At 62.8% G+C, this 56,627-nt stretch carries 51 protein-coding genes, 1 tRNA gene and 3 pseudogenes (1 of these 55 running past the window's edge); 28 read left to right on the top strand and 27 right to left on the bottom strand.

Annotated elements, in window-relative coordinates; genetic code table 11:
• Positions 1-456: 456 nt before the first annotated feature.
• The 3 genes from GGR03_RS14440 to GGR03_RS14450 all read right to left on the bottom strand — a co-directional run bounded on the left by GGR03_RS14440 (position 457) and on the right by GGR03_RS14450 (position 1,240).
• Positions 457-723 carry a hypothetical protein gene (locus GGR03_RS14440; protein ID WP_183209283.1) on the bottom strand — a complete coding sequence of 89 codons (267 nt, stop codon included), beginning with the start codon at positions 721-723 and terminating at the stop codon, positions 457-459.
• Positions 720-899 carry a hypothetical protein gene (locus GGR03_RS14445; protein WP_183210096.1) on the bottom strand — a complete coding sequence of 60 codons (180 nt, stop codon included), beginning with the start codon at positions 897-899 and terminating at the stop codon, positions 720-722. Before GGR03_RS14445 ends, GGR03_RS14440 begins: the two co-directional genes overlap by 4 nt.
• 86 nt (positions 900-985) lie before the next feature.
• Positions 986-1,240, bottom strand: a complete 255-nt coding sequence (locus tag GGR03_RS14450) for a hypothetical protein (RefSeq protein WP_183209285.1) — start codon at positions 1,238-1,240, stop codon at positions 986-988.
• A 206-nt stretch (positions 1,241-1,446) separates the two neighbouring features.
• Between GGR03_RS14450 and GGR03_RS14455 the strand changes: the two are divergent.
• Together GGR03_RS14455 and GGR03_RS14460 are read left to right on the top strand one after the other, a co-directional pair.
• Positions 1,447-1,806: pseudogene (locus tag GGR03_RS14455) on the top strand (citrate/2-methylcitrate synthase); the annotation flags it as partial.
• A gap of 700 nt (positions 1,807-2,506) precedes the next feature.
• Positions 2,507-2,851, top strand: a complete 345-nt coding sequence (locus tag GGR03_RS14460; RefSeq protein WP_183209289.1) for a hypothetical protein — start codon at positions 2,507-2,509, stop codon at positions 2,849-2,851.
• 650 nt (positions 2,852-3,501) lie between these two features.
• Here the strand turns inward: GGR03_RS14460 and GGR03_RS14465 are convergent.
• The 5 genes from GGR03_RS14465 to GGR03_RS14485 all read right to left on the bottom strand — a co-directional run bounded on the left by GGR03_RS14465 (position 3,502) and on the right by GGR03_RS14485 (position 7,009).
• Positions 3,502-3,825: a YnfA family protein gene (locus tag GGR03_RS14465; protein ID WP_183209291.1), complete on the bottom strand. Its 324-nt coding sequence runs from the start codon at positions 3,823-3,825 to the stop codon at positions 3,502-3,504.
• A 49-nt stretch (positions 3,826-3,874) separates the two neighbouring features.
• Positions 3,875-5,437, bottom strand: coding sequence for an OpgD/OpgG family glucan biosynthesis protein (locus tag GGR03_RS14470; protein WP_343058796.1), 1,563 nt, complete (start codon positions 5,435-5,437; stop codon positions 3,875-3,877).
• A 674-nt stretch (positions 5,438-6,111) separates the two neighbouring features.
• Complete coding sequence (locus GGR03_RS14475) at positions 6,112-6,366, bottom strand: DUF5985 family protein (RefSeq protein WP_183209295.1); 255 nt, start codon at positions 6,364-6,366, stop codon at positions 6,112-6,114.
• An 8-nt stretch (positions 6,367-6,374) separates the two neighbouring features.
• Positions 6,375-6,644: a DUF5985 family protein gene (locus GGR03_RS14480; protein ID WP_183209298.1), complete on the bottom strand. Its 270-nt coding sequence runs from the start codon at positions 6,642-6,644 to the stop codon at positions 6,375-6,377.
• A gap of 2 nt (positions 6,645-6,646) precedes the next feature.
• Entirely contained in the window at positions 6,647-7,009 is a 363-nt protein-coding gene (locus GGR03_RS14485; protein WP_183209300.1) for a hypothetical protein, read from the bottom strand.
• 432 nt (positions 7,010-7,441) lie between these two features.
• Here GGR03_RS14485 and GGR03_RS14490 point away from each other — a divergent pair, with 432 nt between their 5' ends.
• Together GGR03_RS14490 and GGR03_RS14495 are read left to right on the top strand one after the other, a co-directional pair.
• Positions 7,442-12,784, top strand: a complete 5,343-nt coding sequence (locus GGR03_RS14490; RefSeq protein WP_183210038.1) for a HAMP domain-containing protein — start codon at positions 7,442-7,444, stop codon at positions 12,782-12,784.
• A gap of 2 nt (positions 12,785-12,786) precedes the next feature.
• Positions 12,787-14,880, top strand: a complete 2,094-nt coding sequence (locus GGR03_RS14495; RefSeq protein ID WP_183209302.1) for a response regulator — start codon at positions 12,787-12,789, stop codon at positions 14,878-14,880.
• A 371-nt stretch (positions 14,881-15,251) separates the two neighbouring features.
• On the opposite strand, the gene GGR03_RS24325 is transcribed toward GGR03_RS14495, so the two are convergent.
• Positions 15,252-15,560, bottom strand: coding sequence for a DUF1236 domain-containing protein (locus tag GGR03_RS24325; RefSeq protein ID WP_252920275.1), 309 nt, complete (start codon positions 15,558-15,560; stop codon positions 15,252-15,254).
• A 174-nt stretch (positions 15,561-15,734) separates the two neighbouring features.
• On the opposite strand from GGR03_RS24325, the gene GGR03_RS14505 reads away from it, so the two are divergent.
• Both GGR03_RS14505 and GGR03_RS14510 read left to right on the top strand, forming a co-directional pair.
• Positions 15,735-16,622: a recombinase family protein gene (locus GGR03_RS14505; RefSeq protein WP_252920277.1), complete on the top strand. Its 888-nt coding sequence runs from the start codon at positions 15,735-15,737 to the stop codon at positions 16,620-16,622.
• Positions 16,619-17,011, top strand: coding sequence for a hypothetical protein (locus GGR03_RS14510; RefSeq protein ID WP_183209304.1), 393 nt, complete (start codon positions 16,619-16,621; stop codon positions 17,009-17,011). Before GGR03_RS14505 ends, GGR03_RS14510 begins: the two co-directional genes overlap by 4 nt.
• Positions 17,012-17,107: 96 nt before the next feature.
• Here the strand turns inward: GGR03_RS14510 and GGR03_RS14515 are convergent, their stop codons facing one another.
• The 7 genes from GGR03_RS14515 to GGR03_RS14545 all read right to left on the bottom strand — a co-directional run bounded on the left by GGR03_RS14515 (position 17,108) and on the right by GGR03_RS14545 (position 25,322).
• The gene (locus GGR03_RS14515; protein WP_246368127.1) at positions 17,108-18,277 is read right to left on the bottom strand and encodes an MFS transporter; all 1,170 of its coding nucleotides are present in this window, start codon (positions 18,275-18,277) and stop codon (positions 17,108-17,110) included.
• Positions 18,278-18,372: 95 nt separating this feature from the next.
• A complete protein-coding gene (locus tag GGR03_RS14520) occupies positions 18,373-19,482 on the bottom strand; it encodes a mandelate racemase/muconate lactonizing enzyme family protein (protein WP_183209307.1) in 1,110 nt (369 codons plus the stop codon).
• 31 nt (positions 19,483-19,513) lie between these two features.
• Positions 19,514-20,416: an ABC transporter permease subunit gene (locus tag GGR03_RS14525; RefSeq protein ID WP_183209309.1), complete on the bottom strand. Its 903-nt coding sequence runs from the start codon at positions 20,414-20,416 to the stop codon at positions 19,514-19,516.
• Positions 20,413-21,309, bottom strand: a complete 897-nt coding sequence (locus GGR03_RS14530; protein WP_183209310.1) for a carbohydrate ABC transporter permease — start codon at positions 21,307-21,309, stop codon at positions 20,413-20,415. The genes GGR03_RS14525 and GGR03_RS14530 overlap by 4 nt, the downstream gene beginning before the upstream one ends.
• A complete protein-coding gene (locus GGR03_RS14535) occupies positions 21,302-22,369 on the bottom strand; it encodes an ABC transporter ATP-binding protein (RefSeq protein WP_183209312.1) in 1,068 nt (355 codons plus the stop codon). Before GGR03_RS14535 ends, GGR03_RS14530 begins: the two co-directional genes overlap by 8 nt.
• Positions 22,370-22,379: 10 nt before the next feature.
• Positions 22,380-23,915, bottom strand: coding sequence for an argininosuccinate lyase (gene argH / locus GGR03_RS14540; RefSeq protein ID WP_183209314.1), 1,536 nt, complete (start codon positions 23,913-23,915; stop codon positions 22,380-22,382).
• Positions 23,916-23,981: 66 nt separating this feature from the next.
• Entirely contained in the window at positions 23,982-25,322 is a 1,341-nt protein-coding gene (locus tag GGR03_RS14545; protein ID WP_183209316.1) for an ABC transporter substrate-binding protein, read from the bottom strand.
• Positions 25,323-25,448: 126 nt separating this feature from the next.
• Here GGR03_RS14545 and GGR03_RS14550 point away from each other — a divergent pair, with 126 nt between their 5' ends.
• Both GGR03_RS14550 and GGR03_RS14555 read left to right on the top strand, forming a co-directional pair.
• Positions 25,449-26,348: a LysR family transcriptional regulator gene (locus tag GGR03_RS14550; RefSeq protein WP_183209318.1), complete on the top strand. Its 900-nt coding sequence runs from the start codon at positions 25,449-25,451 to the stop codon at positions 26,346-26,348.
• Positions 26,349-26,469: 121 nt separating this feature from the next.
• Positions 26,470-27,189, top strand: coding sequence for a DUF72 domain-containing protein (locus GGR03_RS14555; protein WP_183209320.1), 720 nt, complete (start codon positions 26,470-26,472; stop codon positions 27,187-27,189).
• A gap of 109 nt (positions 27,190-27,298) precedes the next feature.
• Here GGR03_RS14555 and GGR03_RS14560 read toward each other — a convergent pair whose 3' ends face one another.
• Positions 27,299-28,144: a helix-turn-helix domain-containing protein gene (locus GGR03_RS14560; RefSeq protein ID WP_183209322.1), complete on the bottom strand. Its 846-nt coding sequence runs from the start codon at positions 28,142-28,144 to the stop codon at positions 27,299-27,301.
• Between the two features lie 295 nt (positions 28,145-28,439).
• Between GGR03_RS14560 and GGR03_RS14565 the strand changes: the two genes are divergently transcribed.
• Positions 28,440-29,534, top strand: a complete 1,095-nt coding sequence (locus GGR03_RS14565) for a DUF3047 domain-containing protein (RefSeq protein WP_183209324.1) — start codon at positions 28,440-28,442, stop codon at positions 29,532-29,534.
• 84 nt (positions 29,535-29,618) lie between these two features.
• Positions 29,619-30,182: a DUF2380 domain-containing protein gene (locus tag GGR03_RS14570; protein WP_183209326.1), complete on the top strand. Its 564-nt coding sequence runs from the start codon at positions 29,619-29,621 to the stop codon at positions 30,180-30,182.
• Positions 30,183-30,528: 346 nt separating this feature from the next.
• Here the strand turns inward: GGR03_RS14570 and GGR03_RS14575 are convergent, their stop codons facing one another.
• Positions 30,529-31,230: a FadR/GntR family transcriptional regulator gene (locus GGR03_RS14575; protein WP_246368043.1), complete on the bottom strand. Its 702-nt coding sequence runs from the start codon at positions 31,228-31,230 to the stop codon at positions 30,529-30,531.
• A gap of 186 nt (positions 31,231-31,416) precedes the next feature.
• On the opposite strand from GGR03_RS14575, the gene GGR03_RS14580 reads away from it, so the two are divergent.
• The 9 genes and pseudogenes from GGR03_RS14580 to GGR03_RS14620 all read left to right on the top strand — a co-directional run.
• Positions 31,417-32,349 (top strand): fumarylacetoacetate hydrolase family protein, encoded by a 933-nt coding sequence (locus GGR03_RS14580; protein WP_183209328.1) that lies wholly within the window; start codon positions 31,417-31,419, stop codon positions 32,347-32,349.
• 63 nt (positions 32,350-32,412) lie between these two features.
• Positions 32,413-33,441, top strand: a complete 1,029-nt coding sequence (locus GGR03_RS14585; RefSeq protein ID WP_183209330.1) for an ABC transporter substrate-binding protein — start codon at positions 32,413-32,415, stop codon at positions 33,439-33,441.
• Positions 33,441-34,250: an ABC transporter ATP-binding protein gene (locus tag GGR03_RS14590; protein WP_183209332.1), complete on the top strand. Its 810-nt coding sequence runs from the start codon at positions 33,441-33,443 to the stop codon at positions 34,248-34,250. The genes GGR03_RS14585 and GGR03_RS14590 overlap by 1 nt, the downstream gene beginning before the upstream one ends.
• Positions 34,247-35,116 (top strand): ABC transporter permease, encoded by an 870-nt coding sequence (locus tag GGR03_RS14595; RefSeq protein ID WP_183209334.1) that lies wholly within the window; start codon positions 34,247-34,249, stop codon positions 35,114-35,116. Before GGR03_RS14590 ends, GGR03_RS14595 begins: the two co-directional genes overlap by 4 nt.
• Before the next feature lie 3 nt (positions 35,117-35,119).
• Positions 35,120-36,163 carry an Ldh family oxidoreductase gene (locus GGR03_RS14600; RefSeq protein ID WP_183209336.1) on the top strand — a complete coding sequence of 348 codons (1,044 nt, stop codon included), beginning with the start codon at positions 35,120-35,122 and terminating at the stop codon, positions 36,161-36,163.
• A gap of 563 nt (positions 36,164-36,726) precedes the next feature.
• On the top strand, positions 36,727-38,412 hold the full coding sequence (locus GGR03_RS14605; protein ID WP_183209338.1) for an SIR2 family protein: 1,686 nt from the start codon (positions 36,727-36,729) through the stop codon (positions 38,410-38,412).
• Complete coding sequence (locus GGR03_RS14610; RefSeq protein ID WP_183209340.1) at positions 38,409-38,996, top strand: hypothetical protein; 588 nt, start codon at positions 38,409-38,411, stop codon at positions 38,994-38,996. The genes GGR03_RS14605 and GGR03_RS14610 overlap by 4 nt, the downstream gene beginning before the upstream one ends.
• A complete protein-coding gene (locus GGR03_RS14615; RefSeq protein WP_183209342.1) occupies positions 38,993-41,431 on the top strand; it encodes an AAA family ATPase in 2,439 nt (812 codons plus the stop codon). Before GGR03_RS14610 ends, GGR03_RS14615 begins: the two co-directional genes overlap by 4 nt.
• 828 nt (positions 41,432-42,259) lie before the next feature.
• Positions 42,260-42,343: pseudogene (locus tag GGR03_RS14620) on the top strand (cold-shock protein); the annotation flags it as partial.
• A 28-nt stretch (positions 42,344-42,371) separates the two neighbouring features.
• On the opposite strand, the gene GGR03_RS14625 reads toward GGR03_RS14620, so the two are convergent.
• The 4 genes and pseudogenes from GGR03_RS14625 to GGR03_RS14640 form a co-directional block, all read right to left on the bottom strand.
• Positions 42,372-42,719: a hypothetical protein gene (locus tag GGR03_RS14625; protein ID WP_183209347.1), complete on the bottom strand. Its 348-nt coding sequence runs from the start codon at positions 42,717-42,719 to the stop codon at positions 42,372-42,374.
• Positions 42,720-42,898: 179 nt separating this feature from the next.
• Positions 42,899-43,243 carry a hypothetical protein gene (locus tag GGR03_RS14630; RefSeq protein WP_183209349.1) on the bottom strand — a complete coding sequence of 115 codons (345 nt, stop codon included), beginning with the start codon at positions 43,241-43,243 and terminating at the stop codon, positions 42,899-42,901.
• A 295-nt stretch (positions 43,244-43,538) separates the two neighbouring features.
• Positions 43,539-43,862, bottom strand: a pseudogene (locus GGR03_RS14635) (integrase core domain-containing protein); the annotation flags it as partial.
• A 398-nt stretch (positions 43,863-44,260) separates the two neighbouring features.
• Positions 44,261-44,336 (bottom strand) — tRNA-Thr (locus GGR03_RS14640).
• A gap of 265 nt (positions 44,337-44,601) precedes the next feature.
• On the opposite strand from GGR03_RS14640, the gene GGR03_RS14645 reads away from it, so the two are divergent.
• From GGR03_RS14645 to GGR03_RS14655, 3 genes are all read left to right on the top strand, one after another.
• Complete coding sequence (locus tag GGR03_RS14645; RefSeq protein ID WP_183209351.1) at positions 44,602-45,408, top strand: exonuclease domain-containing protein; 807 nt, start codon at positions 44,602-44,604, stop codon at positions 45,406-45,408.
• 67 nt (positions 45,409-45,475) lie between these two features.
• Positions 45,476-47,140, top strand: coding sequence for a cisplatin damage response ATP-dependent DNA ligase (locus GGR03_RS14650; protein ID WP_183209353.1), 1,665 nt, complete (start codon positions 45,476-45,478; stop codon positions 47,138-47,140).
• A gap of 72 nt (positions 47,141-47,212) precedes the next feature.
• Complete coding sequence (locus tag GGR03_RS14655; RefSeq protein WP_183209355.1) at positions 47,213-47,482, top strand: DUF6460 domain-containing protein; 270 nt, start codon at positions 47,213-47,215, stop codon at positions 47,480-47,482.
• 85 nt (positions 47,483-47,567) lie between these two features.
• Here GGR03_RS14655 and GGR03_RS14660 read toward each other — a convergent pair whose 3' ends face one another.
• Together GGR03_RS14660 and GGR03_RS14665 are read right to left on the bottom strand one after the other, a co-directional pair.
• On the bottom strand, positions 47,568-48,560 hold the full coding sequence (locus GGR03_RS14660) for a hypothetical protein (RefSeq protein ID WP_183209357.1): 993 nt from the start codon (positions 48,558-48,560) through the stop codon (positions 47,568-47,570).
• Positions 48,561-48,671: 111 nt separating this feature from the next.
• Complete coding sequence (locus GGR03_RS14665; protein WP_183209359.1) at positions 48,672-49,574, bottom strand: histone deacetylase family protein; 903 nt, start codon at positions 49,572-49,574, stop codon at positions 48,672-48,674.
• Between the two features lie 109 nt (positions 49,575-49,683).
• On the opposite strand from GGR03_RS14665, the gene GGR03_RS14670 reads away from it, so the two are divergent.
• The 3 genes from GGR03_RS14670 to GGR03_RS14680 all read left to right on the top strand — a co-directional run bounded on the left by GGR03_RS14670 (position 49,684) and on the right by GGR03_RS14680 (position 52,801).
• On the top strand, positions 49,684-51,057 hold the full coding sequence (locus tag GGR03_RS14670) for an MATE family efflux transporter (protein ID WP_183210041.1): 1,374 nt from the start codon (positions 49,684-49,686) through the stop codon (positions 51,055-51,057).
• 198 nt (positions 51,058-51,255) lie between these two features.
• Positions 51,256-52,332 (top strand): histidine kinase dimerization/phosphoacceptor domain -containing protein, encoded by a 1,077-nt coding sequence (locus tag GGR03_RS14675; RefSeq protein ID WP_246368045.1) that lies wholly within the window; start codon positions 51,256-51,258, stop codon positions 52,330-52,332.
• Between the two features lie 22 nt (positions 52,333-52,354).
• A complete protein-coding gene (locus GGR03_RS14680; RefSeq protein WP_183209363.1) occupies positions 52,355-52,801 on the top strand; it encodes a response regulator in 447 nt (148 codons plus the stop codon).
• Positions 52,802-52,825: 24 nt separating this feature from the next.
• Here the strand turns inward: GGR03_RS14680 and GGR03_RS14685 are convergent, their stop codons facing one another.
• Both GGR03_RS14685 and GGR03_RS14690 read right to left on the bottom strand, forming a co-directional pair.
• Positions 52,826-53,929 carry a quinone-dependent dihydroorotate dehydrogenase gene (locus GGR03_RS14685; protein WP_183209366.1) on the bottom strand — a complete coding sequence of 368 codons (1,104 nt, stop codon included), beginning with the start codon at positions 53,927-53,929 and terminating at the stop codon, positions 52,826-52,828.
• Entirely contained in the window at positions 53,926-54,273 is a 348-nt protein-coding gene (locus GGR03_RS14690; RefSeq protein WP_183209368.1) for a DUF952 domain-containing protein, read from the bottom strand. Before GGR03_RS14690 ends, GGR03_RS14685 begins: the two co-directional genes overlap by 4 nt.
• A gap of 124 nt (positions 54,274-54,397) precedes the next feature.
• On the opposite strand from GGR03_RS14690, the gene GGR03_RS14695 reads away from it, so the two are divergent.
• A complete protein-coding gene (locus GGR03_RS14695) occupies positions 54,398-54,820 on the top strand; it encodes a hypothetical protein (RefSeq protein WP_183209370.1) in 423 nt (140 codons plus the stop codon).
• 7 nt (positions 54,821-54,827) lie between these two features.
• Here the strand turns inward: GGR03_RS14695 and GGR03_RS14700 are convergent, their stop codons facing one another.
• Complete coding sequence (locus GGR03_RS14700) at positions 54,828-55,808, bottom strand: alpha/beta hydrolase (RefSeq protein WP_183209371.1); 981 nt, start codon at positions 55,806-55,808, stop codon at positions 54,828-54,830.
• Positions 55,809-55,911: 103 nt separating this feature from the next.
• On the opposite strand from GGR03_RS14700, the gene GGR03_RS14705 reads away from it, so the two are divergent.
• Positions 55,912-56,355: a secondary thiamine-phosphate synthase enzyme YjbQ gene (locus GGR03_RS14705; protein ID WP_183209372.1), complete on the top strand. Its 444-nt coding sequence runs from the start codon at positions 55,912-55,914 to the stop codon at positions 56,353-56,355.
• A gap of 54 nt (positions 56,356-56,409) precedes the next feature.
• On the top strand, positions 56,410-56,627 hold the beginning of the coding sequence (locus tag GGR03_RS14710) for a response regulator transcription factor (protein ID WP_246368046.1). 481 nt of this gene lie beyond the right edge of the window; the window shows 218 of its 699 coding nt (coding positions 1-218); its start codon is at positions 56,410-56,412; its stop codon lies beyond the right edge, outside the window.

The raw sequence follows: 56,627 nt of genomic DNA on the forward strand, positions 1-56,627 counted from the left end.
GACCAGGTACGCTCACGGAAAAGGTGGAGAAGCTCGCCATTCAGGCGAATGTCACGCGTGCGCTTTTCAAGAAGCCGCTCAACCTCCGCCATTAACACGGGATTTTCCGCGTGGATCTGCATCCGGGCGGACATCTTTGACGGGCGGGCCGAAACTGCATTCTCCTGAAAGATCATCGGAGCAGTGTACCGGAGCGCATTCGACCGAGGCAACTTGCCGTGCCACCGGCGGCCGAACGTCGGTTAACGCGCCGTCTACTTCTTCTCATCGGCTTCACCGGCTGCCGAGCCACGCGATGCGGCACTCGGCAGAAGACAGCATGCCAAGACTGGCTTCCCGCGGACGGCGCTTAGCTGCCGATGAATATCTCACCGCACGGGCAGCCGGCGAGTCGCGCCCCGGATACCTCTCTGCGCCCACCGCGGGTCCCTGCGGCAGGGGTGATCCCAGTGACCACTACCGCTCATCCGCTCGCTTTGTGGTGTCCGTGTCATGGCGGAAGCCTGTTTGCCGCTCGATCTCGCGCATCACGCCCTTCCAGTGCCGGCCGCGGCGACGCAGCAACTGGCTACCCCTCCATCGCGCATCCCCACGCGCCACCCGCCAACGACTGCGCGCCTCGAGCCATGCGCCTTCAGGTCCGTACAGAGTGATCAGCACAGTCACCTCGCGCCGGATATCGGACGGGCGTCGGGAGAGGCGGGAGAGCAAGCGGCGGATCATGATCTGGCGTCCTGAGCTGCATCGGGATCATCTAATTTCAGCCCCATCCGGCAAAGGCAGCGGATCGCATCTGAACGAGTTGCAATTCCGTTGGCTACGCGCCATGCGTCGACGGCGGCTAGTTCCTCATCCGACATCATGATCGGGATGCGGTTCTTTGGAGGCAGCTTGGCCATGGCGCCCTCGCTGTAAGGGAAACATACGGAGCGAGCATAACTGGTGCAGTGAGTGTGGGAAGAATCGCGTTATGGCTTTCGCCGTTTCAGCGCTCGAACGGCGTCCCGGTGGCTTGCTTGATCGTGTTCGCCCGGACGCGCATGCTGATGTCCCGGCTGCCGCAGCGAGCGCACTTCACCGGTGGGTGCCATCTGACATAGCGCTGGTCGCGGCCCCATATCTCGATCGCGCGGCCGAGCGTCATGTCGAGATCGCGGCTGCAGCCTTCGCATATCCAAGCCAAGCCCATGCCTTCATCAAGCAGGTCGTCGAGGGTAGAGATGATGATAGGGGTGAGCATCAGCCAGCTTCTCCACAGACGAAAATTGCAGTGGATGAAGAACGCACCAGCACACCGTCCCCGATTTTCCCCCGCAACGAGGAGGATTTTCTCGGGATGTTCCGGATCGAGCCGTGATCAGTCGTACATGTCGGGGGAGGCAAAAGCCCGTATTCTGGCGGAGGAAGAGGCCCTCCTGTCGAACCCTCTCCAATTCGCTGGAGCGGCATCGCCTAACAGATCCGGTCGACCCAAGGGCGCCGCGTCTGATGCAACTGATGGAGGAAGCCGCCGCCAACGGCATCGTCGGCGGCCGCTTCGCGACGATCGCGCAGCTCATCGAGGCGACCCTTGCCGAACGCAAGGGCAAGGTGATCCCGATGAACATCGACGGGGCCACCGCCGTCGTCTACGCCGAACTCGGCTTTGCGCCACCGTTGTGCCGCGGCTTGTTCGTGCTGTCGCGCTCGGTGGGCATCCTCGCCCACACCTGGGAGCAGATGCAGCAGGGCGGCCGCAACAAGGGGCCGTTTCCCAGGGACGCGACCTGGACCTATTCCGGCGATCGATCGTCACCTGCGTCTTGATTTCGATCTGCGTCGATCCGAGGCACCACTTCCGGCAACCGACGCGCTCTTGCCGGCTGCGGTCAGGCCGATCAAATGACGCGCTACTCCGCCGTACGCACTTGCCTTCAAGGCCGGAAAGCGCCTGCTTCGTTGCGTCCATGGCCGCCGCGACATGCGCCTTCGCTGCCGACGTGTCTCTTAAGTACGTTTCCACGCCCCGGCTGCCCTGTCTGTCACAGGGCGCGGCTGTGGAAAGCCGAAGCTTACGAGACCGAAATGGCCAATCAACAGAATGTCGCCGCGTCCTTCCGCTTTGAAGTCGGCCAGGCCGTCCAACCCTCATGCGGACGAGTTCGCAAGGTGCGGTATTGTCAACGCAGTAGCTTGGGCACTGATTTTTACGTGTTACGCTACAAGGTCCGCGATCGTTCCTTGAGGGGCGAAGCTTTGATCGCCGCTTAACCAGACCGGCTGCTCCGGCAAGGGGCAGTCGTAGCGCCGCCCGCCACCACCCGGCGGGTGCAGGGCGCATAGCCTCACCAGCGCGCGCTCGACGCCCTGCCGCACCACCACGCGGCGGGGCGTTCGGTATGTGGAATGGGTGCGTGCCGCGCGGTGGGGCGGCTGTGTGAGAAATGCCGTTATGATGTCAGCACTTAACGCGGTAATCTTGCTTCACCGATGCCACCGTTCGTTCCGGTGCAACTAGGACTCAAAGATGACCAGTCACCCCAGCGACCATATCTATCTCGCCGATAAGGAAGTGGTTTCCGAAGTTGAAACCTTGCGTACGGCCCTCCCAACTTGGGTCATCAGCACTGTCGAACTCGTCGAGCTTGCAGAAAACGCGGAACGTGCCGCTGCGCACATCAATCCTGCGACAGCGGAACGCTCCCGCAACCTCATTATCGAAGTTGCCGAGTGGCAGCAAAAATTGAATGACTGGCAGCAGCTAGACCTTAGTCCTCGGCTGCTGGCGGAGCTGCGCATCCTCAAGGCGACTTTAGACGCGTCGATGGATGAGGCGAACGCCGCAGCAAACGAGCTCAAGCTCTTTGATTGAGCAACGGGGGGAGCGATGCGCTTCTCCGGCCTAGTGCCGGTCGCCTGTCTCCCGCTCGATCTTGCGCAAAGCGCGCCCTTGTAGCCCGCCGTGCGCCGAGGTCGGGCTGTGTGCCCAGACGCGGGATTATAATGCGCTGGTGCGACGCGTTACGTGGTACGAATGGGAAGCGCCGCCGACAATTGGCCTTGCGCCGGGACAGTGGGTCCTCGTCTACTGTCCTGCTAGCGCCTCGCCATTGGGACGTGGCGGGGCGCTTCCTTCCCTAGCGATGATCTCGTCTTGGACCCGGAGGTGCGCTTCTGCGACCTCGTCTTGCTCGTGACGCATAAGCACGTCCCACTCCGTCCGGCCTGCGGGCGTAGAAAGTCCTGCCCGGACCTCCACCATCCAGAGGCGCCAAGCATCGCAGTCGGCGGAAAGCTTGCTTAGGCGGTTAGCATCAAAGTCGCATAGTGAGCCGCGGTCTTTGAAGTCGACCGCAGCCGGAAGGGTGTCCTTGGTGGACATGAGTTGGCCAAACATACTGAGAGCAAGGGGCCGTGCGGCCGATACGAAACAACCGTGCCGACACGGATTAGGTTCCGTGGCATCGCCTAAGAGTGCCAAGCACCATCCTGAAGCTGCCGCCTGACAGGGCGCCTCCCGACCTAGTAGTTGCGAGGCGCCCAGATGATTATAGCAGCTCCGACGATGCAGATTGCTGCCCCGGACAAGTCCCACCGATCTGGCCGGGTGTTCTCAACGACCCAAAGCCACAGAATCGACGCAACGATGTAAACGCCCCCGTAGGCGGCATACGCGCGACCGGCATGAGCGGCATCCACAAGTGTCAGGAGGTAGGCAAAGAGGCAGAGGGAAGCCGTCGCGGGTATGAGCCACAGTGCCGATTTACCGAGCCTAAGCCACGCCCAAAAGCCGAAGCATCCAGCGATTTCGGCAAGGGCAGCACCGATATATGCAAATATGGCCATGCGACTGCTCTGCCATTCTGTCCCACTTACAACCTGGTAGCTCCGGCTATTATAGCGGTAATGTCGAATCGGGTTCTGTGGGGTCCCACCGGATTGTCCAGAACTCCGAGATGGCCTGGTCATTGAGTTTCAACACGCAGCGAACCTCTGGGGAGGATCCGTACTCCGCGCGGACATCGAGGAACACGCGCCACCCCTCGAGCGGCACATTGCGCAGAACGGTGGACGCGACGATTTCGGCGTTCGTCGCGCTGGCGTCCACCCTCAGTTCCACATCAGGTGCGAGATCCTTGAGAGGCCCCCCCGAAAAGTCGATGACGAATTTGCGGAGTGCAGGATCCGGACTCGATGCGATGCCGCCGACCCCCGTGTAAGTGCCGACGACGCGTGCGAGAACGGGGTTGACGGGCGGGTGCGGCCCCCAATGCAGGCGGTATTGGAAGAAGAACTCCTCTCCCGGAACCAGGGGGGCGTTCGGCGTCCAGAAAGCGACGATGTTGTCCTGGGTCTCATCCGGGGATGGCAGCTCGACCAGGCGAACCTCCCCTGCTCCCCAGCCGCCCACCGGCTCGACCCAGAGGCCCGGTCGCAGATCGTAGCGCGCTTCGAGATCGAGATAGTGGTTGAAGTCGCGGTCACGCTGAATGAGGCCAAACCCCTGGATGTTGTCGTCGGCATAGGCACTGATCTCGATCGCCTTCGGATTGCGAAGCGGCCGCAACAGCCAGTCGTTGGCCCCGGTACGGATCGAAAGCGCCTCCGAATCATGAATCTGCGGCCGGAAGTCGGAGACGCTGCCACGATCGGCTTCTCCCCGCATGAACATGCTGGTGATCGGGGCCAGTCCGATATTTTCGATCTTCCGACGGGCGAACAGCGAGACCGAGATGTCCATGACGGTGGACTCGCCTGGCGCCATCACGAAGCGGTAGGCACCTGCCACGCTTTCGCTGTCGAGCAAGGCGTGCAGGGTGACCGCGCTATCTCCGGGAGCGGGCTGCTCCAGCCAGAACGACTCGAAGTACGGGAATTCTTCCCCTGGCAGGCCGGAGCGGATCGCAAGGCCTCGCGCGGACAGGCCGTAACGTTCGCCCAGGCCGATCGCTCGAAAGTAGCTTGCACCGAGGAAGACAGCGAACTCGGAAACGTTCAGGCCATTCATGGGGTGATGCAGACGCAGTCCGGCAAACGCCGGATCTGCTACCGCCCGGATCGCCTCCGCCTCAGCGCCGAAGTCGAACATGTCCGGAACGTAGCGGATCGGCCGGGCGGCGCCCTCCGCAACCTCGAAAAGGGCCACCTCATGTTTGAAAAGGCCGCCAACATGGAAGAAGTCTGCCTGGAATGCCAGGTCGTCGCGGTTTGCCCAAAGCGCGCGGGACGGATTGAAGCGTATTGATCGATACTGGTCATAGGTGAGGTCTCCAGCAACGACCGGCTTTGGCACGTAGGGCTCCAAGGAGAGAAGCCTCGCTCGCTCTCGTATCTGCTGGGCAATCCCGCCGTATCCGACCTTGCGCGCTCCCTCCTGGGCTGCGGCGCCCTCACACCCCGCAGATGCGGCGCAGAGGCCCCCAAGAAAGACACGCCTCGAGAGAACTGTTCCAGTCACGAGCCTGTCCGCCGTGAAGTCGGTTTAATTAACGAAGACACGCAAGCGGAGGTCTCTTCAACACAAAATTTTGTGGAAACCAAGTCCCATAGGCGGGAAGTCGAGGTGATGATACAGCATAAAGCCGAACCAATCACCGTCAGGCAAGTATTCATAATTTTACCAGAGCTCAAATCGCTGCAAACCTATGAAGTAGGACAAATTATACTGGACAGAACTTAGTTGTAATTGTCAAATTATATACTAAAAGCAACCATATTCCTTAATCGACTCTTCTTAGATTGCCGCCTTAATAGTTTCCTAGAAAAATGCCGAAGTACTGGGCAATCATCATCAATGATCACGTAGGTGTCTAATCCCTCAAAGGCGAACTACTGAGGCGAGCGATGGCAGCATACGTCTCACGGCTTCCTGAGCTTATCCTCGGAAGTCATCGATCTCACCCGTGGAATGCGGCGCAGTGCCGCACGCAGAGCCTTGCACGGGCAAGGAGAATCATCTTGAGCGATCCGGCCTAGTCTTCAGTAATTGCAATGAAAGTGAGGAGAAGCTGCAAGCACAGCGACCAAGATGCATTTATCTCGATTAACGGGACGCGAATGGCCCGTTCATTTCCCGTTCAGGCGCCTACGCGGGCGCAACTGTAGCGAAAAAGATTGCAGGTGCCGCGGCGGTCACGCCCGCCGGTTCTTCCGGATGATTGCGACGATGATTAGCGTGAAGGCTGCGAGTCGCAGCAGGTAAATCCAGCTTCGCTCTTCATAGGGAAGGTCGGACATCACGAGAAGCGTCTGATTTAGTGCGAGTAGCCAGAAGGCCAGCGCGAAGGCCATGAACAGGAAATCCCCCGTTCGCCTCCAGAAGCGCAGGAAGAAAAGTCCCGAAATCAGGAAGCCGGCGGCAATCAGGCCTGACATGAATTCAAACATGATTGGTCCTACTCAATGTCCCAGACGAAGCCGAATAGTATGACTCCGACCGCGCCGACCGATGCTAGGTGGCGCACCAGCTGGAAGTCCATACCCGGGAATACGACTATGTCGAGGACTACGGCAAAGCTGTTGAGGGCAAGGAAACCGAAAGAGAGCCCGCTCCAGAAAAGCAGCTTTGCGCCGCTGTCGAAGAACGCTCGCATCAGAAGATAGGTGCATGTCAAGCTTGTTGCCAAGCAGAGAATGTATATCGCGACGGTAAGGGTGCCCGCCATGCTCATAACTTTCGAAAGCTGAAGGCGTCGGAAAAAGTCCTCAACTGGTCAGCGGGATTCTGCACGATCACCTTTCGCACTGCGCCCGGTCGCTTCCGGTAGAGGTCGTTCAACTGCTGGACCAGGAGATCATTGTCGGGATCGACGAGACTGTAGCAGACGCGGCCGTCGGTCTCGATTAGGACAAGCCCGCCCGCGACCAGCGCCTCGATGCTCTGCGTCACAACGACCTCGCTGCTGCGGAGTTCACTGACAAGCTCTTCCGGGGTCCAGCTACGCTGTTGACGATAAAGCAGGAGCAGCAGCTCGACGGACCAGATGGAACGGAAGGAGCTCTCTACGAAATCGTTGAGTTCACGGTTCATCAGGCCTCATCCGTCCGGCTTGGCGTGGGAACCGGCGCCTGCGTGCTCCGGAGCCCGGCGAAGTCTCAGCATTGGCGCTGCCAACCCTTTGGCCTTGAGTAAGGCAAGTGCCTGACGCTCTGACGCGGACACCCTTCGACGCTTTGGCTGTTAACCGTAAAAGAACGGTTTCACAAGGTTGCGGCGACCCGTGACAAGGGACCCGATGGCGCTTCGACCAGGTGTTCATCGTGGGGAAAACCGTCATTAATGGGAGTGGCAGCCAATCTGCGGCTTTCATTTGGTCGCATTCGTGCTTGCATGAGCTGAAATGGGGAAGCAGCGGTGGCTGCTGCCTTACTGACCTTCGAGACTGTTTCGGTCCAGTCCGCTCAGGATGGTGCCATCACGTTGGAGAATACTCCTGTGGACAAAGAGGTGACGACCGGCGAGATGGACCGGCGCAGATTGCTCGCGGCGCTGCGAACCTTCCGCCGCGGCGACTTCTCGGTTCGCTTATATGAGGATCACGAGGGGATTGACGGAGAGATCGCCCGGACCTTCAACGAGATCGTCGAGATCAACCAGGAAATAACAGGCGAGTTCGAGCGGCTCAGCCGGCTCGTCGGAAAGGACGGACGCATTGCCGAGCGTGGCAGCGTGCGTAACGCGGCCGGCGGATGGGAATCCAGTGTCCGGTCCGTAAACGAGCTGATCGAGGACATGGTGCAGCCTACGGCGGAAGTCGCCCGCGTCATCGGAGCGGTCGCCAAAGGCGATCTTTCGCAGTCAATGATGGTGGAGATCGACGGCCGTCCCCTGCGAGGAGAGTTCCTACGCATCGGCAAGATCGTCAACACGATGGTCGAGCAGCTCGCCTCCTTCACCTCGGAAGTGACGCGCGTTGCCCGCGAGGTTGGCACCGAAGGCAAGCTTGGCGGCCAGGCGCAGGTGGAGGGTGTCGCCGGCACCTGGAAGGACCTTACCGAAAACGTCAATGCGATGGCGACCAACCTGACGGGACAGGTCCGCAACATCGCCGAAGTGACCACCGCGGTGGCGCTCGGCGATCTTTCCAAGAAGATCACCGTCGACGTGAAGGGTGAGATCCTGGAGCTGAAGAACACCATCAACACGATGGTGGACCAGCTGAACTCCTTCGCCTCCGAGGTGACCCGCGTTGCGCGCGAGGTCGGCACCGACGGCAAGCTCGGCGGCCAGGCGCAGGTGCAGGGCGTCGCCGGCACATGGAAGGACCTTACTGAAAACGTCAATGCGATGGCGACCAACCTGACGGGGCAGGTCCGCAACATCGCCGAAGTGACCACTGCGGTGGCGCTCGGCGATCTTTCCAAGAAGATCACCGTCGACGTGAAGGGCGAAATCCTGGAGCTGAAGAACACCATCAACACGATGGTGGACCAGCTGAACTCCTTCGCCTCCGAGGTGACCCGCGTTGCCCGCGAGGTCGGCACGGAAGGCAAGCTCGGCGGGCAGGCGCAGGTACAGGGCGTCGCCGGCACTTGGAAGGACCTCACCGAAAACGTCAATGCGATGGCGACCAACCTGACGGGGCAGGTCCGCAACATCGCCGAAGTGACCACTGCGGTGGCGCTCGGCGATCTTTCCAAGAAGATCACCGTCGACGTGAAGGGCGAAATCCTGGAGCTGAAGAACACCATCAACACGATGGTGGACCAGCTGAACTCCTTCGCCTCCGAGGTGACCCGCGTTGCCCGCGAGGTTGGCACCGAAGGCAAGCTTGGCGGCCAGGCGCAGGTGCAGGGTGTCGCCGGCACATGGAAGGACCTTACCGAAAACGTCAACGCGATGGCGACCAACCTGACGGGGCAGGTCCGCAACATTGCCGAGGTGACCACCGCCGTGGCGCTCGGCGATCTCTCCAAGAAGATCACCGTCGACGTGAAGGGCGAAATTCTCGAACTCAAGAACACCATCAACACGATGGTGGACCAGCTGAACTCCTTCGCCTCCGAGGTGACCCGCGTTGCGCGCGAGGTCGGCACCGAGGGCAAGCTCGGCGGCCAGGCGCAGGTGCAGGGCGTCGCCGGCACGTGGAAGGACCTCACTGACAACGTCAATTCCATGGCGGAGAACCTCACCGGCCAGGTCCGCAACATTGCCGAAGTGACCACGGCGGTGGCCCGTGGCGACCTGTCGAAGAAGATCACCGTCGACGTGAAGGGTGAGATCCTGGAGCTAAAGGACACCATCAACACGATGGTGGACCAGCTGAACTCCTTCGCCTCCGAGGTGACGCGCGTCGCTCGCGAGGTTGGCACCGAGGGCAAGCTCGGGGGCCAGGCGCAGGTGCAGGGCGTCGCCGGCACCTGGAAGGACCTTACCGACAACGTCAACGCCATGGCCGCGAACCTGACAGGCCAGGTCCGCAACATTGCCGAAGTTACCACCGCGGTGGCGCTCGGCGATCTCTCCAAGAAGATCACCGTCGACGTGAAGGGTGAGATCCTGGAGCTGAAGGACACCATCAACACGATGGTGGACCAGCTGAACTCCTTCGCCTCCGAGGTGACCCGCGTTGCGCGCGAGGTCGGCACCGACGGCAAGCTCGGCGGCCAGGCGCAGGTCCGGGGCGTTGCCGGCACATGGAAAGGCCTCACCGACAACGTCAATTCCATGGCGGAAAACCTCACTGGCCAGGTCCGTAACATTGCCGAAGTGACCACGGCGGTGGCCCGTGGCGACCTGTCGAAGAAGATCACCGTTGACGTTAAGGGCGAGATCCTGGAGCTGAAGGACACCATCAACACGATGGTGGACCAGCTGAACTCCTTCGCCTCCGAGGTGACCCGCGTTGCGCGCGAGGTCGGCACCGAGGGCAAGCTCGGCGGCCAGGCGCAGGTGCAGGGCGTCGCCGGCACGTGGAAGGACCTCACTGACAACGTCAATCTGATGGCGACCAACCTGACCAATCAGGTGCGTGGCATTGCCGACGTCGTAACGGCCGTCGCAGAGGGCAACCTAAAGCGCAAACTTTCGGTGGACGCCAAGGGTGAGATCGCGACGCTCGCCGAGACGATCAACGGCATGATCGAGACCCTGGCAACTTTCGCCGACCAGGTGACCAACATGGCGCGAGAGGTCGGCATCGAGGGCAAGCTCGGCGGTCAGGCTCGCGTCCCAGGCGCCGCGGGCCTTTGGCGCGACCTCACCGACAACGTCAATCAGCTCGCAGCCAACCTGACGAACCAGGTGAGATCCATCGCGGATGTCGCGACGGCCGTGACCAAGGGCGATCTCTCGCGTTCCATCGCGGTGGAAGCCTCGGGCGAAATGGCCGTTCTGAAGGACAACATCAACGAGATGATCCGGAACCTCAAGGATCAGACCCTCAAGAACGCCGAGCAGGACTGGCTGAAGACCAACTTGGCCCGTTTCTCGCGCATGCTGCAGGGAGAGCGCGACCTGAAGACGGTCTCGACCCTGATCATGTCGGAGCTGGCGCCGCTAGTGAATGCGCAGTACGGCGTCTTCTACGTGACCACCCGCGAGGAGGACGCGCTGCATCTGGAGCTTGCCGCAAGCTACGGCGCGGAGAATGTGGCAAACCTCAAGCACCACGTCGCGTTGCGCGAGGGCCTGATCGGGCAGAGCGCTGCCGACAAGCGGGCGATCCTCCTGGAGGACGTTCCGCCCAACTTCTTACAGATATCGTCGGGTCTCGGCCGAGCCGACCCCGCCAACGTCATCATCCTGCCCGCCCTGTTCGAGGACGAGGTGCGGGCTGTCATCGAGCTCGCCTCTTTCGGCGAATTCCGGGAATCCCACCAGTCTTTCCTCAATCAGCTGATGGAATCGGTCGGCATCGTCCTCAACACGATCGCCGCCACCATGCGCACCGAGGACCTGCTGAAACAGTCGCAGCTTCTGACCGCCGAGCTGCAGGCGCGCCAGACCGAATTGACGACCAAGCAGGAAGAACTGCACGCCACGAACGAGGAGATGCAGGAGAAGGCCCAGCTTCTGGAGAACGAGAAGAAGCAGGTGGAGGCCAAGAACATCGAGATCGAGATGGCCCGCCGCGCCCTCGAGGAGAAGGCCGAACAGCTTGCCTTGACCTCGCGCTACAAGTCCGAGTTCCTGGCGAACATGAGCCACGAGTTGAGGACGCCGCTGAACTCGCTGATGATCCTTTCCAAACTGCTCGCCAGCAACCAGCAGGGCAACCTCGATGCCAAGCAGATCGAGTTTGCCAAGACGATCCACTCCGCGGGTACCGATCTTCTCAGCCTGATCAACGACATCCTCGACCTCTCGAAGATCGAGTCCGGCACCGTCTCGATCGAAGTCGGCGACATCTCACTCGCCGAACTGGCGCAGCATATGGAAAGAACCTTCCGGCAGATCGCCGCCGACAAGAACATCGGCTTCACGATCTCGTTCGCCGACAATGTCCCGGAAACGATCAAGAGCGATGAGAAGCGGCTGCAGCAGATCGTCCTTAACCTCCTGTCGAACGCCTTCAAGTTCACGGCCGCCGGTGAAGTGACGATTGATATCAAAGTTCCGGAAAACGGCTGGAACAGCGATCATGCTTCCCTCAACACAGCTGAGGGCGTTCTGTCGATCGCGGTAACCGACACCGGCATCGGCATCTCGAGCGACAAGCAGAAGCTGATCTTCGAGGCTTTCCAGCAGGCCGACGGCACGACCAGCCGCAAGTACGGGGGAACCGGCCTTGGCCTTTCGATCAGCCGCGAGATTGCCCGCCTTCTCGGCGGGGAACTCCACGTAAGGAGCAGGCCAGGCGAAGGGTCCACCTTCACGCTTTATATTCCCCTCCAGACTGTCGATACCGAGGCGGATGACGCCTCTCCGGAGCCCGGCCGGGACCTTGCTCCGCCCGCCGGAATCAGCTCTCCGCTCGCAGGCGCGCTGGAAGTCGCTGACGACCGCGGGACCATCTCGCAGGAGGATCGCGTTATCCTCATCGTCGAGGAGGACGTGGCACGCGCCAAGATGCTGTTGGATCTGGCGCGGAAAGCGGGTTTGAAAGGTGTCGTTTCCATCAGCGGGGCAGAGACTCTGGCGCTGGCACGAAAGCTGCAGCCCGACGGGCTGGCGGTGGACATAGAGCTTTCCGACATGAACGGCTCGGTGCTCCTCGATCTCCTGCGGCACGATACGCGAATTCGCCATTTGCCCATCCACGTTTTCTCCGGGACGTCGGAGGGGCTATGGGAGGCCGACGAGGTAGGCCGGGCCCCGATGGATATGGATCGCCTACATCAGAAGTTTCTGGAGATTGGCCTAGGGACCCGCAACGACGGGGAAGTCGAGCAGCACGAAAAACTCAACACGGACGCAGTCGATACGGCGATGCTGTCGGATGCCAAAGTGCTTATTGTCGACGACGACATACGCAACATCTACTCGCTGACCAGTGCACTGGAGACCTACGGAATTCATGTGCTCCATGCCGAGCGCGCCCGCGAAGGGCTGTCGATTCTCGAGGAGACCCCTGACATTGACGTCGCACTGATCGATATCATGATGCCGGAAATGGACGGTTACGAGCTCATCCGCGCGATCCGGAAGTACCCGCAGCACAAGCATTTGCCGCTGATCTCAGTGACCGCCAAAGCCATGCGCGGCGACCGCTCGAAGTGTCTGGAGGCGGGGGCTTCGGACTACGTTTCCAAGCCTGTCGACATCGAGCTTCTCCTGGCGCTGATGCGGGTCTGGGTCGCAAGGTCGCAATCCCGTCTGCGGCCGTATTCAAGCAGCGGCCAGCCGGCTGCGGTGGCGGAGTGACAATGCCAGTGAACTTCATGCCGGACGACGTTCCCGATTGGAAGGCGAAGCCCGCCGGCGGTCTGGCGGCCGAGCAGCTTGTCCCATTCGGAGATTACCGTCCGAAGGTGCTGGCCGTCGACGACGATCCGCGAAATCTGCTGGCTATCGAAGTCGTGCTGGAATCCGTCGCCGATGTCGTAACGGCGCGGTCGGGAGAGGAGGCGCTGCGGCTGCTCCTGAAGGAAGAGTTTGCCGTCATCCTGCTCGACGTGTTCATGCCCGGCCTCGACGGCTACGAGACGGCCCGTCTTCTGCGCCAGCGCAAGCAGTCCAAGCGCATCCCGATCATCTTTTTGACCGCGATTAACAAGGAAGACGCGCATATGCTTCGCGGCTACGACATGGGCGCGGTCGACTACGTCTTCAAACCCTTCGAGCCAACGATCCTGAAGTCAAAGGTCGCGGTCTTCGTCGACCTGTTCAACAAGACCCGCGAGATACGCGAGAAGGCAGACCTCGAGCAGCGCCTTCTAGAGCAAAACCTCAAGGCGAATGCCGAAAAGCTGCAGGTCGAGCAGGCGCTACGCCAGTCCGAGGAGCGTCAGGCGCTCATCCTGCGTTCCCTGCCGCTGGCCGTGTACGTTTCAGAGCGGCTGGTGGCAGGCGCTTCTCCGCATTTCATCGGTGGTGATCTCAAGAACCTGACCGGTTTTGACAGCACCGCGTTCGATGCCGATCCGAACTTGTGGACGAGCCGAGTCCATCCGGACGACAAGCCTTCTCTCGGAAATCTGGCGGGCACTCTCGACGCGAGCGGCGCGGCGGTGGCCCAGTACCGGTGGCAGTGCGCCGACGGCTCCTACAAGCATTTCCTGAACCACATCATCCTCCTGAAGGATGCCGAGGGCGTTGCGACCACGGTCGCGGGAACGGTCCTTGATGTGACGGACCGGCGCGAGCTCGAGGACCAGCTGATTCAGGCGCAGAAGATGGACGCGATTGGCAAGCTTACCGGCGGTATCGCGCACGACTTCAACAACCTGCTTGCATCCATCCTGGGCGGGCTGAAGCTGATAGAGCGGCGCATGCAGCCGACTGAGGAGGTTCAGAACATCATCAATCTAACTCGGCACGCCGCCGAACAGGGCGCTGGGCTGATCAGCCGCATGCTGACATTCTCTCGGCGCCAGCAGCTCGACCCGGACGTCTTGCATCTTTCGGACTTGGCGGCGAACATTAATGGGCTTTTAGGGCCGGCCTTGGGCGGCTTGATCCGGATGAATTGGCGGGTCGAAGACGACATTTGGCCTGCCTTCGTCGACTCGCGTCAACTCGAACTGGCGCTGATGAACTTAATCATCAATGCCCGCGATGCGATGCCCGACGGAGGCACGATAACCGTCCGTGGGGAGAACCAGACACTTTCCATCGACAACTCTGCCAACCTTCCGGCGGGCGACTACGTGGTCATGGTTGTCGAGGACACAGGCTGTGGCATTCCGGCGGACATTATCGAGCGGGTGATCGAGCCATTTTTCACGACGAAGGACGTGGGCAAGGGAACTGGCCTGGGGCTCTCCACCGTCTACGGTTTCGCCAGACAATCGGGCGGGACGCTGAAGATAGCGAGCTGCCTCGATCGCGGCACGCAGATCGGGCTCTGGCTGCCGCGGTCTGATCTCAAGGGGAGGCAGGAGCGCGGTCCGCGTCTTCCGGCCGTGCCGAAGGCGCCGACCATCCATGGTACTGCCGTGATTCTTCTCGTCGACGATTCGAGCAGCCTGCTGGCGACCACAGCAGCGCTGCTTCGCGACAGCGAGTTCCAAGTTGTTTGCGCTGGTGGGGGTGCCGAGGCGCTGGCGATCCTTGAAAAGGATCCCGACCGCTTCGACCTGATCATCACCGACTTTGCCATGCCGATCGTCTCGGGCGTCGAAGTCGTCCGCTTCGCTCGCAACCTGCGGTCCGATTGGCCTGCGATCATCATCACAGGATACGGGGACCTGACCGCGTTGGGAGCCCGGCCGACAGGCGTGCCGGTCCTCAGTAAGCCGTTTACCGAGGAAGAGCTCTTGGGCGCCATCCGGTCAGTCACTTCCAGCCGAATACCCTGAAGCGGGAAATGGCTGAGCTCGACGCGCTCGGATCAAATGCGGCACGTGGCGGGAGCCGTCTCGATTCGTCAAGGCGGCGGTAGGCTCCAGACGCAAGCATTTTCAACGCGCTCCGCCAATAGCCGGAGATAGCCTGTCAAATGTTATTGAACGATCGCCGCAATGAATAAGCCGTGGCAGGTTTTCCTGTGCGCTGCCGAGATTCCCGGGGATGCCGAGGCCTGCCGATGAGGCGCGCATCGTGATGCAGCAGAACTGGTTCGGGACTGCATCGCCCGATCGCGGGCAGTTGTGACAGCCGGCGGATACGACGACGCTCACGCCGCCCATCAAGGGCGACGCGAGCTTCGTCTGAAGAGGGTCCAGAAGACCTAACGGACGACGTAGACGACCTGACGGTTGCTCGGATCGACGAGGACCGGCTGCCCATTGACGTAGACGTAGCTGTATTCGTAATCCGGAATGGCCTGAAGCTCGACCGCCTCCGGAAGCTGCGCGCCGACAACGGCCTCGCCGTCGAGATAGACCGTCTCGACCGGGTTGGAGCGGACATACTCGACGCGCTCGTCCGGCGGGTTCAGAGCCGCACCGGCCACCAGGCCCGCCGCGCCGCCGACGGCAGCGCCGATCGGCCCGCCAACGACGGCGCCGATAACTGCACCCGTCGCTGCGCCACCCACTTCACCGGCGCCGCCGCTATCCTCGTAGGTAACGACCGGATACTCGGTGCGGCGTTCGGTAACAACGACGGTCTCCCGCCAATGTCGGCGGTCAGATACTGGCTGTAGGCCCAGCCCGCCGTGCCGTCGACGGTGACGCCGTGCTTTTGTCGTTCGCCCAGTTTCGAGCGCGAGGTGATCGGCGAGCGCATCCGCGACAAGGTGGCGGCGTCGCGCAAGCGCGGGATGTGGATGGGAGGCCACCCGCCGCTCGGCTACGACGTAAAGGACCGCAAGCTCGTCATTAACGCCTCGGAAGCGGCGCTGGTGCGGAGGATCTTCGACCGATTTATCGCGATCGGATCGGCGACGACGCTGGCGAACCAGTTGCGCCAGCAGGGGGTGCGTACCAAGCGCGGCCGACTGATCGATAAGGGCGACATCTACAAGCTGATCAACAACCGCGTCTATGTCGGTGAAGCGGTGCACAAGGGTACGGCCTATCCGGGCGAGCACGAGGCAATCGTCGGCCGAGCCCAGTTCGATAAGGTGCAGGCGATCCTTGCCGGCAACGCCCGCAGCCGTGCCACACGCACCCGAGCGCAGACACCGGCGCTCCTCAAGGGCCTGATCTTCGGTCCCACCGGGGCGGCGATGTCGCCGACGCACACGAGACGGCGGGGCCGGCTCTACCGCTACTATGTCAGCCAGTCGGTCCTGAAGGAGAGCAGGGCGGCCACCTGTCCGCTCCGCCGCATTCCGGCGGGGGAGATCGAGGCGGCGGTCATCGCACAGGTGCGGGGGCTGCTGGTGACGCCGGAGGTGGTGATCGGGGCGTGGCGCGCCGCGCGCAGCGAGATCGAAGACCTCTCGGAGGAGGATGTCCGCCAGCCGCTGGCACGTCTTGAGCCGCTCTGGGATGAGCTCTTCCCGGCCGAGCAGGCGCGGATCATCCAGCTCTTGGTCGAGAGGGTGGATGTCGGCCTTGAAGGCGCCGATATCCGCCTGCGGGTGGAGGGACTAGCGAGTATCGCGAAGGACCCAGCAGCGATCGGCGATCCAGACAGGAGAGCTGCGGCATGAGCAGCGTCGAGCATAAGACCATCACCATTCGCCCTTTGGCGATCCGCAAGCGAGGCGGTCGCAAGCTGGTCATCGCGCCGACCGGGGAGGTCGAGCTTCCTACCAGCCGCACCAGGATCGACAACAGCATGATCAAGGCGATTGCCCGAGGTCACCGCTGGAAAGGCCTGCTGGAAGCCGGCACGTTCGCCTCGATGGCCGAGCTTGCTGCGGCCGAGAAGATCAACCCGTCCTACCTCAGCCGCATCCTGCGGCTGACGTTGCTGTCGCCGAAACTGACACAGGCCATTCTCGACGGACGTCAGCCGGCTGCCGTGACCCTCGACCGACTGATGCGCCCGTTTCCTCTGGAGTGGGACAGGCAGGAGAGGGTGTTTGGGTGCACGTGAGCGAGTGTTGGCTTCGCTCGTCACCACAGTGCCAGCGACCTAACCAGCAACAGTGCCGCCACTGCATCGCAGATCTGAGCAATGCCTAGCCTACGTTCACGGGGCTGGCTCTTCGGATCTCAGGGAATTTTCTCTCTTCCCTTCTGCGGTCGCCAATGTGAAGCCAGCGACATATCCGAGACCAAGGCCGCCGAGCACGAACGCGACTGCTGGTGAACTCGCGGTCACGTCATAGATGATTCCACCGGCCACTGGCCCCGCTGCCATGCCTAGCCCCGACGCGAGCCTTCCGTAGGCAAGGTTTTTCGCGAAGCGGGCAGGTGCCGCAAACTGGCGCAACGCCACGGCCAAAAGGACTTGCTGTCCGCCAAAGCCGATTGCCAGCCCAGCCGGATAAAGCGCCGTACCGGTTACGCTCCAACCGGAGAGCAGGAGTGACAGGCCAATGAAGGTAACAAGGACCGCCGCCGCAGCAACGGCAAGCACCCGGCTCACCCCGATTACATCACAGAGCCAGCCGCTTATCAGACGCCAGGCGAACACCGCGCCCCCCGACAACGCGACGATCCAGACGGCGCGCGCCGGTTCGATACCTTGGGAATCGAAAAGCGCGACTTGCTGCGTCAGCAGACCGTGATACGCCGCCGAACCGCAGAAGTAACTTGCGCACATCCAGAGAATAGCCCGTGACGGCGTACCGAAGTCGGTCCCTCGCTCCATCGCGGGCAGAGGACGCGGCGATCTTCGGATCGCATCAAAGATCACCAAGTGTAGTGCGACGACGACCACGAGCGTGAGGACTGCAAGAAGGGCATAGGCGGCCCGCCAGCCTTGGACATCAATGATGAACTGTAAGAGCGGGAGGCCCAGCAGCGTGGCGAGCCCCGATCCGGCGTCGGCGATCGACATGGCGGTGGCAAGTCGGTGTCGCACTCGTCGCGCCAGCAGGGCGAAGACGACAAATGAGCTGACGCATTGGGCGCCGATGCCGCCTGCAAGTCCGAATATCAACCAGTAGGCGGCAAGCCCTCCAACCCAGGCTGCGGTCAGCACCAGCGCGCCGCCTAGCAGGATAGCCAACAGCGCGAGCAGGTGCCGGCTGTTCGTGCGCGCCATGGCCGCCGCAATGGCAGGGGCCGAGAGCGCGTTCGCCAGTGCAAAGGTGGCGAAGACACCCGAGATCTCTCCGCGCGACCAGCCAAACTCACGCTGCAAGGCGACGAGGAAGAGCCCAAAGGATCCCCAGATCAGTCCGGAGACCCCCATCAGCACGAAACCCGCGCCGATCTGGATCCGGACCGCGCGCCGAATCCTTCGCCGGCGCGCGCCTCGCGTGTCCACTGCCTCAGGTCGGAAGAGCGTCAATCAACCCGGTACCGCTCGATCATCGCTGCGTCGAGTTCGAGGCCGAAGCCCGGCCCCTGCGGAACGGCGATCATGCCGTCCTTCGGCTGCGGCTTGTTGGCTACCAGCCCCGGCCACAGAGGGTCGCGCTCGATGTTGGCGAAGCACTCGACCGCGATGCCATTGGGATAAGCGGCGAGCATCTGCAGCGCAATCTGCGGTTCCTCATGATGAGCAAGACCGATATCGTGGAGCTGGCAGAGCGCCGCCGCCCTTCGCCATTCGGTGATGCCGCCGGCCTCCGAAGCGTCGAAGTTCACGATGTCGACCGCACCCGCCTCGACCAATCGGCGGACCCCGGCCGCCGTCGACTCACTTTGCCCTGCATTGATCGGGATTGAGGTGACTCGCCGCACCCCTGCCATCAGACGCGCGTCATCGTACCAGTGGCAGGGCTCCTCGAACCAAGCGATATCGTATTTCTCGATTAGCCTGGCAAAGCGCTGGGCCTCGGCCAACGGCCAGCCGCGGTTCGCATCGACGGCGAGCATGAAGTCCGGCCCGCCGCCTTCGCGAGCGGCCGCCACACGCTCGGCATCCTTCTCGGCGCTGAGCCCGCCGACCTTGACCTTGCAGCCGGCCATGCCCCACTCCCGGAGCTGCTCCATCTCGCGCCCGAGGTCGGCGAGTGTCTTGTCCTGCTCGTAATAGCCACCGATCGAGATGATCGGCATCTCCTGCCGGAACCCGCCGAGCAGCCGACAAACGTTTACTCCGGCTGCCTTGCCCATCAAGTCCCAGAGCGCTGTGTCAACGCAGGCGATTGCCTCCATTACCAGTTTGCGGTCGCGGTTCCATTCGGCTAGCCGAAACATCTTCGCCCAGATTCGTTCGACCGCATGGACCTCTTCGCCGATCACGATCGGTGCGAGCTCGTCCTCGATGATCTTCACGATGTCACGGATGTGGGTCCGGTTGTCGCCATTGTAGACTTCGCTGACGAGGCCTTCGTCGGTCTGCATTCGGGTGATGACGGTACAGCGGCTGGTGACGTTGTAGCGGCTACCGCCGAAATCTCGGCTGAGCGGAATCTCGATGGGGATGAGCTCGATGCCCGTGATCTTCATATCGTTCTCGTTTCTTCGTGCTGTTGAAATGTCATTCGCCCTTGGCACCGCCTTCGGAGAGCCCGACGACGAGCTTGCGCTGGACGAGGAGGTAGAAGACGATCACGGGGATGGTGATCAGCACAGCGCCGGACAGGAGCATGCCCCAAGAGTAGATGTTGTCCTGTCCGATCCAAGTCGCGAGGCCGAGCGGCAGCACCTTCTTGTTTTCGGAGGATATGAAGACCAGCGCGAAGAGGAACTCGTTCCAGGCATGGTTGAAGCTGAAGACCCCGACCGACACGAGGCCCGGGATCGCCAGCGGCAAGGTCACGCGCCACATCGCCCCGAACCGCGTGCAGCCATCGACCATTGCACTTTCCTCAAGCGACATCGGGATCGCGTTGAAATACGAGCGCATGAACCAGAGTGCGAGCGGCAGAGTGAAGGCCGTATTGGCAACCACGAGAGAAAAGAGGGTGTCGGTGAGGCCCAGCTGGATCACGTAAATGTATAGAGGGAGTACGATCAGGACTTCCGGCAGCATGTAGCAGACAAGGGCTACGCGCGCGAAACCACCGATACCGAAGAAATTGAAGCGACTAAGGCTATACGCCCCCAGCCCACCGATCAGCAGCGACAGAGCGGTCGCCGCACCTGCAACGATTACGCTATTGAGAAAATACGTGGCGAAGTTGGTCTGTATAAAGAGATCCCGATAGTTTTGAAGCGTCCAGTTCTCCGGAAGGAAGGTGGGCGGCGAGACATAGAGTTCCGAGCCCGGCTTGAAGGACGAGATTACCATCCAGAATAGCGGGAATCCGATGACCGTTACCGCAGTCAGCGCAAGCAGATAGAGCATGATGCGGTTGGCGAGGTAGTGCACATCCTCCATCTCGCGGTGGCGACGTGGCTCGACGCGGGCGGCCGCGTCCTGAGAAGCGGTTATAGTCACTGCTTTTTCTCCGCGCGGCGCATCAGCAGGAAGTAGGCGGTGATCAGCACCGCAAGGATCAGGAAGGTCAGGATCGCGATCGCTGCCGCTCGTCCGAGCTCGAAATCGACGAAGGCCTTCTGGTAGACAAGGATCGGCAGGGTTGTGGTCGCGTCGAGCGGCCCGCCTCCGGTCAGGAGGTAGATGATCTCGAATTTGTGGAAGGTCCAGATCGTGCGCAGCAGTGCGGTCAGGATGAAGACCGGCATCACGTAAGGCAGGGTGATCCGCCAGAACTGCTGGAAGGCACTAGCCCCGTCGATGCGCGCCGCCTCGTACTGTTCTTGCGGGATCGACTGCAGGATCCCGAGAACCGCCAGCACGACGAACGGGAAGAACTTCCACACCCCGACGATGATCACGGAAGCCATCGCCCACCGCGTGCTGCTCAGCCATTGCAGTGGCCCGCTGATGATCCCGAGGTCCGTGAGAAGGGAATTCAGGATGCCGACGATATCGTGGAACATGTATCGCCAGACGAGGACCGCCACGATGGTCGGCACCAGATAGGGTGCCAGCAAGACAGCCCTGGCAATCCCCCGTCCTACGAAGTTCTGGTGCAGGAGCAGCGCCAGCAGGAGACCCAGCACCATCTCGATCGCGACGCTGCCGAAGACCCAGACGAAAGTGTTCGAAAGCGCCCGCCAAAACTGCCGACTTTCCAGTGCCCAAATGAAATTATCGAATCCGATCCAGGGACCCGACAGTTCGCCAAGTCCGACGCGCTGCATCGATGTGGCAAAGACCGTGATCGTGGGAACGACCGAGAGCAGCAGCAGGAGCGCCACGCTCGGCGCGAGCGTCAGGTATGCCAGTGTCCGGTCGCCCGGCTGGACGGTTCGGAGTTCAGCCATTGAGGGACCTCCGCACACCGACACGCGTATCCTCGATCGCCAGCCCGCTCGCGGTGTCGAAGCACCGCACTTCGGTCTGCGGCACTGCGAACGGGACGGTTTCGCCCTCATTCGCCGTGAACGGGACGTTCGACGGAATGCGTGCGATTACCTCGGTCTGCGGCAGATCACCCGAGACGCTGCCATAAATCAGCTTGTCGCCCCCAAGGTACTCCACTCGGCGAATTGCGAATGGCGCCGACAAGAACTCGGTAGCATTCGAGGTGTCTCCCGCGAAGGAATTGCTCGGCAGAAAGATCTCGGGTCGGAAGCCGACGGTGACTGCCCCTGTCTCGACCAGGTTCATCGGCGGCGAGCCGATAAACGTTGCAACAAAGGTGTCGGCAGGATGGGAGTAGATCTGTTCTGGCGTTCCAACCTGTCGGATCTTGCCGGCGCGCATAACCACGATGCGGTCGCCGAGGCCCATCGCCTCCACCTGGTCATGCGTGACGTATATCGAGGTCACGCCGACCCGGTCCTGGAAACGCCGCAGCTCCTCGCGCGAGCTGTGGCGGAGCTTCGCGTCGAGGTTCGACAGCGGCTCGTCCAGCAGGAAAAGTTGCGGGTCGCGGACCAGCGACCGTGCAAGCGCCGTGCGCTGCCGCTCGCCGCCGGACGTCTGCCGCGGCTTTCGTTGCAGAAGCGCCTCGATGCCAACGAGGTCCGCCGCCCAGCGCACCTTCTCGTCGATTTTGGCCTTCTCGAAGCGGTTGACCCGCAACGGAAAGGCGATGTTCTCGTAGATCGTGAGATGCGGATAGAGCGCGTAATTCTGGAAGACCATCGCGACGTTGCGGTCCTTGGGCTTCAAGCGCGTCGCCACTTTTCCGCCGATCACGATGTCGCCGTAGGTCGGAAGTTCCAGCCCGGCGAGCATGCGCAGTAGCGTACTTTTGCCACATCCCGAGGGGCCAAGGAGCACGAGGAATTCGCCGTCATGGACCGTCAGACTTACCTCCGAGACGGCCGTATGGCCCTCGAAGATTTTGCTGACCTGCCTGATTTCGACTTGCGCCATGCGTCTCTCCTCACCCGCTCTGGACGTCGGCAGGGCTAAACGCCCGCACACGTGCCTCGAGCTCGGCATATGCCGCTTCGATCCGGCCTGAAACGACCGCCAGCTCTTGCTGGTCGTGGGCGATCAGTTCGCGCCGACGCTTGATCATTTCTTCCATTCGCTCCGGTGCGGGCCCACCGGTCGCCTGCCTGCTGCGCACGTTCTCCATCGGATCGAGCGCTACCGTCACCTCTGCGGCGGTCAGGCCGAGCCGGCGTCCGAAGAGCGCCTCAGCTGCCTCCTCTACATCCTCGACCTTGATCTCGTCGGCAGTCCTTCCGCGCTCGAGCGCCTCTCGTACAACTCGACCGACCACGTTGTGCGCCATGCGGAATGAAAGCCCAGACGAGCGCACAATGACGTCCGCCAGCTCGGTTGCCGTCCCGTACCCGATCTCGGCAGAGCGGCGCATCGCCTCGGCGCGCACCTTTAGCGTCGCCAACGCCCCGTCGAATGCCGTTAGAGCCAAAGCGGCGCGCTCGATCGTGTCGAGCGCTGCCGGATTGGCCGCGCTGACGCCGTCGTTCACGTCGGCAAAGGCGGTGTTCTTTGCGCAGGAAAGGACAGTGCCAAGCATGCCGGTCGCCATCCCTGCAATCGCCTTCACATGCTCCATGGTCGCCGGATTTTTTTTCTGAGGCATGATGCTCGAGACGCTCGAATAGGCGTCATCGAACTCGATGAAGCCGAATTCCATGGTGTTCCAGCTCTGTAGATCGGTCGCGAGCCGGGATACGCCGGTCATCAGGATCGCAAGTGCAGCGGCGCTCTCCTGAAGGTCGTCACGAGACGCAACTGCCTCGTACGCGACCTCCACCAGATCGGCGAAGCCCAGCATTTCACGTGTCGCCTCGCGGCTGATTGGAAAGCCTGTCGTCGCCAAAGCTCCGGCGCCAAGAGGTGAGCGATCGCAGCAGTCCAGGGCGGCGCGCAGCCGCCGGAAATCGCGTTCCAGCCCGTCCGAAGCCGCGACGAGATAGTAGCCGAAGGTAATGGGTTGGGCATGTTGTGTGTGGGTGTAGCCCGGCATCACGGTTTCGACGTGATCAGCCGCGAGCTCTATGAGGGTCGTGCGAAGGTGCCCGACTGTCTGCAGCAGGTCGATGAGGCGCGCGCGCAACGCCATGCGCCAGGCAGTCGTATGAAGATCGTTGCGGCTTCGCCCGGTGTGAAGTCGGCCGCCCACGTCGGGTCCCAATGCGCCGATGATGTAGCGCTCGACGTAAGAGTAGACGTCCTCCGCCTTGTAATCGATCTCGAGTGCCTCAGGCCCCTCGTCCTGAAGCGCCAGCAGCGTATCGAGAATGCTGCGGATAGCATCCGGCGCTACGATCTCCTGATCAGCCAGCATCAGCGCATGGGCCAGGTGAATGTTCATCTCGTGGCCGAAGGTGTGCTTGAGTCCGGCTGCGACGCCATAAGCGTAATATGAAGCGACAAGGCTCGGTGCTGGAGGCGAAGACACGCGTTCGCGCAGCGACACGTCGCCGGCTGGAGAATTCTTCATAGTGGCTTTCCGTTGAGGAGTGAGATGGCGGCCCGAAGGAACTGCTCGGGCCGCCTTGATGCAGTGCTAGTTGGCGGCCTTCAGGTCGTCCACGATGGCCTGCATTTCAGCCTGGCCCCAAGCTGCGGCCTCGGCCGGGTCTTCGCCCATCAGCACGACCCGTTGAACAACGTCCGCCGGAATGTGCCGCGCGACAATGGAGCCGATATAGGGATTGACGACACCTGAGCGGACGACTTTGCCGTCGACGAACGTCGCGCCTGCCTCGGTCTCGAAATCGAGTCCGTTAGAGGTGTCGTAGGCCATCTCTGCGAATTCAGCACGTCCGCCCATGAGAGGCGTTCCGCGCTCGATTACCTGCGCCTGCACGTCAAGCAGGGGTGGCACGAGATGCGGGAAGGCAGTCAAGGAGAAGTCCGCCAGCCGATCTCCGGTCGTGATGAACTTTAAGAACTCGCGGGCTGCCTCATAATTCTCCGCTCCCACGGCCTCGGACGCCAAGGCAAAACCGTTCGCGTTAACAAATTTGACCCCAGAGCCGCTTGGGCCGACCGGGAGCGGGGCGACGGTGGTGTTGGCGAAGAGGTCTGGGGTATTTGCCTGCGCATTTGCCGCAAGACGCGGCGCATAGATGTCCTGACCGATACGTCCGGTGAGGTAGACGTTGATCATGTCACCGTAGGAATAGGAGTTGATCCCTGTCGGCGAGAACGCGGCCATATCCCGGAGGAACTCTAATGCCGCGATGGTGCCCGGATTGTCGAAGGTCACGTTCAGGTCGGCGTCGAAGTAGGTTCCGCCGGCTGACCAGATCATGTGCGACAGAAAGATACTGGTCATCCGGTTCTTGCCCGCCGGAAAGATGAACCCAAAATTGTCGCCTTCGGTCAGCGCCTCGGCATTTGCCTTTAACTCTTCCCAGTTGGCGGCTGGCTTCAGGCCAAGTTCCTCGAAGCGATCAGTGCGGTTGAAGTAAAGGCTGAAATTGCCCAGCGTGTAGGGAATATCGTAGATTTCGTCGTCGACCTGCACGAGTGCACCGGGAACGTAGCCATCACGGCCGATCTCATCGACGAGATCGTTCAAGGGCCGGATGTAACCGCGCCGGGCAAATTCGAAGCGCTCTTCCGGGAGAAGCTTGAAGACCTCCGGCATGGTCTTGGTGTTGATAGATGCCATGACTTTCTGCAGGCGGCCGTCGGTGCTGATGACCTCCATCTCGATCTTGACGTCCGGATTCTGCGCCTCGAACTCGGCGATCGCCTTGTTAAAGAACTCGATGCTCGGCGGGTCTGTCTCGTTATGGAGGAAGCGCACGATCTGAGTCTGTGCTGCGGCAATCGACGTGAGGCTGACCGACATAAGACAAGCCGTCAGCAGACCGCGTAGCGGTACGCCGTATTTCATTGTTCCCTCCCAGGTTTTTTGAAGAGTGCTAGGCGACTAGCAACCCTTGGTCGGAAGGCTACCACTGGCTAGGGATGTGTCAATCGGATAGGAAGAATATGAGATATACGAAATGCGGATATCACGATGTTCGACTTTGCTTCACTTCGCGTATTCGTCGCTGCCGCAGAGTGCCGCAGCTTTTCCCTCGCAGCCATCAACCTGGGTGTGGCTCAACCGACAGTTAGTCGAGTGATAAAGGAATTAGAGGCGGCATGGGGCGAGCCACTCTTCTACCGCACCGGCCGGGGTGTCGAGTTATCTGAATTCGGCGAGATGGCTTTTGGTCGTGCGCGTGACCTCCTGGTGCATGGCGAGCAGGTCATGGTGGATCTACGTGAAACCAATCGACGCCCTGTTGGACAGGTGACGATCGGCGTGCCACCGTCTTTGGTCGGATCGGTCATCCCCGAACTTGCGCAAGGCCTCGGTAATGAGGAGCCAGGGATCAAGCTGCGAGTTCGCGAAGGCTTTAGCGATCAGATCGATCGCTGGGTGAAGGATGGTTCAGTCGAGATCGGCCTTGTCAGTAAGTATCGCGAGGCTGAACAAGCGGTCGAAGGGGAGTTCTTCTGTTCGCCTCTCATTTTGGCACGGATCCGCAATGAGCAACCAATGCCGCCCACGATCGACTTTTCGGAACTCGAGGGAAAGCTTTTGGTGCTGCCTATCCCCCCAAATGGCCTCCGTCTCGCCGTGGGAGGCGTAGCTCGGCGGTTGCGTATCGCCCTAAACGTCTTTGTCGATGCGGAGTCGATCGTGGCGCAGAAGTTGGTTGCCGAAAAATGCGGTTGCTACATGATAAAGGCCGCTTACTCGTTGGACCCTGAGCAGGACTCGCAGTTCGACCGAAGCCTGATCGTGAACCCTCAGATCTGGCGAGCAGTGACAATGCGCACGACGCAGACCCGGCCGCTCAACAAGGCCACTCGTGAAGTCGCCGAGCGGATCAAAGGCGTCCTGCGGGCTTTTCCAGCTAGCATGTAGATGCAGCGGACGAGCCTTATTCGACGCGGCCATTGAGGCGCCACAAAAGCCGCGCAGTCCCGCTTTTGGTGCACAGGGGAGGACGCTACGACAATCCCTCAAGGGACAGGAGCAGCTGCTTATGCCCATTCGCGTCGGCGTTGCCGGCTGGTCGATCCCATCGGCGCTGTCAGAGCAGTTCCCTTTGGTGGGCACGCACCTTAAACGTTATGGCTCACGCTTTTCATGTGTCGAAATCAACAGCAGCTTTTATCGGCCGCACCGCCGCGCAACCTACGAGCGATGGGCGGCGAGCGTACCGTCCGGATTCCAGTTCAGCGTCAAGCTTCCTAAAGCGATCACGCACGAGCGCCGGCTCGAGGATTGCGGAATGCTGATCGAGCGCTTCGCTGAGGAGACGAGCGGCTTGGGCGACAAACGCGGTCCGGTGCTGGTCCAGCTTCCCCCGAGCCTTCTCTACCCCGGCGATATCGCCGTACGATTTTTCGACGAGCTGAAGGCGATGATCGACGCCACTGTCGTCCTAGAGCCGCGGCATGCCAGCTGGTTCGAGCCAGAGGTGGACCGGATGCTGGAAATGCAGCGAGTATCACGGGTCGCGGCAGATCCGGCCAAATTGTCGGCTGCAGCGATCCCAGGAGGCGCGAGCGACATTGCCTATTTTCGGCTGCACGGTTCTCCCAGCGTCTACCGGTCACCATACGACGAGAGGGCCATCGAAGCGCAGGCGGAAGTCGTCGTTCCGCTCAGCGCACATGCAGATGTCTGGACGATCTATGACAACACCACACTCGGGGCTGCGACAGCTAACGCGCTGCAGCTTGTCGAAGCCGTTCGTTGATACGAAGTCAGACGATGAAAATCATCCAGCTGCCGAATGTCTATGTTGATCTCAAGCAATGGTCGCTCAGGGCCGATTCGAGAACGTCCGCTTCCGGCGATCTACGCGGTTAGCTGCCGTTCTTAAGCTCATGAGCAGCGGCCCGCCACGTGCGAGGCGACATGCCTTTCCAGCTGACGAATGCTCGGCTGAAATGGGCGGCATCCGCATATCCCAGCTCGTATGCCGTGTGTGAGATCGAGCATCCCGGATCAGCCAGGAGGCACTCGGCTTCGCGCTCGAGCACCGTCCTCAGTACCATCTCGAAGGTCAGGCCGCGTTCGGACAGGCGACGCTGGAACGAACGCCGCGACATGCCCACGCGCGCTGCAACCCAGTCTATCAACGGGCGGCCCGCAAGCAAACTCAAGCCAATCAGATGCTCGACGCAATCGACGAGATCGTCGACGATCGGCTCCTGCGGACATTCTCCTGCAGAACAGGTCGATCGGTTCGGGTTGGCCGCGGCAAGTTCCTCTGCCGGAAAGACGAGTCCGGCGACGGCTCCAAGTGACAGATCCGTCGAGAGTGCGGCTTCGACCTGCGTCCTCGATTGCAGCACGGAGCCTGACAGGATGGCCTGCTGCGGGACCCATGTCCGGCCGAGGAACCGGCGCGTGAGGTCCATCATGTAGCCTAGCGCCAAGATCTCGTTCTTCTGACGCCCAACATCACAGCGCTCGGTCACGACGTAGCACCAGTGAGCCATGCCGTTCCGCACGAAGAACTGCATGCTGGTGGATGACTGCAACAGCGAACCCATGGTGAGGCTGGCACGCCCGAGGGCGGCTTCGAGATGGGTGGCGGCCAGGATGTAATCGCCATAGGCACCAAGTCCGGAGACGCCGGCCTGAAGCGACAGACGTGCCGGCAGCGCGGGATCGCCGATTTCGCGCGCTGCATACTCCAGCAACACGAGCTGATCCCCGCAGCGGGATCAGGCGTTCCGGCTGGTCGATGAGCTTGAGCGGCAGATCGGTATTGGAAAAGACGCGTGCGACGTTTCCGCCGGCCTGCTCCACGGCATCCGCCACCGGCCCCATGGAACGAGCCTTCGTGAGGCCCGGCAGCGTCATCTTGCGACTGCGCGGCGAAAACGCCGCATCTGGCACGAAATGGCAAGAAGCAAGGCCGCTCCGAACGCAATCTCCGCCAAGACCAGCAGAAGGTGGAGCCAAGTCCGCCACCTCGACAGGGTGGGAGGAGATTGCATGGACTCGGTGATCCAGGCGGAAGACCATGAGGATGTCGAGGCGCGGCTGACCCTCATGCTGGAGGCCGCTTCCGACGTGATCAGGTCGTCGGCTGTCATGCGACTTCCGGCTTCCGACGGCGAGTGGCGGGAGACCGGCGTTGACTTGCTCGAGGGGCAGGAGGTTTCTCTGCTGTCACATGGCGTCCTCTGGATCGCGCGAGAGGCTAACATCGGCGTCAAGCCGAACCTAGCCCTGTGGTACAGGATCGGCGACGGGCCGATTGCCAAGGTCGCCGCTGCCACTTTCAGCTTCATGGCGGAGCGCGGCGGACCGCTCTTCCTCATCAACCATCTGTCCGGCCAGTGGCTGGATGAATATGGCGCCTTCGATCCCGCATCCGTTCTTCGCGAAGGTGCTCTTTCGGTTGCCGTGATCGTCTGGAATGACAGCGGTGCCGAAGGACTTGCTGCGCTCTCGGAGCACGACACGACTGCGCTCATCGCTACTGAGGTGGATCGCCTGGCAGCGGAAAGGCCAATGCCGATAGGATGGTCTCCTTTATGGCGGGTTGGCCGAACGTCGATGTTCTGCGAGGAGATTACCAACGGGCCGTCCCGGATCACCTGCCGGTGTCGGGCCGATGCCGGCATCATCAAATATCCGGTGGACGTAGCTTTCACCGCGGACACCGAACTCGTGTGGTCCTGGCACGTCGAGGAACTCCCCTCCGCCGTGGCCGAGGATCAGGTGATCACGCACGACTACCTTTCCATCGCCGTTGAGTTCGATAACGGGCAGGATCTCACCTACCTCTGGAGCTCATGCCTTCCGGTGGAAACCTCGTTCCCGTGCCCGCTGCCCTGGTGGGACAAGCACGAGACGCACATCGTCGTCCGTTCGGGAACGAAGGATCTTATGCGGTGGATCAAGGAAAGGCGTCCCGTTCTCTCCGACTACCGCAGGACTGTCGGCGGAGAGGTCCCATCCCGCATCGTCGGCGTCTGGCTGATCGCCCTCAGCCCGTTCCAACGAGGAACAGGCATCTGCGACTACACCGACATCCGGATCCAGGGTCCTGCAGGGGATGTCCTGATCGGCCCGCACGCGTGAGGCTGCGTCCGCCTCGACGAGGCCGATCCGGAGCCGATCACCGGCCAACAGCAAAATGAACGTCATCCACGCCGGGAGGAAACAGTGCAATCATCCAATCAACTCAGAGCCGCGCTCGCATCCGCAGTCGTTTTGGTTTTGATCGTCTTGCCCGGCGCCACCGCCGCAACGAGCGAACCAGAAAGAGTAGCGGTCATTGATTTCGACTACTCCGACTCCTCCGGTGAGCCGGAAGACCAGACGGCGGAACATGCTGCGCGTCTCGCGCTTTTTCGTCAGACTCTGGAAGCCGAGCTCGGAAAAGAAACCTCACTTACCACGGCTACGATCCCCTGCATGGCGAGCGGCTGCACCGTCTCGACAATGCGTCCCGACGATCTGCTCGAAGAGAGCCGAGCGGCTGGCGTCGATTTCCTGGTGTTTGGGGGCGTCCACAAGATGAGTACGCTCGTGGGAGGGGGCCGCGTCGTGGTGCTGGATGTGGCAGACGACAGGTTCGTCTTCGACCGTGTGATATCTTTCCGAGGCGACGACGATGAAGCCTTCGTTCGCGCCGCCCGGTTCAGCGCACGAGACATCGCTCGCACCATTCCACGAGGGGGTCAGGCTCCTGAAGAGCATCAGGAACCGCGCCGTGGGATCCGTTAACGGCGCTCGTAGCGGTTTCGCCAGTTGCTGGGTGCCAGAAGGGGCGACGTAGAACTCCGCTCGCGGCTCGTCTCAGAGATGATCTCAGATCATCGATGGGCCGAAAGCTGACAGTGGGGCTTTGGAACACGCCGACGGCAAAAGCTGCTATTCGGCTTCTTAACCCCTTCTGGGCAGCAGGCTTACAGCTGCTCCATCTATGAACGAACGTTGTTACACGTTGAACTTCCGCGACGACCATCCAGCTTCAAGCGTCGGCGCGGTAGTTAATGGGTTAATTGCGATGTCATGGAAGGCCACGTGGAGGATGTCGGCGACGTAACCAACACCGTTGTCCGATCCAACCTCAGCCCGAAAGGGCTGGCAGCACCCTCTCCCTCACAGAATTAAGATGCTCACGCATTCGCTTCGATGCGCCTGCCGCGTCGCGAGACGCGATTGCTTGGCAAATAGCGTCATGTTCGGCGAAACTCGCGTGGTCACGGGCCGGCAGCTTCGTCGTGCGGACCTGGCCCCAGACCGTCGATCGTCGCACAACGTTGAGGGTTTCGAACAAGTAGAGCAGCAACTTGTTGTGCGTGGCCTTGGCGATGGCGTGATGAAGTTTATTGTCCCAAGCCTCATAGCTGCGCCATTCCGGCGCGGCGCGACAGCGGGCGTTGCAGGCTTCGATCTCGTCGAGATCCGATCGAGTGCCGTAGATCGAAGCCAGCCGTGCCAGTTCGGGCTCCATTGCCACTCGTGCGGCCATCACCTGAGCGGGGCTGGCCATTTCGCCAAGATAGGTGACATCGGCGAGGTTCAGGACCGATCGCGAACCAATAAAGGTGCCGCGCCCGACATGCCGCCAAATTAAGCCGTCGCTTTCCAGCGTTGCCAGAGCCTTTCGAAGTGCGCCTCGGGTTACGCCGAATTCCCGGCTCAGCTCCCGTTCGGTGGGGAGCCGATCGTTGTGACTGAAGCGACGTGTCGCGATGTACTGCCTGATCTCTTCGGTCAGCGACTGCGTGATCATCGGCAGATCCAGACCAATCGCCGTATTGGTCAAGTTGAGAGTTATATCCAGACCGGCAAAACCTCTCTAGCATCGGGGTGGATGAGGATAAATCCCCGCTAGCCGGATGTGACGATCTTCAGCGGAAGCGTTGGTGGTCACCGAATTGGTTGACCAAGTAGATCTGCAACACCGCGACCGGCGGAGCCTTAGCCGCGACTCTCGAAGGATTTCTGATCAATGCGCCTTGCCACTATTGACCTCTTCGCCAGACCGACATGCGCTGTGCAGTTGTCTGGTGGCGGATTCCTGCCTGTGGCGGCGGCGGCGCGCGCTATGGGGTTGAATGAGGCAGCGCTTCTAGAGGGCGGGCTCCAGGCGTTGATCGAAGGTGGGCCGAAGTCGCTGGAGATCTTGGGATATCTGGTCGCTTCCGCCGAGGCGGGCGAGTCATCGCTGGCTGCACTGGTCATCAAGCCTAATGATGCGATCCTCCTTGCGCCGCTGCCGCGGCCAGAAAAGAACATCTTCTGTGTCGGGCGCAATTACGCCGAGCATATTGCCGAGGGCGCACGCGCCCAGAACACCAACATCGCTGTGACCGAAGTGCCCGTGTACTTCACCAAGCCCCGTACGGCGGTCATCGGGCCGGGGGCCGAAATCCCGATCTTCCCGCACGTTTCCACCCAGATCGATTACGAGGTGGAACTGGCGGTCGTCATCGGCAAACCGGGCCGCGACATCGCCAAGGTCGACGCCTACGATCACGTCTTCGGCTACACCATTCTCAACGACATCACGGCACGCGACGTCCAGCGCCGCCATGGCGGCCAGTACTTCAAGGGCAAGGGGCTGGATGGCTCGTGCCCGCTGGGTCCTGTGGTGGTGACGAAGGATGAACTCGCCGATCCGCAGAACGCCGGGCTGCGCCTGTTCGTCAACGGCGAGCAACGCCAGGAAAGCACCACGGCGCAGATGATCTTCGACATACCGACCTTGATCGCATCGCTGTCTGAGGGGCTCACGCTCGAGCCGGGTGACATACTAGCCACCGGGACGCCGTCTGGTGTCGGCTACGCGATGGTGCCGCCATCATTCCTCAAGGACGGCGACGAAGTGGTTTGCGAGATCGATGGGATCGGGCGGCTCGGCAACAGGGTCCGCTCTGCCTGAAACGTACCGGCCGTCAGAGCTGGGCGTTTGAACTGTAACCTGAAGAATTCTGGGAGGAATGACATGCTGAACCGACGAATCTTCACGACCCTTATGGCGGGCGTCGTAACCTTAGTCCCACTGGGCCTGGCAGGCGCGGCGACCGCGCAGGAGCTGACGAGGGTGACCTTCGTTCAGCCAAGCCCATCCGCCATCAACTCGTTCAACGTTTTCGTGGCCATCGGGGAAGGCTATTTCGAGGAGGAAGGTCTCGAAGTCAGGGTCGAGTCCATCAACGGTTCCGGGCCTGTCCTTCAGGCGCTGTCGTCGGGTCAGGCGCAGTTCGGCCGCCCGGGTCCCGGGCCCGTGCTAGCTGCCCGCGGTCGCGACGTTGACGTGGTGTTTATCTACAACTTCGCCGCCCGATCCAATTTCGGCATCGTCGTTCCGGAAGATAGCGCCATCCAATCTCCCGCCGAATTGAAGGGTGAGGTCGTCGGTACCGGAACCGCGGATGGCGCCGAAGTCGGGTTCGCTCGCAACGTTCTCTCGGGTTCGGGCCTGAAAGAGGGCACGGACTACAGGTTCCTGACAGTCGGTGACGGCGGGCCCGCGGTCGCCGCCTTCGAGCAAGATGCTATCGCAGCCTACTCGTCTTCCACGGCTGATGCCGCGATCCTCAATCAGCGAGGCCAAGCGGTTCGCGACATCACGCCGCCGGAATACGCCCGCTTCTTTGGCAACGGCTTTATCACTACTGGCGAGTTGATCCGGAGCAATCCGGAGCTGGTGGAAAAGTTCGTACGCGCCATTCACAAGGGTCATGAATTCGCGCTCGACGACGCCAACCGCGAGAAGGTGCTGGAACACATGGCGTCGGGAAATCCGCAGGAGAGCGAAGACCCTGCCTTCGCCTCGGCGCTGTTCGACGCGGTGCGCAGTAAGACCATCCCGGTGGACGACTCCAAGGGTCTTGGCTACCAGCCGCCCGAGGTTTGGGAGGAATGGCAGCAGGTTCTTATCGATGGCGGCGACCTTACGGGCCCGCTGCCCGATCTGACGGCCGCCTACACCAATGACTTTGCGCTGAAGGTCAACGGGAGCGCCAACTGATGCAGGCCGCCGCAGCTCTGGCCGAGCAAACGGGCAGCTTGCGAGAACCCGTTTACCAGCTTAGCAATGTTGGCAAGACGTACGCCAGCAATGCGATCATTGCACTGGAAGGGGTTAACCTCACCCTGACCAAGGGCAGTTTCTCGGCTGTCATCGGATCCAGCGGCTGCGGCAAGTCTACCCTGCTGAAGATCATGTCCGGATTGATCCCGCCTTCTACGGGGCGGGTGGTTCTGCAGGACCGCCCCGTAACCGGCCCTCGCCGCGACATCGGCATGATGTTCCAGCAGGCGACGCTGTTTCCCTGGCGCACGACCTTGGAAAACATCGTGCTGCCGATTGAGATTCGCGACGGCAAGGCGGCTGCGAAGGCCGCCCGGAAGCCGGCACGTGCCCTGCTGGACCTGGTCGGCCTGAGCGGCTTTGAGGACGCCTACCCTGGAGCTCTTTCCGGCGGTATGGCGCAGCGTGCCTCGATCTGCCGGATGCTGATTACAGAGCCAGCCGTCCTGCTGCTGGACGAGCCGTTCAGCGCGCTGGACGAACTCACGCGCGACTTCATGAACATGGAACTGCAGCGCATCTGCGCTTCTCGTGACGCGACGGCCTTCCTCGTCACCCATTCGATCCAGGAAGCGGTGGTTTTGGCGGACGTCGTCTACGTGATGAAACCCCGCCCGGGGCGGATTGCCGAGGTGGTCGAGATCGACCTGCCCCGTCCCCGAACGCTCGACATGATGACGACGCCGAAGTTCGGCGATCTGGTTGGACACATCCGCAGCCGTCTCGATCAGGAGGCTTTCGTATGACCAGTCTCGAACGGATTGCCGACAGCGCACCGTCGTCGGAGAAGGATACCGTCTGGACCGAACAAGTCGGCTGGCTGGACCGCGTGCCGCGCGGCATCCAGATGCTGTTCGTCTTGGCTGTCTTCGTGCTGCTGTGGGATGTCGCCACCCGCTTTGGCTTCGTCAGCTCGATCATCCTGCCATCGCCGGCAGAGACGCTGGCCGACATGATCTTCGTCGGGACGAATCTGCTGACCGGCGGGTACATGCTGCCGGCGCTGTGGATCACGCTGAAGGAGGTCTTCTACGGTTTCCTCCTCGCAATCACCATCGGCTTCACCCTCGGCGTGATCGTGGGCGAGACAGCTTTCGGCGAGCGGGCGATCATGCCGTATCTCGTGGCCATCGACACGATGCCGAAGGTGGCCTTTGCACCGCTGTTCGTTGCCTGGCTGGGATTCGACATCGACAGCAAGGTGGCGCTGGCCGCCTTCATCGCCACCTTCCCGATCGTGGTCGGTACGGCGGCTGGGCTGCATGCCGCCGATACCAATAGCCGAAATCTGTTCAAGACGATGGGCGCGAGCCGCTGGCAGACATTGACTAAGATGAAGCTGCCGATGGCACTTCCGCAGATCTTCACCGGTCTGAAGATCGGCTCGGTCGGCGTCATGGCAGGGGCGATCACGGGCGAGTTCCTTGGCGGAGGCAGGGGCTTCGGCGAGCTGATCCGGACGGCTGCCAGCCAGTTGAACACGCCGCGCGTTTTCTCATTGATCTTCTTCCTGTCATTCGTCGGGCTGGGGCTGTTCGCCTTCGTCTCCTGGGTGCAGCGCCGCTTTGTGTTCTGGCACAGGGAGCGGGTCGTGGCCGGAGCGGAGGGATAGGGCATGGACGCCCCGATTTCGGCAGAAACCCTCACGGCATTTACTATCCGTGCTTTCACCAGCTTGGGTGTGCCTGATCGGGACGCCGAGTTAGTAGCCGGGCTGATGGTTGAAGCCGACTTGTTGGGTTATGAGACCCATGGCTTATTCCGCCTCCGTCAGTATGTGAACCGGCTCAGCGGCGGTGGCTGCAATCCCAAGGCCAAGCCCTCAGTCGTGCGCGAAACAATAGCGACGGCATTGTTAGACGGGGACAACGGCCTCGGGCATCTGGTGCTGGCACAGGCCACGGACCTGGCGATCCAGAAGGCGCGTAGCGCCGGCATCGGCTGGGTTGGCGTCCGTGGAGGGAACCACGCCGGCCCCGCGGCGCTTTACGTGCGCCCGCAGGCAGCGGCAGGAATGATTGGTATCTGCGCTGCTGTGGGCAGCGCCAACCACGTCGCCCCCTACGGGGGGACCGACTTGCTACTCGGCACAAACCCCATAGCCATCTCAACGCCTGGGGGCGCAGACCCGTTCGTGCTCGACATGGCCACGACCGTCGCCGCCGTGGGCAAGATAAAGATACTTGCGCAACGGGGCGAGCCGATGCCCGAGGGCTGGATGGTCGGACGCGACGGCAAGCCCCTGACCGATCCCAATCGCCGAGACGAGGGGTTCCTTTTGCCGATCGGCGGCGCCAAGGGTTACGGTCTTGCCATGGCCATCGGCCTGCTGGCGGGCGTCTTGAACGGCGCGGCCTTTGGATCAGACGTTGTCGATTTTACGGGTGACACAACCAGCCCCACCAATACGGGGCAGTTCGTCGCCGCCATCGACATTGCGGCCTTTGGCGATCCGGCCACTTTCGACGCGACGGCGACCCGCGTTTTCGCCGAGATGCGCGCCTCCGCCCCGCTGCCGGGTCATGAAGCCGTGAGAGTGCCGGGGGACGGGCGCGAGGCAACGCGGGCCCGCCGCGTAGCCGACGGCATTGTCCTCCATCCCGCCCTCCGAGCCGAACTGGATCGCGTCGCGACAGACCTTTCGATTGCGCAGCTTTAACATAGCCGCGATGGCACGGCGTGGAGTTTTACTCGCTGTTCCATATGCGCCTACAGGAGATCATCAGAGAGCGGCGTCACGGGGGAAGTCGGTGATTGCCGGGGACCGACGCTTTCGTGGCCGCAGCACCGTCTTCAGCATTCCGTGCCAGTGCGCCGATCAAGATCGCAAAAGCGGGATCCGTCCAGACTCGCCGCCCCTGAAGCAGCCAAACGTCGGTAGCCGACGGCGGCTGAACCGCTTCTAATCGACGTATCGGGCCGCAAGCGGATTATCCGTATGTGGGACTTCCAACGAAAAGCGGACATATCGCCGATGAGAGCCCGAGCCCGGAACTGCTTAAGTCGGGCTTTCTAGAAGGCATTCAATGCCATTAACCCGAGACACAGACATACAACGACCTCCAATCGTCTATTTCCACTGTGAAGCGTACCAAGCACAATAGCTGGCGCTATACTCGTTGCATTGACGAACCGCGAAGCGTGGTTCGCGACCCGAATATTCTCAAAATAGTGGTGGAAACAGTCACTCGGTCACGCTAGGCGTGGTGTGGAGGAGCCACCTTGCCAACAGCGTCAACTATTAAGATCGCGGAAACGCTCGACTTGCTCGACGGTCCGCAGAAGAATTTTTCTGTGGGCTTCCAGGCCGGGCAGTACGCCTTCTGGTTGGGATCTGGCATTTCGCGGGACCGCGTGGCCGGGCTGGACGGTGTGCTGTCCAAGCTGCTCGAGAACCTGCGTCTCCGCATCACCGGCGCCGACTGTGAGCACCATCGCGCGTTCGAAAGTATCCTCGGTCTTGCCGACCTGTCTGCTGCCGAGAGAGCGCAGCTCGACCTCGCGCAGCCGGTTGCGTCATGGCCGATCCACGATGCACTCATCGACCGGCTCTGGAACAAGTACTCGAAAGTGCTGGGCACCGAGGTTCAGGGCCGGCCCTTCGACTACCTACTGTGGGACGTTCTCGAGTTCGCTACAACATTTGCCGCGCAGAAGGCCGACGCCGAGCACCTGGCGATCGCCATGCTGGTTCTTGAAGGCGTGGTATCAGATCTTGCAACGGCCAACTGGGACGGCCTGCTGGAAGCGGCAATGGTTGAACTCGGTCGGCCGAACGAGACATTCCGCGTCGCCGTCACCGGGGGCGACCTGCACGGACCGCTGGGGATCGGGACGTTGTACAAGTTCCATGGCTGCGCGAACCGCGCAATAGCGAACGAAGCCGAGTACCGGCCGCTGCTCGTAGCGAGGGAAGCAGCCATCACGCATTGGGCGCAGAACCAGCGCTTCACACAGATGCGGGAGCAGCTCAGGGCACTGATTGCTCGTTCAAGAACGCTGATGATCGGCCTCTCCGGGCAGGACACCAACATCCAGCAGCTGTTCGGCGCGAATGGTTGGGTCTGGAATTCCGTCCCGGCACCGATCGTGTTTGCGGCCCAGGAGCTCTCCGAGGGACAGAAATCTATCCTCGAGGGTGCGTACCAGGGCGACTATGAGGCCAACCGAGACCAGATCCGGACAGATGCCACCTTGCCCGCCTTCGGAAAACCACTGTTGCTGGCGCTGCTGCTAAGAACGATGTTTGGCAAGCTTGCCGCACTCGCTAGCCTGCTGACGTCGCCAGCCATTGGTGCTGCGGGCAAGCAGAGCCTCGTCAAGGGTCTGGAAGCGCTCGAACGTGCCGCGGCGCAGGCCGGGAACGCCAACCGATACGAGTGCGCCCGGACCATTGCCGCGTTGATGGGCCGGGTCACCGAGCAGTTTCTCGGGGGGCCGGGTAGCGCCGGCCGCCGCCCCTACATGCCGCTGAGTGTGCAACCGGCGCATCTGATGCAGCAAGACCCAGCAGTAGGGTTCTCCGGCAGGCCGGAAGCCGCTGCCGCACTGGGGCTGATCGGCCAGGGCCTTGTCGCCAACCAGTGGTCGATTGCGGTCGACGATCCGGAGCAGCCAACGAGCGGGGCGCTGCGACTTGTCGCTCCGAAAGCCCAGGCCCGCGTGTTTCTCGCCGCCAATGACGAGAACATCAACCAGCTCGTCGCGTCTGGAGCGTTCGACGAGGTGGACGACGACGTCATCGTCATCTGCTCGCGCAAGGTCACGCCCCGGCAGCAGCGCAGCCCTTCCAAGTCCTGGCGGACACGCAAGGTGCCGCCGCGCTATGTTAGCGTCAGCGACCTGCTTGAGGGCTCGGCATCGTTTGACGAGGTTCAGGGCAGGTTCAACTCTGAGGTCGGGCTATGACGACAGCGGAAACGGTTTTTGAAATCCTGACGAAGGAGGGCGGCTACCTGCCGCTCGGTAAACCGATCAGGATCGGTTCGCAGGCTTTCGATTTCACCCATATGCTGGTGGCCGGCGAAAAGGCCAACGACCTGGTCATCGTGATCGAACTCACCGGCGCGTCCGAAGACACACAGGTTACGCGGTCGGTCCTCGCCTTCACCCGTGCGCTCGATGTGCTGGGCTCGAAGCGATCGGTGACCGCCGTGCTGACCTCGGGTCAGGCGGACAACGACCTTGTAAACTCGATCAGTCGCGTCTGCCGCGTGTTGCCGGTCGGCGCACCGACCGGGCCGATGGCGGGAGAAATAGTGCGGGACTGGCTGGCCGTGCTGCTGCCGCTGAAAAGCCCGCCGCCGGTCGAGCACCTGGCCGACTGGAAGGCCAACCTCGAAAAGCAGCTTGAACACACCGATGACGAACCGGCTGTCGCCCGGTTCGTGCATCTGGCGGAAGAGGGCAAGGAGGCGGTGGAGGCGGAGCTCGCCCTCGAAATCTCGACACTCGCCGACAAGGTGCTCGAGGACGGAGCGGCGCAGTCATGAACCCGCGTTTGAAGTCGCTCTCGATCCAGAATTTCCGTTCCATGCGCGGATCGGTGGTCATTCCGCTCGATGCGCAGGTGGTGCTGGTTCATGGCACCAACGGCATGGGTAAGACGAGCGTCATGTCGGCCATCGAACTTGGCCTTACCGGCTCCATCGCCCATCTCGAAGACCAGTCAAAGTACCACGACTTCCTCACCCATATCGACACGGAGGGTGGTTCGATCCAGCTCGCCGTCGAAGGGGTGAATGGTCGTTCGACCGGGGCTGGCCGGCTCACGTTCACTCCGAGTTCGTTCGACGCGACGCCGGCGCTCAATGCGGCCGATGCCAGTTTCTTTGCTGAGCGGTGCTACCTGCCGCAGGCAGTGCTGGGTCGCCTGCTGGACATCTACGACCAAAAGAAGAACACCAGCTCGCGCCTGACGGAGTTCGTGAAGGAGTTGCTACGCCTTGATGCGCTCGACGCCTTGGTGGACGGCCTCGACCATGCATTCAACGTCACCCGGATACGGAAGCTTGCTCCGGTTTACAAGCAGCTCGAAGAGGCTCGTGATCTGCTCGACCAGCAACTCGAGCGTGAACGGTCGAGCGTCGAGACCGCCCTGCAGGCGACCACCCAGCGCATCTCCCGTCTCAACGAGCTGCTGGCCGTTCTGGACCCCACAGCAGTGCCGGTCGTTGCCGGTTTCGATGTCGCCGCACTGCGGGCCCGGGTTGGAGACCGGGACAGGGACCAGGCCGAACTCGCCAGCGTCACCCAGCAGGGCTCGGAGGTAAGCTCGTTGTTGAGCCGTCTCGAGCAGACTTCGGCAGGAAGCCCCGACGCCAAAATCGCGGCGCTGGAGCGGGATGCTGCCACCATCGGGTCCGAGTACGAGACGTGGCTGAACGGCCCTGGAGCACAGATCACTCAGGCGCTGGACGTCCTCAGAGAGTTTTATTCCGAGCTTTCGCCACTCGATGGCGGCAGCGTCGAGGATCAGGTCAGGGATGCTCTGAAATGGTGCGTTGTCGAGGTGGATCGCTGCCAGCGGTTGCTGGACCAGCACGGCACGGCGAGCCAGCAGCTGACGGCGGCGAGAACGACAATCCAGAGGGCTACGACGCGTATTGGTGAGATCAACCAGGCGCTGGAAGTGGGCGCCAAGGATGCCCGAACCCTCGCCGCTGCCCTTGCGGGCATCGCACCGCATGTCGAAGGGAACATGTGTCCGGTCTGCAATCGCGACTACGCGGAGCTCGATAATGGCTCCCTGACCGCACACATTGCGGCCACGATAGCGAACCTCACGTCGGAGGCCGGGCGCCTGCAGGCGCTCTCGACGGAGCGAGCATCGGAGAGCGAGCGGTTGACGATGGCGCGGCGGGATGAAGCGACAGCCGAGCGGCTAGTGCTGCAGCCCGAGGCGCTCGTCGATCTGCGCCGGCGCCAGTCTGCGATCGCGTCGATCAGGTCGAGGCTTGAACCGCTGCAGGGGGATGCCGCTGACGGGCAGAGCCTCTTCGTGCGCCTCGACGGTGCTCGCCGGAGCCTCGCCGCCACGAGACGGGCAGGGCTGCAGTCGGCTTCCCTGCTTCCCGAAATCAATGATTCGGTGGAACAGGCAACCGGCCTGCCGACGACGAACTTTTCGAGCCTGCGAGAGGCCCTCGAGGCGGCTACCGGAGCGCTTTCGGGCCGTCTCAAAGCCGTCCACGGGACGCTTTCGTCGCGCGTCTCGGTCGAGACCGAACTCGACCAGTATGCCCGCGAGGCACAGTTGCTGTCAGACCGTGTGGCGCGGGCCACAGAGCTGGAAAGGCGCGTTGCGACGATGAAGGGGGCCTTTTCGTCGATTGGCGAGGTGCGGGAGCGGGCGAAGACCATCGCGACCGCGGCAACCCATGTCCGTTCGGGGATCGTCCGCGACGTTTTCAGCGGGTCGCTCAATAAGGTCTGGCGCGACCTGTTCGTCCGGCTTGCTCCGAACGAGCAGTTCGTTCCGCAATTCCGGCTTCCCGATCGGGGGGATGGCAAGGTGGAGGCTGTGCTGGAGACGTTTCATAGGTCAGGGCAGTCCTCCGGTCCGCCCGGCGCCATGCTCAGCCAAGGCAATTTGAACACCGCGGCTCTGACCCTGTTCCTTGCGCTTAACCTGTCGGTACCGTCGCAGCTGCCATGGTTGGTGCTCGACGACCCCGTGCAGTCGATGGATGACGTTCACATCGCCCAGTTTGCCGCTCTATTGCGAACGTTTTCGAAGGGGCTCGGCAAGCAAGTGTTGATCGCGGTGCACGAGCGTGCGCTGTTCGAATATCTGACGCTTGAACTGAGCCCAGCCTTTGCTGGCGACAGTTTGATTACCGTGGAGATCAGTCGCAATTTCGCCGGCGACGCCGTTGCGGATCCTCACTTCTATGCGTTTGAGGACGACAAGGCTGTCGCTGCCTGAGAAAACTCGGCTTGGCTGCGTAGGTCTTAATGGCTGCGGGTTAACGGGTCTGGCCGAAGCCAAAGATCGGCACCTGGATGATCAAGACAAAATTTGTCGAGTATCTCGAAGGGCAGAGCCGCAAACGACCAAACGGCAAGGGAAGCGGGGAGCCACCGACGGGCAATGGGCGCCGCCCGACCTCGCCGGTCAGGTGGACAATCATGCCGTCGGTAGCGGCGAGCAGTAGAGGGCCTCGCACCCCGCCAACATCAGCGATCTTAAGACCGACCGGTGGCCCGAACGTCTGCTTTGAGGCACCCGCCCAAACTCCGTGAATGTCTGAAATGGGCGCACTGCTGCCGTAACCAGCGAAGATATCGCAACGGACCGACCCAACGATGCCGTCAAGCGAGGTTGGACGTGGGGAGAGTTCGCCGTCCGATCGATTTTCGAACTCGGCGAGGGTCGGGCAGGCGCTAAAGCGCGGAAGATGCAGGTGTTTCCGGTTCCATACTTTTCGGGCTCGGTACAGAGTCTCGGAGAATATTCGGAGGAGAGAGAGCCTGGAAGGCTCTTACGGCCAACGCGCAGTCAATAGGTTTCGAGCCAGAGCCTGTGGATCAGGGCCTGTACTCACAGCCCTCGCGCATCAGAGGACGTTCGACTGTGAGTTGATGGCGGAGGGAGACGCCCTAATGTCGAACCTTCTCCTATTCGCTATAAGGCATCGCCTCACGGGTCTGCTTCCGTGGCACACAGCAAATGCATCGCGGACGATTGCCAATATTCGAAGTGCCGTCCCCTCGGTTTGGACAATATCGTCCACGATCACTTGCGACAGGGTCTATGGCAACAGGTACGGTTAAATTCTTCAACGCCGATAAGGGCTTCGGCTTCATCACCCCAGATCATGGCGGGAAAGATGTGTGGGCGTTGTCTATCCCCTAATCTGAACTGATCAATCATATCGCTTCTTGGGTTCGTCTAGGTCGATCACCCACGGCAACGCCATCAGCATCATCGCGTACAAGCCCGCCAAACCCACGACAATCATCACGATGTTCAAGAGGTCTCTGCTGGGCTCCACAAACGCGGCAACCCGTTCGGGGTGCAGTTGAAACTCCTCAATTAGCGCCAGTGTGAGGGAGTCTCGGCCTTCTCTCCACGCCAGCATGAGGAAGTTCAGCAGCACAGAGAGGATACCCAGCCGCCATCCGAAACGCTCGTAGGACACCGGGTGCTTGTAGGCGAGGAATGCCAGAGCCGAAGCCGCAGAAAGCGTGAAAGTCCAAAGCGCAGTTTCCATTTCTATGCGGCTCCTCGTTCGGGTCTACTATAAGGTGATTCCCTCGCTAGGGATCAGAACCAAAATAGGGCGCAGCGCCTTGCGAAAATCGCACTCTCTTAGAACCAAAAAAGCCAGCCAGTTTGCATAAGTTCAAGTTTTCAGCGTCCTGCGAAAGTCTTGGCTGATCTCTAGAGGTTTCACTCCCGCCGCTTGGGTTCGTCCAAGTCGATCACCAGGGGGAGGAACGTCAGCAGCATCAGGTAGAGCGCAACTGCACCGATCACCGTGCTGAGATTGCCCGACGATTCCAAGAGAGGTTCCAAAACCTGCGCGGCCCGTTCCGTGTCCAGTTGGAATTCCTCGATCATCATGTTGGTGCCCAATTTCACGCCCTCCTTCCAGATCAGCGTGATCGCTCCCAGAACCCATAACAGTCCCGCGAGACGCCATCCAAACTTGACGTAGGATACCGGGTGTTTGTAGGCGAGAAATGCGAGAGCCGAGGCCCCCGAAACGGCGAAAGTCCAAAGCGCAGTTTCCAACAGCGATCTCCTTCAAGAAAACCCTGCGGCATTTGGTGATTCCTGTGAAGTCCTGCCCCTTTTCCACGCTTGCATTCGCCCGTTAGGGGAGAACTCCGGGGATTACTCGTACGCCAAAAAGGCCAGCCTCCCGGCCAGCCCCTTCGGTCATGCTGCGTTTTTGTTGTCCTGCAAATCTGCATTCATTGCGCGTTCAATTCGCCGGATGATCCTCTGTCGCGGAGCCCAAAACAGAGACGCCGTAGGGGAGCCCTCTGATGTGCTGGTCGGCCCCACCGGGTGGTCCGGGCAAATGTTAGGGCATGACAGGCCTTTGCGCCAAGGCTGGCGTGGCCGGTGATGCCGATCCGGATGGCGAAGCCGGCCATTGCACGACCTTGGGCGCCGGCGGGCGATAACCCGGCGACGAGTGCGGACGAACGGCGCTGTAATGGCGGCGCCAGCTTTCGATCACGACCGTCGCCTCGACGAGCGAGTAGAAGATCTCTCCATTCAGGAGTTCGTCCCGCAGCCGGGTGTTGAATCTCTCGCAGTAACCGTTCTCCTAGGGGCTGCCGGGCTCGATGAGCGCCGTCCTGGCGCCGACGGCGACGATCCATTCCCGCACTGCCTTGGCGATAATTGACAAGAGACAGACCGGACTTGCGATCGTGGCCGCCTTGATCCTGACGGCATGCCGGACAGGTGCGGACCGTCAAGCTGAGGTAGACGCGGCATTGGATGCTTAGGTGGCGGAGAGGAAGGGATTCGAACCGTCGATACGTGAAGTTGCCTTTAGAGCGTGTCCTCGAACACTCCGCCCCGTTTGGCCTTTTTCCCCCCGGACGATGCTTGATGCATATCGCTCTTTCCGAATGCCGCCACTTACCGCAGATGATGCATGGCAGAACGACACTCGGGGGATTTAACCCGCAATAACCGAAGAACCGACAGAGAACCCCCAGAGAACCCCACGGGGCTTCCCGTTTACGGTGTCAGCTGTGGCTAACTATAATTGATTGATCACAATGCGGGTTTTGGTGCCGCTTGCAGGACTCGAACCTGCGACCCCATCATTACGAATGATGTGCTCTACCACCTGAGCTAAAGCGGCCCGCGCATGGCTCTCGCCCGCGAACCGGGCTCTGATAGCCGCAATCGGCGCCGGGTTCAAGCGGCAATGGGCCGGCGAGACTGCGGGTGTTGCGGTCGGGCTAGCGACAGGGGGCCGAGACGGAGAGGGCATCGAATATTCTCCGCCGGTCTCTGCCAGTCCCGCCGGCCTCCGCCGGTCTTCGCCAGTTTCTGCTGGTCCCGCCGGCTCCCTGCGACGACGAGCGACTTGCACCGCAGCGCCACAAGCCCGATCTTCGCAGTCGATGTCCGACCTGTTCCCGCCCGCCCCGACGACACTCTCGCTGTTCGACGAACCGCTGCTGCCGGTCGTCCGGGTCATCGATACCGAGACGGCTGGCCAGAAGCTGTCCGAGGATGCGGTGATCGAGATCGGTTCGGTGGATATCGATCTTGCCACCCGCGCGATCTTCAACCCGATGCGCAGCTTCTGCGATCCCGGCGGCGCGGTGATCAATCCACATGCCCGGAAGGTCCACCGGATCACCGACGCGATGCTGATCGGCGCGCCGCCCTTCGCCGAGGCGCTGAAGCCTTTCGCCGGGGCGCCGATCTATGCCGCGCAGCGGGCCGAGTTCGACCGCTCGCGGCTTCGCCTGACAGGCCGCTGGCTGTGCACCCACAAGCTGGCCCTGCGGGCCTTTCCCGCGCTGCCGGCACACGGGCTCCAGAGCCTCGTCAAATATGTCCCGCTCGGTCTTGCCCCGGTGGCACCTCTCCTGGCGGGCGAGCATCCGCATCGCGCGCTCTATGACGCCGCCTGCACCGCGGTTCTGCTTAGCGTCATCACCGCGAAGCTGCTGCCGCGCTGTGCCGACGTCGCCGATTTCCTCGAGCGGGCCGAGAGGGTGTCGCGCGAGCCGGCGCTGCTCGCACGGTTCCGCTTCGGCCGCTACAAGGGCGTCGATCTAGCGCGTGTGCCGGACGCCTATCTGGAATGGCTGCTGCGCGAGCCGGGCATGGACGCCGATACGCTGTTCACCGCCCGCCACCATCTGCGCCACCGGGGCATTCGCGGCACCCGCGTCCTGCCCGCAGCCGCGACCGGGTAGAGCCGACCGGTGACCGCAAGCCGCGCCGCGCTATCTGTGCGGGCGATCTCACTGCTAGCGGTTGGACATGCAGCGTTTCGCCGAACTTCTCGACCGACTGGTGCTGACGCCTGCGCGCAACGGCAAGCTGCGGCTGCTGCGGGATTTCTTCGCGGCTGTGCCGGATCCCGAGCGCGGATACGCGCTGGCGGCGATCACCGGCGGGCTCGACATATCGAGCGTCAAGCCGGCGATGCTGCGCGGGTTGATCGCCGAGCGCATGGACGAGGTGCTGTTCGGCTATTCCTACGACTATGTCGGTGATCTCGCCGAGACGATCGCGCTGGTCTGGCCCGCGCCGCATGACGGGGTCCGCGCGGCTGTCGAGCCACCGACCCTGTCGGAGGTGGTCGGTGCGCTCGGCGAAGCGACCCGCCAGCAGGGCCCGCTTTTGGTCGCCGCGTGGCTCGACCGGCTGGATTCCTCCGGGCGCTACGCCCTCCTGAAGCTGGTCACCGGCGCCATGCGCATCGGCGTGTCGGCCCGCCTCGCCAAGCAGGCGCTGGCGGATTTCGGCGGCCAGGACGTCGCCGCCATCGAGGAGCTCTGGCACGGGCTCGAGCCGCCCTACGAGCCGCTCTTCGCCTGGCTGGAAGGGCGCGCGGAGAGGCCGGAATCGGCGGCGGCCTCGCCGTTTCGCCCGGTCATGCTGTCGCACGCGCTGGAAGCGCCGGACTACACCAGGATCGAGCCGGACGCCTACGCCGCCGAATGGAAGTGGGACGGCATCCGCGTCCAGGCGACCGCCGAGCGCGGCGTGCGGCGGCTCTATTCGCGCACCGGCGACGACATTTCCGGCGCCTTCCCGGACCTCGTCGACTTCATGACCTATGATGGCGCGCTGGACGGTGAGCTGCTCGTCGCCCGGCCGGCCGACGCCAAGTCGGGCAGGCCGCAGGTCGCTGCCCATCCCGGCGCGCCGCGCGACGACATCGTCGTCGGCACGTTCTCCGACCTGCAGCAGCGGCTGAACCGCAAGGCCGTCTCCGCCGCAGTGCTGAAGCGCTATCCGGTCTTCCTGCGTGCCTACGATCTGCTGCAGGACGGCAGCGAGGACCTGCGCGGCCTTGCCTTCGCCGAACGACGCAAGCGGCTGGAGCGCTTCCTCGTCGGCCTCGACCCGTCGCGCTTCGACCTTTCGCCGCTGGTGCCGTTCCAGCAGTTCGACGACCTCGCCCCCCTGCGCGCCGAGCCGCCGCATCCGGTGATCGAGGGGCTGATGCTGAAGCGCTGGGATTCGACCTATGTCCCCGGCCGGCCAAAGGGGCCGTGGTTCAAGTGGAAGAAGGATCCCCGCCTCGTCGACGCCGTGCTGATGTACGCCCAGCGCGGGCACGGCAAGCGCTCGAGCTACTATTCCGACTACACGTTCGGCGTCTGGACCGGGCCGGAGGACGATCTGGAACTGGTGCCGGTCGGCAAGGCCTATTTCGGCTTCACCGACGAGGAGTTGAAGCAGCTCGACAAATATGTCCGCGACAACACGGTGGAGCGTTTCGGCCCGGTCCGCTCGGTGCGCGCCGAGCCGGACCACGGGCTGGTCATCGAGGTAGCGTTCGAGGGACTGGCCCGCTCCACCCGCCACAAATCCGGCGTCGCCATGCGCTTTCCGCGGGTTTCGCGGCTGCGGTGGGACAAGCCGGCCTTCGAGGCCGACCGGCTGGAAACCCTGCAGGCGATGCTGCCCGAATAGGCCGGCTTCTTGCGCCGCGACGCCCGCCCGCCTACCTGCCCGCCAGGGGACGCGCAGCGCGAGAGGCGGATCATGTCGGAACGGGTCAACAATTTCCTGGGGGGATCGCCGCTCGGCGTCGCGATCCGCCTGGTTCTGCTGTCCATTGCTGTGGGGCTGATCCTCTCGTGGTTCTCCTTCAGCCCGTGGGACGTGGTCGACTGGTTCGTCGACATGTTCGACTGGCTGTGGAACAGCGTCTTCGGTTCGCTCGACCGGGCCTTCGACTACTTCCTGCTCGGGGCAGCGATCGTCATTCCGCTGTTCATCATTTCGCGGCTGTTCAGCATGGGCCGCCGCTGAGGCAAGGGCGCCGGTACCCGCCCGACGACCATCTCCGCCGGGCATGAGGGCGCATGCCAAGACGAACCGTATTGTCCTGATCGGATCAGCCCGGTTGTAGGATCTGGCCGCCCTGGTCGTTCGCTGCGGTGTTGCGAGCGTCAGCCTGCTTCTTCTTCAGTTCCGTTGCCGCGACGGCCGTCGCGATTTGCGCCTTGAGGTCGCTCGGCTGAGGCTGCAGATCGTCAGCGGGAAAATTCTTGCTCAGGAGATCGGGCAGCAGCCTTTCCAGGAAGCCCGCGGCAAATCCCAGGATCATCGCCAGCCGCCAGTCCAGCGGCACATCCGGGGCGGTGGGCTCGATGCCCGTGATGGCGGCCAGGCTGACCAGCCCTGACGTCAGGAGGAGCAGCAGTGCGCCCGCGGAGAGAATGCCGATGGCGACACGAAGCCCGCTGTCGACGTAGTTCGGGATGGAAGAGACTTCCGGGGAGAGAGCACGCGTTCGTATGCCGATGGCCATCGATAGATACGCGCCGAGAGCGCCGCCTGCCATGGCGAACGTCACGTCCCGATCGTTGCCCACTGTCGTCAGCGCGAGAAGGACGCCGGCGACCGGCAGGGCCATCAGCGTGGCGGCCGGAATGAACGAGATGCGGCTGTTGCGCGCCCGTTCCTCGACCGCCTTCTGAATGGCGTCCTCGAGAACGGAAATCGCCAGCGTCGTCTGATCTAGGAGGCCAAGGCGCAGCGCGACGGCTATCTGCCGATGGTACTTGGCGGCCGGGCTCCCCTGCTCCTCGGCGAAGTACTCCAGCTTTTCCCGATAGGGTTGCAGCGCGCCGATCTTCTCATTCTGCTGCCTAGCCAGCGCCGCGTCGTCGGAGAATTGCACTTGTATCCGGTTGTCGGCCGAGTAGATCGCGAAATCCGAAAATTTGGCGAAAACCTCTTTGATGAGGCGCCCTGAACTGTCTATTTCGCCGACGACGATATCCGAGATCTTGAAATCGCGTGGGGACGCCGGCGAAGATGCGCCATCCTTTCCGGTAGCCCTCGGGTCCGGCGAAATAGATTGAGCTGAAGACTGAGCATCCATCGCAACGTTTCCGTTCTGCGGGTTCGGCGCTTCAGGCGTTCGATGGCAAGTAATTATCTCAAATCCAAGACCATAATATTATCTATATCACGTTAGGGCAACTGACGATCGTCAAATAAACTCCCCCGCCACCCGGTGCACGATCGTATGCCGTCGCGCGAGGGCGTCGATGTCGCGCGAGTAGCCGCCGCCGATGACGGCGGCCACTGGCACCGCGCGGTCGCGGAAGAAGCCTATGACGGTGCGGTCGCGCTCGGCGAGGCCCTGGTCGGTGAGCGAAAGGCGTCCCAGCCGGTCGTCTTCATGCGGGTCGACCCCGGCATTGTAGAAGACCAGGTCCGGACGGGCGGCTTCGAAGGCGGTGTGCAGCGCCGCCCATAGCGCCGCCAGATAGGCCGCGTCGCCGGTGCCGTCGGGGAGCGCCACGTCCCAGTCCGACTGCGCCTTCACCGCCGGATAGTTCTTCGCCCCGTGCAGCGACAGCGTGAACACGCGCGGCTCGCGCTCGAAGATCCGCGCCGTGCCGTCGCCCTGATGAACGTCGCAGTCGACGACCAGGATGCGGCCAATATCGCCCTCGTCGAGCAGCCCGGCCGCGGCGACGGCGACGTCGTTGAACACCGAGAAGCCCGCGCCGCCCTCGTGCCCGGCGTGGTGGCTGCCGCCGGCGGTGTTGCAGGCGAGGCCCCCGGCGAGTGCCAGGCGGGCGGTCAGCACCGTGCCCCCCGTCGCGCAGCGCGAGCGCCGGGCGACCTTCTCGTCCACCACGAAGCCGATCGCCTTCTCGATCGCCGCCGGCACGGTCTGGCTGAGCACCTGGTCGACATAGAGCGGATCGTGGGCCAGCCGCAGCCACTCGGGCGACGCGGGCGCCGGGACATGGAACCCGCCGGCGGCAACGATCCCGTCCTCGACGAGGATCTCCGCCAGCCGGCTGAATTTCGACATGGGAAAGCGGTGGCCGGGGTCGAATTTCGCGTCGAAGGCGGGGTGATGGATGATCGGAACGCTCATGCATCGCCAAGATAGGACGCGGCAGCCGGCTTCGCAGCTTTAGCTTGCACGGCCGAAGCCGTGATGGCACCGAGAATCCATGCGGCGCGAGGCGGACCATCCAGAACCCATGGCAATAGCGGCGGCGCCGGATAGTGCCGCGCTGCGCGTGCGCCCGTTCACGGTCGGCCATCGCGACGTCTGGCGGATCACCCTGCCGATGACGCTGGCCTTCCTGACGACGCCGCTCCTCGGCCTCACCGACACGGCGGTAGTCGGACGGATCGGCGACGCCGAGGCCCTTGGCGGCCTGGCGGTCGGCGCGCTGGTCTTCGACTTCGCCTTTTCGACCTGCAACTTCTTGCGCACGGGCACGACCGGACTCACCGCCCAGGCGGTCGGTGCCGAGGACGGACGGGAGGTCCAGGCGGTGTTCTGGCGCGCCATCGCGCTCGCCGTCGTCATCGGCCTGGTACTGGTGCTGGCTGAGCCGCTAATCACGGCGCTCGGCCTGCTCGCCATCTCGCCCGGCGAGGGCGTCGCCGAGACGGTGCGGACCTACGTCTTCGTGCGGATGTTCTCGGCCCCCTTCGCCCTCGTCAACTACGCCATTCTCGGCCATGTGCTGGGGCGGGGCCGGGGCGGCCTCGGGCTCGGGCTCCAGATCGTCGTCAACGGCACCAACATCGTCCTCTCCATCCTGTTCGGCCTGGTGCTCGAAGGGGGCATTGCCGGGGTCGCCCTTGGAACCGTGTGCGGCGAGGCGTTGGGAGCGCTCGTCGGGCTGTGGATCCTCATCCGGGGCTTCGACCGGCGGGAACAGCCATCGCGGCAGGCGATCATGGACCGGCACGGCTTCCTGCGGATGGTCGCGGTCAATCGCGACATCATGATCCGCTCCTTCTGCCTGCTCGGGGCTTTCGTGCTGTTCACCCGGATTGGGGCGCAGCTTGGCGCCGTGGTTCTTGCGGCCAACGGCATCCTGATGAACCTCTTTCTGGTGGGCGGCTACTTCCTCGACGGCATGGCGACCGCGGCCGAGCAGCTCGTCGGCCGCTCGGTCGGCGCCCGCTATCGCCCGGCTTTCGACCAGGCCGTGCGCCTGACGATCGGCTGGGGCCTCGGCCTGTCGCTGCTGCTGTCCGCGCTCTTCTTCGTGACGGGGGAGGCGCTCGTCGCCTTCCTCACCACCGACGCGGCGGTGCGCGAAGCGGCCGGGACCTATCTCGCCTGGGCGGCGCTAACCCCGCTGGCCGGCGCACTCGCCTTCATCATGGACGGTGTCTTCATCGGTGCGACGTGGTCGCGCACGATGCGCGACATGATGCTGGTATCCGTCGCGATCTTCGCCCTTGCCGCCTACGGCTTCACCGGCCTGTACGGCAATCACGGGCTCTGGCTGGCGATGCTGCTCTTTCTCGGCTTGCGCGGCTTCAGCCTGCTGGCGCTGTTGCCGCGGCGGCGCGCCCAGAGCTTCGCATCGGTGCCGAGCGACCCGCGCTGAGGTGCCTCCCGCTGCTTCAGCCAGATCGTTGCGACCACCGACCTGCATCCGGCCAGCTACAGAGCTCTTGGGAACAGAATCTCAAGCCTTCACGTTAGTCGACGGCGATAAACGAAGCGCAGCTCGAAGAATTCCGTCCGGATCATCCCGGCTCACTCCAGCGGTCCCAGAGGCATGAAACAGCGTGACGATTGGCATTTGACCGAGATCATCGGTCATGAACTTGGACGTGGAGATCCCTTCGCGGCCGCCATTCGCGGCACGCGTATGTCGATGATCATCACCGACCCGCGGCGGGACGATAATCCGATCGTCTTCGCCAACCAGGCATTCCAGGACCTGACGGGCTATGACCGCCACGAGATCATCGGTCGCAACTGTCGCTTTCTTCAGGGCGCAGAGACCGACAAGTCCGCCATCGACGAGGTCCGGCAGGCGATCGCCGCCGAGCGGTCGATCAATGTCGATCTCCTGAACTACCGCAAGGACGGGACCGCCTTCTGGAATTCCCTTTACGTCAGTCCGGTCCGCGGAGACGATGGCGACGTCCAGTTCTTCTTCGCCTCGCAACTCGACATGACGCACCGGGTGGAGACCGAGAAGGCTCTGGCGCGCCAGAAGGAAATCGTCGAGGCCGAAGTCCACGCGCGCACCCTGGATCTGCAGGCGGCACTGGAAGCCAAGACGCTGCTGCTCCACGAGGTCGACCACCGCGTCAAGAACAACCTGACGATGATCGGCTCGCTGCTGCGCCTGCAGTCGCGCTCATTGCCGGATGCGCAATTCCGCCAGACCCTCGAGACCATGCTGGAGCGGGTGGACGCGCTCGCCGCCGTCCACCGCCGGCTCTACCAGAATGGCGACATCACGCGTTTCGACATCGGTGCGTTTGCCGAGAGCCTCGCCGAGGACGTGATTGGCGCGAGCGGTCGCCCTGACATTGTGCTCAAGAGCGATTGCGAGCCGGTTCAGATCGCCGCCGACCAGGCGGCGCCCGTGGGGCTGATCCTGAACGAGCTGATCACCAATGCGGTCAAGCATGCCTATGGCGACGGCAGGGGCGGCGAACTCTCCCTCGGCGTGCGCCAGATCGACGGCCATGCACTGATCGACCTGCGCGACGATGGCCCGGGGTTCGACGCGGACAACGCGTTCGACGGCTCCGTCGGCCGCTCCCTCGTTGCGCGGCTGTCCCGGCAGATCGGGGCGGAAACAAAATGGAAAGGGGCAGCGTCCGGCACGCATGTCTCGATCCGCTTTCCGGTGGCTTCGTGACCGGCAACCAAGGATCAGACTGATGCGTACCCCGCCCCTGAAGTTCCTGATCGTCGAGGACGAAGCGCTCCTCGCGATGGACATAGAGGCCATGATCGAGGACGCCGGCCACGAGGTTGGCGGCGAAGCTAGCTGCCTGCGCCTGCTGCAGGCTCTTCCCGTGGATGTGCAGCCCGACATCGCCTTCGTGGACGTGCATCTTGCCGAGGGCTCCAGTGGCCTCGACGCCTGCACCTACATCCGCCAGACTTGGCCTGATGCGTTCGTCGTGTTCATTACCGGCAATCCGCGCAAGGTGCCGGAGGACTTTGCCGGCGGCCATGGCATCCTGCCGAAGCCTTTCGTGCGCAGCGACGTCCTGCGCATCATGCGGTATCTGGAAGAGGGCGTCTGCGATCCTCCGCCGGTATCGCGCCCGCCCGCCAGCTTTATGCCTGCGCCAAAGCTGGCTGGAGTCTGGGCCGCCTGAACAGGGGCTTTACCCACGCATGGTTCAGCCTGCGCCGGGCGGCGGCGATGCAAGGATTTCGTCCACCCGTGTATCCCTGATATCCGCGATGTGGCTCGTTCCGGTGCGCTCCAGATGCCGCAGCATGCCGGTAAGAATACGGGCCGGAAGTTCAGGTCCGCCATAGACGAGGCCGGTGTAGAGCTGCACCAGATCGGCGCCTGCCTCGATCTTGCGAACGGCAGTGGCAGCGCTGTCGACGCCGCCGACGCCGATCAGCGGGAAGTCCGCGCCGAGGGCCTTGCGGAACTGCGCCAGAACATAGGTAGAGAGCGCCATCAGGGGGCGCCCCGACAGTCCCCCCGCCTCGTGCAAATGCGGGTCGGCGCCAAGGTCCGGCCGGGACAGCGTCGTGTTCGAGACGATCAGCCCGTCGACCTTGCGCTTTATCACCGCCGCAGCGATCTCTTCGACCTGACCCGGCGCGAGATCGGGCGCCACCTTGACGAAGAGCGGCTTGCGCGCCGTGGCCGAAAGCGCCGCGTAGCCGTCCCGCGCCGCGATCACCGCAACCAGCAGCCTGTCGAGCTCCGAGCCGCTCTGGAAGGCGCGCAGGCCCGGCGTGTTGGGCGAGGAGATGTTGATGGTCAAATAGCTCGCCAGCGCCTCGAAGCGGTTCACCCCTTCGACATAGTCGGCGACCCGGTCGTCGGAATCCTTGTTGGCCCCGACATTGACGCCGATGATGCCAAGCTTTCGGGCGCGCGCCTCCAGGCGCTCGGCCGCGTCGGCATGACCTTCGTTGTTGAAGCCGAGCCGGTTGATCACGGCGTGCTGCTTCTCCAGCCGGAAGATGCGCGGCTTGGGATTGCCCTCCTGGGGCTGCGGCGTCAGCGTCCCGACTTCCGCGAAGCCGAAGCCGAGCCTGAGGGCGGCATCCGGCACTTCGGCGTTCTTGTCGTAGCCCGCGGCGAGGCCCAGCGGATTGGGAAAGGCGATGCCGGCCACCTTGACGCGCAGCCGGTCGTCGACGGGAACGTTGACCCTCGGCACCAGCCCGCGCTTCAGCGCCGCCAGCGACAGCCCGTGCGCCCGCTCCGGGTCGAGCCGGAAGATCGCCGGCCGCGCCAGCTGGTAGAGGCGCTTCATTGCACCGTGCCGGGAAACTGGTGGTGCCCGTCCGGTGCGAGCGGCAGTTCCTCGCGCCACAGGACCGCGTCGAGCATCAGGGGCCCGTAGAGATGCGGAAACAAAGCCCCGCCGCGGGACGGCTCCCAGCGGAGCGCATCGCCCAGACGCTGCGGATCCACGGCCACGAGCACGAGGTCGCGCTGGCCGGCGAAGTGCCGTGCGGCGGTCTCGCGCACCTGCGCGCCGGTCGAGAAATGGATGAAGCCGTCGGCCGCGTCCACCGGGGCGCCGTCGAAGCGGCCACTGGCCTCGGCCGCCTGCCACAGAGGCAGCGGAACGATCTTGTAGATGGGCTCGTCCATGGCGGTGGGTTGCCAGAGGCGGCCCGAAACGTCAATCGGCCGGCGCCTTGAGACGGTCACGGCGGGCGCCTAGGACTCGCAGGTTCCAACTGCCCGCACCGGGCCAGGGATAAGGAAGCGCGCGATGATCCGCCTGATGTCTCTCACGGTCGCAGGCATCGCCCTGCTCGGCACTGCCGCCTCGGCGCAGGACGGACTGGCTGCCGGCCGATACCAGATGCAGCCGGTCGACGGAGGGATTGCCCGCCTCGACACGCAGACCGGTGCGATCGCCTTCTGCCGGTCCGAGGCCGGGACGATCGCCTGCGATGATACACCGCGCGGCTCCGGCAGCGGCGGCCAGGAGACGACGCGGCTGGATGCGCTGGAGAGACGGGTCGAGGCGCTGGAAGCGAGAGGGCGGGCGCTGGTCGACCGGGACGACGCCGACTACGCCGTCGAGCAGATGAAGAAGCTGTTCAGTGGCTTCGCCGACATCGTGCGGGATCTGGAGCGCGACGTGACACGCCCCGAGCCGGAAGAGGCGACGCCGCCGGACCGTACCTGACCGCGGCTCAGATCGGGGACGCCATCTTCCGCCGCAGGAACTCCTCCATCTTCGCCAGCGACTGGCGCCCCGCCTCGCAGGGGAACGACTCGAAGACATGCGCCCCGCCATTGGTCAGCGACAACTCCGCCTCGTTGCCGCAGGCCACCCAGCGCGACGCCATGAACAGCGTGTCGTCGATCAGGAGATCGCCGGTGCCGCAGCTGAACAGCGCCGGCGGCAGGCCCGCGAGGTCGGCATAAAGCGGCGACACCGCCGGGTCTTTGAGCGAGATATGGTCGGGCACGAAGCGCAGGACGAATTCCTTCACGTCCTCGGTGTTCAGCACCAGCCGCTCCGTCCCGAAGCGGCGCACGCTCGGCGTCAGCGAAAGATCGTAGCAGCCGGCGACGAGATTGGCGGCCTTGTAGGGCATCATCGAATATGTGTCGCGCAGCCGGATGAGCGTCAGTACGGCGAGATGCGCGCCGGCCGACTCGCCGCCGATCGCCAGCCAGCCGCGCGGCAGGTCGAGATGGCCGTTGGCGAGCGCCACGGCGACGTCGGTGCAGTCATCGGGGGCGGCGGGGAACGGATGCTCCGGGGCCAGCCGGTACTCGACCGAGGCGACGGTAAGTCCTGTCGTGTCGGCCAGTTGGCGGAGCCGCGGGTCGGATTCCTCGGCGCCGCCGAACACCCAGCCGCCGGCGTGGAAATGCAGGAACGTGCCGCGCGTCTGCCCGTCCGAGGGGCGCAGGACACGGATGTCGATCCGGCGCCCCGCCGAGCCGTAATGAACCAGAGTCTCCGCCGCCGCATCCTTCGGACCCATGACGAAGGTGCCGAACCCGGCCTTGCGCATTTCGCGGGTCTTTTCGACCGGCACCGACCATGTGTCCGGCCGCTTCTTGTGCTCGGCAATGATCCGCTGGTTCAGCGCGGTGAGTTCAGGATCCGTGAGTTCCGGATCGAACGCTGCCGGATCGATTGTCAGTTGCGCTTTGGCCATTGCCGATTCCCCTTTTGCAAACGACAAGCTAGGACGAAGGGCACGCGGGAGTAGGGCGAAAAGCGTGCCGTCGGCACGCTCCCGGCCCCGCGAAGGAGCGGCGATGCAGCAGCATATCGAGATCCTGACGATCGCGACGCCCGGCCGCGCGATGCTGGACATCAGCCGCCGCGTCGCCGAGCAGCTTCGCAGTGCCGGTGCGAAGGACGGGCTCGTCACGCTGTTCGTCCGCCACACCTCGGCGTCGCTGATCATCCAGGAAAATGCCGATCCCGACGTCCGGCATGATCTTCTCCTGGCGCTCGACCGGCTGGCTCCCGAGGACGCCGGCTACGTCCACACGATCGAGGGCCCGGACGACATGCCGGCGCACATCAAGGCGGCGCTGACCGCCACGAGCCTCGCCATTCCGGTCATGGACGGCCGGATGGTGCTCGGCACCTGGCAGGGTGTCTATCTCGTCGAGCACCGCGCGCGACCCCACAGCCGCGAGATCGTGCTGCATTTTGCCGGCAGCCTGCTTGCCTCGACGGAAGCACAAGCTTGATCCGCGGCCGCATAGTGTATTGAAGGGTCGTTCAAGGGGAGGAACGGCGATGACATGCTGGCGACGGGGCTGACCACGGCAGGGGAGGGGCGTGACATGGGCCATGTCTTCATCGTGGCGGACGATCATCCGCTGTTCCGCGGGGCGCTTCGCGAGATCCTGGCCTCGCTGCCCGAGCCGGGTACGATCATCGAGGCCGCCGATTTCGACGAGACCGCCCGGGCGCTGGCCGACAATCCCGAAGCCGATCTGCTGCTGCTCGATCTCGCCAT

The organism is Aurantimonas endophytica (genome assembly GCF_014196845.1).
GTDB lineage: Bacteria > Pseudomonadota > Alphaproteobacteria > Rhizobiales > Rhizobiaceae > Aurantimonas > Aurantimonas endophytica.

What these genes read in the sequence shown, in the direction of transcription:
- GGR03_RS14480 (WP_183209298.1), bottom strand. Translation starts at nt 6,644, where the DNA reads ATGGCGGGCACCCTTACCGTCGCGATATACATTCTCTGCTTGGCAACA.
- GGR03_RS14565 (WP_183209324.1), top strand. Translation starts at nt 28,440, where the DNA reads ATGGACTCGGTGATCCAGGCGGAAGACCATGAGGATGTCGAGGCGCGG.
- GGR03_RS14615 (WP_183209342.1), top strand. Translation starts at nt 38,993, where the DNA reads ATGAACCCGCGTTTGAAGTCGCTCTCGATCCAGAATTTCCGTTCCATG.
- GGR03_RS14450 (WP_183209285.1), bottom strand. Translation starts at nt 1,240, where the DNA reads ATGCTCACCCCTATCATCATCTCTACCCTCGACGACCTGCTTGATGAA.
- GGR03_RS14665 (WP_183209359.1), bottom strand. Translation starts at nt 49,574, where the DNA reads ATGAGCGTTCCGATCATCCATCACCCCGCCTTCGACGCGAAATTCGAC.
- GGR03_RS14645 (WP_183209351.1), top strand. Translation starts at nt 44,602, where the DNA reads ATGTCCGACCTGTTCCCGCCCGCCCCGACGACACTCTCGCTGTTCGAC.
- GGR03_RS14530 (WP_183209310.1), bottom strand. Translation starts at nt 21,309, where the DNA reads ATGGCTGAACTCCGAACCGTCCAGCCGGGCGACCGGACACTGGCATAC.
- GGR03_RS14440 (WP_183209283.1), bottom strand. Translation starts at nt 723, where the DNA reads ATGATCCGCCGCTTGCTCTCCCGCCTCTCCCGACGCCCGTCCGATATC.
- GGR03_RS14705 (WP_183209372.1), top strand. Translation starts at nt 55,912, where the DNA reads ATGCAGCAGCATATCGAGATCCTGACGATCGCGACGCCCGGCCGCGCG.
- GGR03_RS14610 (WP_183209340.1), top strand. Translation starts at nt 38,409, where the DNA reads ATGACGACAGCGGAAACGGTTTTTGAAATCCTGACGAAGGAGGGCGGC.
- argH (WP_183209314.1), bottom strand. Translation starts at nt 23,915, where the DNA reads ATGAAGAATTCTCCAGCCGGCGACGTGTCGCTGCGCGAACGCGTGTCT.
- GGR03_RS14465 (WP_183209291.1), bottom strand. Translation starts at nt 3,825, where the DNA reads ATGGCCATATTTGCATATATCGGTGCTGCCCTTGCCGAAATCGCTGGA.
- GGR03_RS14550 (WP_183209318.1), top strand. Translation starts at nt 25,449, where the DNA reads ATGTTCGACTTTGCTTCACTTCGCGTATTCGTCGCTGCCGCAGAGTGC.
- GGR03_RS14700 (WP_183209371.1), bottom strand. Translation starts at nt 55,808, where the DNA reads ATGGCCAAAGCGCAACTGACAATCGATCCGGCAGCGTTCGATCCGGAA.
- GGR03_RS14680 (WP_183209363.1), top strand. Translation starts at nt 52,355, where the DNA reads ATGCGTACCCCGCCCCTGAAGTTCCTGATCGTCGAGGACGAAGCGCTC.
- GGR03_RS14515 (WP_246368127.1), bottom strand. Translation starts at nt 18,277, where the DNA reads ATGGGGGTCTCCGGACTGATCTGGGGATCCTTTGGGCTCTTCCTCGTC.
- GGR03_RS14655 (WP_183209355.1), top strand. Translation starts at nt 47,213, where the DNA reads ATGTCGGAACGGGTCAACAATTTCCTGGGGGGATCGCCGCTCGGCGTC.
- GGR03_RS14660 (WP_183209357.1), bottom strand. Translation starts at nt 48,560, where the DNA reads ATGGATGCTCAGTCTTCAGCTCAATCTATTTCGCCGGACCCGAGGGCT.
- GGR03_RS14670 (WP_183210041.1), top strand. Translation starts at nt 49,684, where the DNA reads ATGGCAATAGCGGCGGCGCCGGATAGTGCCGCGCTGCGCGTGCGCCCG.
- GGR03_RS14600 (WP_183209336.1), top strand. Translation starts at nt 35,120, where the DNA reads ATGGACGCCCCGATTTCGGCAGAAACCCTCACGGCATTTACTATCCGT.
- GGR03_RS14595 (WP_183209334.1), top strand. Translation starts at nt 34,247, where the DNA reads ATGACCAGTCTCGAACGGATTGCCGACAGCGCACCGTCGTCGGAGAAG.
- GGR03_RS14535 (WP_183209312.1), bottom strand. Translation starts at nt 22,369, where the DNA reads ATGGCGCAAGTCGAAATCAGGCAGGTCAGCAAAATCTTCGAGGGCCAT.
- GGR03_RS14580 (WP_183209328.1), top strand. Translation starts at nt 31,417, where the DNA reads ATGCGCCTTGCCACTATTGACCTCTTCGCCAGACCGACATGCGCTGTG.
- GGR03_RS14475 (WP_183209295.1), bottom strand. Translation starts at nt 6,366, where the DNA reads ATGTTTGAATTCATGTCAGGCCTGATTGCCGCCGGCTTCCTGATTTCG.
- GGR03_RS14445 (WP_183210096.1), bottom strand. Translation starts at nt 899, where the DNA reads ATGGCCAAGCTGCCTCCAAAGAACCGCATCCCGATCATGATGTCGGAT.
- GGR03_RS14485 (WP_183209300.1), bottom strand. Translation starts at nt 7,009, where the DNA reads ATGAACCGTGAACTCAACGATTTCGTAGAGAGCTCCTTCCGTTCCATC.
- GGR03_RS14545 (WP_183209316.1), bottom strand. Translation starts at nt 25,322, where the DNA reads ATGAAATACGGCGTACCGCTACGCGGTCTGCTGACGGCTTGTCTTATG.
- GGR03_RS14685 (WP_183209366.1), bottom strand. Translation starts at nt 53,929, where the DNA reads ATGAAGCGCCTCTACCAGCTGGCGCGGCCGGCGATCTTCCGGCTCGAC.
- GGR03_RS14625 (WP_183209347.1), bottom strand. Translation starts at nt 42,719, where the DNA reads ATGGAAACTGCGCTTTGGACTTTCACGCTTTCTGCGGCTTCGGCTCTG.
- GGR03_RS14490 (WP_183210038.1), top strand. Translation starts at nt 7,442, where the DNA reads ATGGACCGGCGCAGATTGCTCGCGGCGCTGCGAACCTTCCGCCGCGGC.
- GGR03_RS14495 (WP_183209302.1), top strand. Translation starts at nt 12,787, where the DNA reads ATGCCAGTGAACTTCATGCCGGACGACGTTCCCGATTGGAAGGCGAAG.
- GGR03_RS14555 (WP_183209320.1), top strand. Translation starts at nt 26,470, where the DNA reads ATGCCCATTCGCGTCGGCGTTGCCGGCTGGTCGATCCCATCGGCGCTG.
- GGR03_RS14690 (WP_183209368.1), bottom strand. Translation starts at nt 54,273, where the DNA reads ATGGACGAGCCCATCTACAAGATCGTTCCGCTGCCTCTGTGGCAGGCG.
- GGR03_RS14460 (WP_183209289.1), top strand. Translation starts at nt 2,507, where the DNA reads ATGACCAGTCACCCCAGCGACCATATCTATCTCGCCGATAAGGAAGTG.
- GGR03_RS14520 (WP_183209307.1), bottom strand. Translation starts at nt 19,482, where the DNA reads ATGAAGATCACGGGCATCGAGCTCATCCCCATCGAGATTCCGCTCAGC.
- GGR03_RS14590 (WP_183209332.1), top strand. Translation starts at nt 33,441, where the DNA reads ATGCAGGCCGCCGCAGCTCTGGCCGAGCAAACGGGCAGCTTGCGAGAA.
- GGR03_RS14510 (WP_183209304.1), top strand. Translation starts at nt 16,619, where the DNA reads ATGAGCAGCGTCGAGCATAAGACCATCACCATTCGCCCTTTGGCGATC.
- GGR03_RS14695 (WP_183209370.1), top strand. Translation starts at nt 54,398, where the DNA reads ATGATCCGCCTGATGTCTCTCACGGTCGCAGGCATCGCCCTGCTCGGC.
- GGR03_RS14585 (WP_183209330.1), top strand. Translation starts at nt 32,413, where the DNA reads ATGCTGAACCGACGAATCTTCACGACCCTTATGGCGGGCGTCGTAACC.
- GGR03_RS14650 (WP_183209353.1), top strand. Translation starts at nt 45,476, where the DNA reads ATGCAGCGTTTCGCCGAACTTCTCGACCGACTGGTGCTGACGCCTGCG.